At 57.3% G+C, this 54,664-nt stretch carries 60 protein-coding genes and 3 tRNA genes (2 of these 63 only partly in view); 33 read left to right on the forward strand and 30 right to left on the reverse strand.

The features are described 5' to 3' along the window. From AC2FLA_RS00865 to AC2FLA_RS00900, 8 genes are all read left to right on the forward strand, one after another. Positions 1 to 213, forward strand: partial view of an MATE family efflux transporter gene (locus tag AC2FLA_RS00865; protein WP_496719781.1) — the final stretch only. Its footprint begins 1,191 nt before the window's first position; 213 of the gene's 1,404 nt are visible here — the last part of the coding sequence; its start codon lies off the left edge, out of view; its stop codon occupies positions 211 to 213. Between the two features lie 190 nt (positions 214 to 403). Then, positions 404 to 1,765 carry a V-type ATP synthase subunit B gene (locus AC2FLA_RS00870; RefSeq protein WP_170558129.1) on the forward strand — a complete coding sequence of 454 codons (1,362 nt, stop codon included), beginning with the start codon at positions 404 to 406 and terminating at the stop codon, positions 1,763 to 1,765. Continuing rightward, the gene (locus AC2FLA_RS00875) at positions 1,743 to 2,348 is read left to right on the forward strand and encodes a V-type ATP synthase subunit D (protein ID WP_496719783.1); all 606 of its coding nucleotides are present in this window, start codon (positions 1,743 to 1,745) and stop codon (positions 2,346 to 2,348) included. Before AC2FLA_RS00870 ends, AC2FLA_RS00875 begins: the two co-directional genes overlap by 23 nt. After that, a complete protein-coding gene (locus AC2FLA_RS00880) occupies positions 2,345 to 4,141 on the forward strand; it encodes a V-type ATP synthase subunit I (RefSeq protein WP_496719784.1) in 1,797 nt (598 codons plus the stop codon). Before AC2FLA_RS00875 ends, AC2FLA_RS00880 begins: the two co-directional genes overlap by 4 nt. After that, the gene (locus AC2FLA_RS00885) at positions 4,138 to 4,581 is read left to right on the forward strand and encodes an ATP synthase subunit C (RefSeq protein WP_108858997.1); all 444 of its coding nucleotides are present in this window, start codon (positions 4,138 to 4,140) and stop codon (positions 4,579 to 4,581) included. The genes AC2FLA_RS00880 and AC2FLA_RS00885 overlap by 4 nt, the downstream gene beginning before the upstream one ends. Further along, entirely contained in the window at positions 4,581 to 5,258 is a 678-nt protein-coding gene (locus tag AC2FLA_RS00890) for a hypothetical protein (RefSeq protein WP_496719786.1), read from the forward strand. The genes AC2FLA_RS00885 and AC2FLA_RS00890 overlap by 1 nt, the downstream gene beginning before the upstream one ends. Position 5,259: 1 nt before the next feature. Continuing rightward, on the forward strand, positions 5,260 to 5,952 hold the full coding sequence (locus AC2FLA_RS00895; protein WP_496719788.1) for a hypothetical protein: 693 nt from the start codon (positions 5,260 to 5,262) through the stop codon (positions 5,950 to 5,952). Then, positions 5,949 to 7,790 carry a V-type ATP synthase subunit A gene (locus AC2FLA_RS00900; RefSeq protein WP_496719790.1) on the forward strand — a complete coding sequence of 614 codons (1,842 nt, stop codon included), beginning with the start codon at positions 5,949 to 5,951 and terminating at the stop codon, positions 7,788 to 7,790. Before AC2FLA_RS00895 ends, AC2FLA_RS00900 begins: the two co-directional genes overlap by 4 nt. 10 nt (positions 7,791 to 7,800) lie before the next feature. On the opposite strand, the gene AC2FLA_RS00905 is transcribed toward AC2FLA_RS00900, so the two are convergent. The 6 genes from AC2FLA_RS00905 to AC2FLA_RS00930 form a co-directional block, all read right to left on the reverse strand. Continuing rightward, a tRNA-Glu gene (locus AC2FLA_RS00905) sits at positions 7,801 to 7,875 on the reverse strand. Positions 7,876 to 7,899: 24 nt separating this feature from the next. Further along, positions 7,900 to 7,974: transfer RNA gene (locus tag AC2FLA_RS00910), tRNA-Glu, on the reverse strand. Positions 7,975 to 8,072: 98 nt separating this feature from the next. Continuing rightward, the gene (gene recJ / locus AC2FLA_RS00915; protein ID WP_496719792.1) at positions 8,073 to 9,815 is read right to left on the reverse strand and encodes a single-stranded-DNA-specific exonuclease RecJ; all 1,743 of its coding nucleotides are present in this window, start codon (positions 9,813 to 9,815) and stop codon (positions 8,073 to 8,075) included. Positions 9,816 to 9,905: 90 nt separating this feature from the next. Beyond that, on the reverse strand, positions 9,906 to 10,889 hold the full coding sequence (gene glpX, locus AC2FLA_RS00920) for a class II fructose-bisphosphatase (RefSeq protein ID WP_282150891.1): 984 nt from the start codon (positions 10,887 to 10,889) through the stop codon (positions 9,906 to 9,908). A gap of 70 nt (positions 10,890 to 10,959) precedes the next feature. Continuing rightward, positions 10,960 to 12,246: a homoserine dehydrogenase gene (locus tag AC2FLA_RS00925; protein ID WP_496719794.1), complete on the reverse strand. Its 1,287-nt coding sequence runs from the start codon at positions 12,244 to 12,246 to the stop codon at positions 10,960 to 10,962. A gap of 127 nt (positions 12,247 to 12,373) precedes the next feature. Continuing rightward, positions 12,374 to 12,622, reverse strand: a complete 249-nt coding sequence (locus AC2FLA_RS00930) for a hypothetical protein (RefSeq protein ID WP_058274791.1) — start codon at positions 12,620 to 12,622, stop codon at positions 12,374 to 12,376. 99 nt (positions 12,623 to 12,721) lie between these two features. On the opposite strand from AC2FLA_RS00930, the gene AC2FLA_RS00935 reads away from it, so the two are divergent. Continuing rightward, the gene (locus AC2FLA_RS00935) at positions 12,722 to 13,309 is read left to right on the forward strand and encodes a TetR/AcrR family transcriptional regulator (protein ID WP_496719796.1); all 588 of its coding nucleotides are present in this window, start codon (positions 12,722 to 12,724) and stop codon (positions 13,307 to 13,309) included. Positions 13,310 to 13,323: 14 nt separating this feature from the next. Here AC2FLA_RS00935 and AC2FLA_RS00940 read toward each other — a convergent pair whose 3' ends face one another. Then, a complete protein-coding gene (locus AC2FLA_RS00940) occupies positions 13,324 to 14,235 on the reverse strand; it encodes a pirin family protein (RefSeq protein ID WP_496719798.1) in 912 nt (303 codons plus the stop codon). A gap of 158 nt (positions 14,236 to 14,393) precedes the next feature. Here AC2FLA_RS00940 and AC2FLA_RS00945 point away from each other — a divergent pair, with 158 nt between their 5' ends. Continuing rightward, a complete protein-coding gene (locus tag AC2FLA_RS00945) occupies positions 14,394 to 14,876 on the forward strand; it encodes a hypothetical protein (RefSeq protein WP_496719800.1) in 483 nt (160 codons plus the stop codon). Here the strand turns inward: AC2FLA_RS00945 and AC2FLA_RS00950 are convergent. From AC2FLA_RS00950 to AC2FLA_RS00960, 3 genes are read right to left on the reverse strand one after another with little or no spacing between them, the layout of a single operon-like run. Further along, positions 14,821 to 15,459: a TadE/TadG family type IV pilus assembly protein gene (locus AC2FLA_RS00950; RefSeq protein WP_496719802.1), complete on the reverse strand. Its 639-nt coding sequence runs from the start codon at positions 15,457 to 15,459 to the stop codon at positions 14,821 to 14,823. The genes AC2FLA_RS00945 and AC2FLA_RS00950 overlap by 56 nt on opposite strands. A 1-nt stretch (position 15,460) precedes the next feature. Beyond that, positions 15,461 to 15,994: a TadE/TadG family type IV pilus assembly protein gene (locus AC2FLA_RS00955; protein ID WP_496719804.1), complete on the reverse strand. Its 534-nt coding sequence runs from the start codon at positions 15,992 to 15,994 to the stop codon at positions 15,461 to 15,463. Continuing rightward, positions 15,991 to 17,772, reverse strand: coding sequence for a TadE/TadG family type IV pilus assembly protein (locus AC2FLA_RS00960; RefSeq protein ID WP_496719806.1), 1,782 nt, complete (start codon positions 17,770 to 17,772; stop codon positions 15,991 to 15,993). Before AC2FLA_RS00960 ends, AC2FLA_RS00955 begins: the two co-directional genes overlap by 4 nt. A 325-nt stretch (positions 17,773 to 18,097) precedes the next feature. Here AC2FLA_RS00960 and AC2FLA_RS00965 point away from each other — a divergent pair, with 325 nt between their 5' ends. From AC2FLA_RS00965 to rpoD, 4 genes are all read left to right on the forward strand, one after another. Further along, positions 18,098 to 19,528: a Glu/Leu/Phe/Val family dehydrogenase gene (locus AC2FLA_RS00965; protein ID WP_496719808.1), complete on the forward strand. Its 1,431-nt coding sequence runs from the start codon at positions 18,098 to 18,100 to the stop codon at positions 19,526 to 19,528. 153 nt (positions 19,529 to 19,681) lie between these two features. Beyond that, positions 19,682 to 19,978 (forward strand): hypothetical protein, encoded by a 297-nt coding sequence (locus tag AC2FLA_RS00970; protein WP_113788762.1) that lies wholly within the window; start codon positions 19,682 to 19,684, stop codon positions 19,976 to 19,978. 80 nt (positions 19,979 to 20,058) lie between these two features. After that, positions 20,059 to 22,008 (forward strand): DNA primase, encoded by a 1,950-nt coding sequence (gene dnaG, locus AC2FLA_RS00975; protein WP_496719810.1) that lies wholly within the window; start codon positions 20,059 to 20,061, stop codon positions 22,006 to 22,008. Between the two features lie 114 nt (positions 22,009 to 22,122). Next, positions 22,123 to 24,111 (forward strand): RNA polymerase sigma factor RpoD, encoded by a 1,989-nt coding sequence (rpoD, locus tag AC2FLA_RS00980; protein WP_282150901.1) that lies wholly within the window; start codon positions 22,123 to 22,125, stop codon positions 24,109 to 24,111. A 193-nt stretch (positions 24,112 to 24,304) separates the two neighbouring features. Here the strand turns inward: rpoD and AC2FLA_RS00985 are convergent, their stop codons facing one another. Continuing rightward, positions 24,305 to 25,342, reverse strand: a complete 1,038-nt coding sequence (locus tag AC2FLA_RS00985; protein WP_496719812.1) for a helix-turn-helix domain-containing protein — start codon at positions 25,340 to 25,342, stop codon at positions 24,305 to 24,307. A 276-nt stretch (positions 25,343 to 25,618) separates the two neighbouring features. Here AC2FLA_RS00985 and AC2FLA_RS00990 point away from each other — a divergent pair, with 276 nt between their 5' ends. The 6 genes from AC2FLA_RS00990 to ribD all read left to right on the forward strand — a co-directional run bounded on the left by AC2FLA_RS00990 (position 25,619) and on the right by ribD (position 29,203). After that, positions 25,619 to 26,053 carry a thiol-disulfide oxidoreductase DCC family protein gene (locus tag AC2FLA_RS00990; RefSeq protein ID WP_496719813.1) on the forward strand — a complete coding sequence of 145 codons (435 nt, stop codon included), beginning with the start codon at positions 25,619 to 25,621 and terminating at the stop codon, positions 26,051 to 26,053. Further along, positions 26,054 to 26,602, forward strand: a complete 549-nt coding sequence (locus AC2FLA_RS00995; protein WP_496719815.1) for a DUF4166 domain-containing protein — start codon at positions 26,054 to 26,056, stop codon at positions 26,600 to 26,602. Positions 26,603 to 26,674: 72 nt separating this feature from the next. After that, complete coding sequence (locus AC2FLA_RS01000) at positions 26,675 to 27,082, forward strand: hypothetical protein (RefSeq protein ID WP_496719817.1); 408 nt, start codon at positions 26,675 to 26,677, stop codon at positions 27,080 to 27,082. Positions 27,083 to 27,100: 18 nt separating this feature from the next. Next, the gene (locus AC2FLA_RS01005) at positions 27,101 to 27,514 is read left to right on the forward strand and encodes a secondary thiamine-phosphate synthase enzyme YjbQ (RefSeq protein WP_496719819.1); all 414 of its coding nucleotides are present in this window, start codon (positions 27,101 to 27,103) and stop codon (positions 27,512 to 27,514) included. A 121-nt stretch (positions 27,515 to 27,635) separates the two neighbouring features. Then, the gene (nrdR, locus tag AC2FLA_RS01010) at positions 27,636 to 28,106 is read left to right on the forward strand and encodes a transcriptional regulator NrdR (protein WP_058274803.1); all 471 of its coding nucleotides are present in this window, start codon (positions 27,636 to 27,638) and stop codon (positions 28,104 to 28,106) included. Next, complete coding sequence (gene ribD / locus AC2FLA_RS01015; protein WP_496719821.1) at positions 28,103 to 29,203, forward strand: bifunctional diaminohydroxyphosphoribosylaminopyrimidine deaminase/5-amino-6-(5-phosphoribosylamino)uracil reductase RibD; 1,101 nt, start codon at positions 28,103 to 28,105, stop codon at positions 29,201 to 29,203. Before nrdR ends, ribD begins: the two co-directional genes overlap by 4 nt. Here ribD and AC2FLA_RS01020 read toward each other — a convergent pair. The 3 genes from AC2FLA_RS01020 to AC2FLA_RS01030 form a co-directional block, all read right to left on the reverse strand. Continuing rightward, positions 29,200 to 31,197, reverse strand: a complete 1,998-nt coding sequence (locus tag AC2FLA_RS01020; RefSeq protein ID WP_496719823.1) for a capsule polysaccharide biogenesis protein — start codon at positions 31,195 to 31,197, stop codon at positions 29,200 to 29,202. The two genes, ribD and AC2FLA_RS01020, sit on opposite strands and share 4 nt — an antisense overlap. Continuing rightward, a complete protein-coding gene (locus AC2FLA_RS01025; protein WP_496719825.1) occupies positions 31,197 to 32,330 on the reverse strand; it encodes a polysaccharide biosynthesis/export family protein in 1,134 nt (377 codons plus the stop codon). The genes AC2FLA_RS01020 and AC2FLA_RS01025 overlap by 1 nt, the downstream gene beginning before the upstream one ends. Before the next feature lie 80 nt (positions 32,331 to 32,410). Then, positions 32,411 to 33,709, reverse strand: coding sequence for a capsule polysaccharide biogenesis protein (locus AC2FLA_RS01030; RefSeq protein WP_496719827.1), 1,299 nt, complete (start codon positions 33,707 to 33,709; stop codon positions 32,411 to 32,413). Positions 33,710 to 33,850: 141 nt separating this feature from the next. Here AC2FLA_RS01030 and AC2FLA_RS01035 point away from each other — a divergent pair, with 141 nt between their 5' ends. The 4 genes from AC2FLA_RS01035 (at position 33,851) to nusB (ending at position 36,705) form a co-directional block, all read left to right on the forward strand. Then, the gene (locus AC2FLA_RS01035; protein ID WP_496719829.1) at positions 33,851 to 34,438 is read left to right on the forward strand and encodes a riboflavin synthase; all 588 of its coding nucleotides are present in this window, start codon (positions 33,851 to 33,853) and stop codon (positions 34,436 to 34,438) included. A gap of 112 nt (positions 34,439 to 34,550) precedes the next feature. Further along, positions 34,551 to 35,672, forward strand: a complete 1,122-nt coding sequence (gene ribB / locus AC2FLA_RS01040; protein ID WP_496719831.1) for a 3,4-dihydroxy-2-butanone-4-phosphate synthase — start codon at positions 34,551 to 34,553, stop codon at positions 35,670 to 35,672. Between the two features lie 2 nt (positions 35,673 to 35,674). After that, positions 35,675 to 36,226, forward strand: coding sequence for a 6,7-dimethyl-8-ribityllumazine synthase (locus AC2FLA_RS01045; protein WP_496719832.1), 552 nt, complete (start codon positions 35,675 to 35,677; stop codon positions 36,224 to 36,226). Beyond that, positions 36,223 to 36,705, forward strand: coding sequence for a transcription antitermination factor NusB (gene nusB, locus AC2FLA_RS01050; protein ID WP_496719834.1), 483 nt, complete (start codon positions 36,223 to 36,225; stop codon positions 36,703 to 36,705). Before AC2FLA_RS01045 ends, nusB begins: the two co-directional genes overlap by 4 nt. Before the next feature lie 154 nt (positions 36,706 to 36,859). Here nusB and AC2FLA_RS01055 read toward each other — a convergent pair whose 3' ends face one another. Continuing rightward, the gene (locus AC2FLA_RS01055) at positions 36,860 to 37,639 is read right to left on the reverse strand and encodes a helix-turn-helix transcriptional regulator (RefSeq protein ID WP_496719836.1); all 780 of its coding nucleotides are present in this window, start codon (positions 37,637 to 37,639) and stop codon (positions 36,860 to 36,862) included. Between the two features lie 94 nt (positions 37,640 to 37,733). Between AC2FLA_RS01055 and AC2FLA_RS01060 the strand changes: the two genes are divergently transcribed. After that, positions 37,734 to 38,030, forward strand: a complete 297-nt coding sequence (locus tag AC2FLA_RS01060; protein ID WP_496719838.1) for a hypothetical protein — start codon at positions 37,734 to 37,736, stop codon at positions 38,028 to 38,030. A 255-nt stretch (positions 38,031 to 38,285) separates the two neighbouring features. Here the strand turns inward: AC2FLA_RS01060 and AC2FLA_RS01065 are convergent, their stop codons facing one another. Both AC2FLA_RS01065 and AC2FLA_RS01070 read right to left on the reverse strand, forming a co-directional pair. Beyond that, positions 38,286 to 38,711, reverse strand: coding sequence for an SRPBCC family protein (locus AC2FLA_RS01065; protein ID WP_496719840.1), 426 nt, complete (start codon positions 38,709 to 38,711; stop codon positions 38,286 to 38,288). Further along, the gene (locus tag AC2FLA_RS01070) at positions 38,708 to 39,028 is read right to left on the reverse strand and encodes an ArsR/SmtB family transcription factor (protein WP_109311983.1); all 321 of its coding nucleotides are present in this window, start codon (positions 39,026 to 39,028) and stop codon (positions 38,708 to 38,710) included. The genes AC2FLA_RS01065 and AC2FLA_RS01070 overlap by 4 nt, the downstream gene beginning before the upstream one ends. A 116-nt stretch (positions 39,029 to 39,144) precedes the next feature. Between AC2FLA_RS01070 and AC2FLA_RS01075 the strand changes: the two genes are divergently transcribed. Then, positions 39,145 to 39,576, forward strand: coding sequence for an MmcB family DNA repair protein (locus AC2FLA_RS01075; protein WP_058274815.1), 432 nt, complete (start codon positions 39,145 to 39,147; stop codon positions 39,574 to 39,576). 4 nt (positions 39,577 to 39,580) lie between these two features. On the opposite strand, the gene AC2FLA_RS01080 is transcribed toward AC2FLA_RS01075, so the two are convergent. Continuing rightward, complete coding sequence (locus AC2FLA_RS01080; RefSeq protein WP_113788748.1) at positions 39,581 to 39,769, reverse strand: DUF6324 family protein; 189 nt, start codon at positions 39,767 to 39,769, stop codon at positions 39,581 to 39,583. A gap of 77 nt (positions 39,770 to 39,846) precedes the next feature. On the opposite strand from AC2FLA_RS01080, the gene AC2FLA_RS01085 reads away from it, so the two are divergent. Both AC2FLA_RS01085 and AC2FLA_RS01090 read left to right on the forward strand, forming a co-directional pair. Continuing rightward, a complete protein-coding gene (locus AC2FLA_RS01085; RefSeq protein ID WP_496719842.1) occupies positions 39,847 to 40,329 on the forward strand; it encodes a GNAT family N-acetyltransferase in 483 nt (160 codons plus the stop codon). Positions 40,330 to 40,376: 47 nt separating this feature from the next. Next, positions 40,377 to 40,453: transfer RNA gene (locus AC2FLA_RS01090), tRNA-His, on the forward strand. Between the two features lie 104 nt (positions 40,454 to 40,557). Here AC2FLA_RS01090 and AC2FLA_RS01095 read toward each other — a convergent pair. The 11 genes from AC2FLA_RS01095 to secG all read right to left on the reverse strand — a co-directional run bounded on the left by AC2FLA_RS01095 (position 40,558) and on the right by secG (position 49,443). Further along, positions 40,558 to 41,364 (reverse strand): ABC transporter permease, encoded by an 807-nt coding sequence (locus AC2FLA_RS01095; RefSeq protein WP_282118774.1) that lies wholly within the window; start codon positions 41,362 to 41,364, stop codon positions 40,558 to 40,560. Next, complete coding sequence (locus AC2FLA_RS01100) at positions 41,361 to 42,248, reverse strand: ABC transporter permease (RefSeq protein ID WP_496720458.1); 888 nt, start codon at positions 42,246 to 42,248, stop codon at positions 41,361 to 41,363. The genes AC2FLA_RS01095 and AC2FLA_RS01100 overlap by 4 nt, the downstream gene beginning before the upstream one ends. A 71-nt stretch (positions 42,249 to 42,319) precedes the next feature. Beyond that, the gene (locus AC2FLA_RS01105) at positions 42,320 to 43,033 is read right to left on the reverse strand and encodes a transporter substrate-binding domain-containing protein (RefSeq protein WP_058276110.1); all 714 of its coding nucleotides are present in this window, start codon (positions 43,031 to 43,033) and stop codon (positions 42,320 to 42,322) included. A gap of 31 nt (positions 43,034 to 43,064) precedes the next feature. After that, a complete protein-coding gene (locus tag AC2FLA_RS01110; RefSeq protein WP_058274821.1) occupies positions 43,065 to 43,841 on the reverse strand; it encodes an ABC transporter ATP-binding protein in 777 nt (258 codons plus the stop codon). Between the two features lie 125 nt (positions 43,842 to 43,966). After that, the gene (locus AC2FLA_RS01115) at positions 43,967 to 44,719 is read right to left on the reverse strand and encodes a phosphate/phosphite/phosphonate ABC transporter substrate-binding protein (protein WP_496719844.1); all 753 of its coding nucleotides are present in this window, start codon (positions 44,717 to 44,719) and stop codon (positions 43,967 to 43,969) included. Further along, entirely contained in the window at positions 44,716 to 45,153 is a 438-nt protein-coding gene (locus tag AC2FLA_RS01120; protein ID WP_496719846.1) for a tellurite resistance TerB family protein, read from the reverse strand. Before AC2FLA_RS01120 ends, AC2FLA_RS01115 begins: the two co-directional genes overlap by 4 nt. Before the next feature lie 20 nt (positions 45,154 to 45,173). Further along, positions 45,174 to 45,623: a tellurite resistance TerB family protein gene (locus tag AC2FLA_RS01125; RefSeq protein WP_058276107.1), complete on the reverse strand. Its 450-nt coding sequence runs from the start codon at positions 45,621 to 45,623 to the stop codon at positions 45,174 to 45,176. A gap of 110 nt (positions 45,624 to 45,733) precedes the next feature. Then, positions 45,734 to 46,510, reverse strand: coding sequence for an isocitrate lyase/PEP mutase family protein (locus AC2FLA_RS01130; RefSeq protein WP_496719848.1), 777 nt, complete (start codon positions 46,508 to 46,510; stop codon positions 45,734 to 45,736). A gap of 160 nt (positions 46,511 to 46,670) precedes the next feature. After that, positions 46,671 to 47,153 carry a bacterioferritin gene (locus tag AC2FLA_RS01135; protein ID WP_109311992.1) on the reverse strand — a complete coding sequence of 161 codons (483 nt, stop codon included), beginning with the start codon at positions 47,151 to 47,153 and terminating at the stop codon, positions 46,671 to 46,673. A gap of 122 nt (positions 47,154 to 47,275) precedes the next feature. Next, entirely contained in the window at positions 47,276 to 48,919 is a 1,644-nt protein-coding gene (pyrG, locus tag AC2FLA_RS01140; RefSeq protein ID WP_058276105.1) for a CTP synthase, read from the reverse strand. A 158-nt stretch (positions 48,920 to 49,077) separates the two neighbouring features. Continuing rightward, entirely contained in the window at positions 49,078 to 49,443 is a 366-nt protein-coding gene (gene secG, locus AC2FLA_RS01145; protein ID WP_113788737.1) for a preprotein translocase subunit SecG, read from the reverse strand. Between the two features lie 150 nt (positions 49,444 to 49,593). Here secG and nthA point away from each other — a divergent pair, with 150 nt between their 5' ends. The 5 genes from nthA (at position 49,594) to AC2FLA_RS01170 (ending at position 52,966) form a co-directional block, all read left to right on the forward strand. Beyond that, positions 49,594 to 50,208 carry a nitrile hydratase subunit alpha gene (gene nthA / locus AC2FLA_RS01150; protein ID WP_058276103.1) on the forward strand — a complete coding sequence of 205 codons (615 nt, stop codon included), beginning with the start codon at positions 49,594 to 49,596 and terminating at the stop codon, positions 50,206 to 50,208. Next, on the forward strand, positions 50,205 to 50,882 hold the full coding sequence (nthB, locus tag AC2FLA_RS01155) for a nitrile hydratase subunit beta (protein ID WP_496719850.1): 678 nt from the start codon (positions 50,205 to 50,207) through the stop codon (positions 50,880 to 50,882). The genes nthA and nthB overlap by 4 nt, the downstream gene beginning before the upstream one ends. After that, complete coding sequence (locus AC2FLA_RS01160; protein WP_496719852.1) at positions 50,879 to 51,214, forward strand: nitrile hydratase accessory protein; 336 nt, start codon at positions 50,879 to 50,881, stop codon at positions 51,212 to 51,214. The genes nthB and AC2FLA_RS01160 overlap by 4 nt, the downstream gene beginning before the upstream one ends. 214 nt (positions 51,215 to 51,428) lie before the next feature. Next, on the forward strand, positions 51,429 to 52,724 hold the full coding sequence (locus tag AC2FLA_RS01165) for an adenylosuccinate synthase (protein WP_496719853.1): 1,296 nt from the start codon (positions 51,429 to 51,431) through the stop codon (positions 52,722 to 52,724). After that, the gene (locus AC2FLA_RS01170) at positions 52,724 to 52,966 is read left to right on the forward strand and encodes a DUF2842 domain-containing protein (RefSeq protein WP_496719854.1); all 243 of its coding nucleotides are present in this window, start codon (positions 52,724 to 52,726) and stop codon (positions 52,964 to 52,966) included. Before AC2FLA_RS01165 ends, AC2FLA_RS01170 begins: the two co-directional genes overlap by 1 nt. Before the next feature lie 74 nt (positions 52,967 to 53,040). On the opposite strand, the gene AC2FLA_RS01175 is transcribed toward AC2FLA_RS01170, so the two are convergent. Further along, positions 53,041 to 54,664, reverse strand: the 3' portion of a protein-coding gene (locus tag AC2FLA_RS01175; RefSeq protein WP_496719856.1) for a hypothetical protein. Its footprint extends 8 nt past the window's final position; the window shows 1,624 of its 1,632 coding nt (coding positions 9-1,632); the start codon falls outside the window, past its right edge; it ends in the stop codon at positions 53,041 to 53,043.

Consider the following 54,664-nt stretch of genomic DNA (forward strand, 5'->3'; position numbering starts at 1 on the left):
ACGCTGGGCACGTGGCCCTTTGCGGTCGCCGGGGCCTATTTGGCTGGCGCTCCGGGGGTGTTGTTGGGGCAGGCGCTGGGCGGTGTGATATTTGCTGCAATCTGCTGGGTAATGGTGCGCCGCGTTGTCTCGGGCCTGACCGCACCAACAGAGGTCGATCCTTTTGCGGGACAAAGCCGGCTGCAATCCCTGTTCGGGCGCAGGGGGTGGTGAGCCTTCCCAGCGCGTTTGAATATCAACGTTTTTGGTCACCAGAGGCGGTTTTCGTCTCCTTTGTCGCAACTAAGACATCCTCATTTGCCAATTCATGAATTCGTTGTAAGCTGAACTTATGATTGCAAAAAACGCCAAGTTATTTCGGGGCGTTGATTTCAAAAACACCTTTAACGACCGAGGATGAGCAATGTCCGGAAGTCTTTTGAAATACACGCGTGTTCTTGAGATTGTCGGAGACACCATAAAGGTCAGAGTGCCTCTGGACGGATCGACCGACGCGGCCGTGCGTTTCAACGATCTGGCCGTGATTGAAACCGTGGACGGCCACAAGACGCTGGCTCAGGCGATCTTTATCGACCGGGACGTTGTCACTCTGCAGGTGTTTTCTGGCACCAAGGGCATTTCGACCGAGGCCACGGCGACGTTTCTGGGCCACCCGATGCAGACGCCGTATTCACAGAACATTCTGGGCCGCGTTTTTGATGGTGCGGGCGTTTCAATCGACGGCGGACCCGACCTGTCGTCTGAACCGCGCGTGGATATTGGCGGGCCAACCGTGAACCCGGCAGAACGCGCCGTGCCCAACAAGATGATCCGGACGGACGTGCCGATGATCGACGTGTTCAACACGCTGGTCGAAAGCCAGAAAATCCCTATCTTTTCGGTTTCGGGTGAGCCGTTCAACGCGTTCCTCAGTCGTATCGGCATTCAGGCGGACGCGGACATCGTGGTGTTTGGCGGGCTGGGTCTGATCTTTGATGACTACTTTACCTTCCGCACATCGTTTGAGGATGCAGGTGTGTTTTCCCGGACAGTGATGTTCGTCAATCAGGCGATGGATCCGCTGGTCGAACGCTTGCTGGTGCCTGACATGGCGCTGGCCGTTGCCGAGAAATTCGCGGTGGAAGAGGGCAAACGCGTGCTGGTTTTGCTGACTGATATGACCGCTTATGCCGACGCGATGAAAGAAGTGGGTATCAGCCAAGAGCGCGTGCCGTCGCAGCGTGGCTACATGGGCGACCTTTATTCCCAGCTGGCCCGCCGGTACGAAAAAGCCTGCGACTATGCCAAGGGCGGATCGGTGACCGTGCTGACCGTTACAACGATGCCCGGCAATGACGTGACCCATCCGGTGCCCGACAACACGGGCTATATCACCGAGGGGCAGATCTATCTGCATTCGGGCGTGATTGACCCGTTCGGCAGCCTGTCGCGGCTCAAGCAGAACGTGATCGGCAAAACCACGCGTGAGGACCACAGTCAGATCATGAACACCATGATCCGGTTCTATTCCGAAAGCCGAGACGCCGCGCAGAAACAGGCGATGGCGTTCGACCTTTCGGACTATGACCACCAGTTGCTGAAGTTCGGTGCTTTGTTCAAAGCGCGCTTCATGGACATCAACGTTTCGATCCCGCTCGAAGATGCGCTGGATCTGGGCTGGAAAACTCTGGCGGAGTGTTTCGCGCCCGAGCAATTGCTGATGAAGCAAACCCTGATCGACAAATATTTCCCAAAGGATGCCGATGGCGCGGTTGCAGCTGAATAAATCTTCGCTCGCACGCGAGCAGACGCAGTTGAAAAGCTATGAGCGGTTCCTGCCATCGCTGGACCTTAAGCGTCAGCAATTGATGGCCGAGCGCGCGAGGGCGCGCGAAGATGTGCAACGCCTTCAGGATGAGGTGCAGGAACTGGCGAAAAAGGTTGGAGAAAAACTGCCGATGCTGGCGCAACAATGCGTTGATCTGGACGGATTGGTTGAGCTGAAAGACTACAAAGTCAAAGAGGTCAACGTCGTGGGTGTAAAGATGCCTGCGCTGGATCGGATCGAGGTCACGGTGCGCCCGTACTCCTATCTGGCCAAGCCCCACTGGGTCGATGCCGCGGCCCGACTGCTGCACGATATGATCGAGGCGCGTCTACGGGTTAATATGGCTGAAGAGAGGGTGAAGATTTTCGACAAGGCCGTCGCCACGATCACCCAGCGTGTCAACCTGTTTGAAAAAGTCCTGATCCCGCGCGCCAGGGCCAACATCAAGAAAATCCGCATCTATCTGAGCGATGAGCAGATGCAGGCCGTAGTCCGTTCGAAAATTTCGAAACGCAAACATGCGCAGGAGGCTTTGCCGTGAGTGTTGCGAGGCTCAAAAAACTGTCGCTGGTCGGGCAAGCAGGCCAGAAGGCTGCGACCCTTGAGGCGCTGCAGAATCTGGGCTGCATGCACGTCCTGCCGCTGGCTTCGCCACCCGCTGAGCCGGAAAAGATCAGTGAGCGCGGCGCGCGCAATGCCTATAAGGCGCTGCGGTTCCTGAATGACGTGTCCGAACCGCGCCGACAGATCCAGCGCGATCCCGGTTTTGAGATGGACCAGTTCGTCGGGGATGTGCTGGACTTGATGCAGCGCACTCGTGACATGACGGATCATAGGGATTTTCTTGCCAACCGCATTGCAAAGGTGCGCCCTTGGGGCGATCTGGATTTTCCACCAGACGATGTTTTGGCGGGGAACCGGTTGTGGTTTTATCAACTGCCACTGAAGTATCGCGATGCGTTGGAGGCCCTGGATATGCCCTGGGCCATACTCGAGCAGGACCATAGGTTCATCTATGCCGTACTGATCGACCCGGGTGAGCCGGATGACGATATCCTGCCAGTTCCGCGCACGCACACAGGATCGCTGCCCATTCACGAGCTTGAGGCGCAACTGGAAGAGGCTGAGATCGCCATCGAAGCGCTTGAGGCTGAACGCGTTGCGCAAACCCGATACCTAACACTGATGCGCCGGAACCTTTCGGTTGCCGAAAGCGCGGCCGAGCTGGCCCATGCCACGCAAAAGGTTCGCGACGAAGAGGCGGTGTTTGCCCTTCAGGGCTGGGTGCCCGAGGATCGTATAAACGCGGTTCTGGACATGGCAATCGCCAAGGACGCTGCCGTACTGATCGAAGAACCCAGCCCCTATGACAGCCCGCCAACTTTGTTGGAACAACCGGAAAAGCGTAGTGCTGCCGTGGACTTGGCGCTGTTTTATCAAGTGCCGGGTTACAAGGACTGGGACCCCAGTGTCATCGTCGCCGTTTCATTTGCGGTCTTCTTCGCAATGATCGTAGCCGACACGGGATACGGCGCGATTATCCTGTTGGGCCTTTTGCTATTCTGGAAGCGGCTTGATGCAACACCCGGTGAACGATCCTGGCGACGCTTTGGGGTGATCATTTCCAGCGCAACAATCCTGTACGGCGTCCTCGTCGGCAGTTATTTCGGCGTGTCGCCAGCCGAGGGGTCGTTCTGGTCCAAGCTCAAATTGCTCGACCTGAACAATTTCGGTGCGATGATGATGGTCTCGATCGTCCTTGGCGTTTTGCATTTGGTACTGGCCAATGCGCTTGCCGCACGGGCGGCATGGGGGCACCGGAAGGCCATCGCCAATCTGGGCTGGATCGCTGCGCTGATTGGCGGGTTCGTTCTGTGGCTCAGCTACATGAAAGGTAATTCTCCGGTGCCTGGCGCGGCATTTATGGGGATCGGTGTGCTGGCCATCGTCTGGTTCTCAAGCGAGCGGGTCATTAATAAGCCCACCGACTGGGTTTGGCGTCTGATCGAAGGGCTGCAAAGCCTTGCCGGGGCCATGGGCGCATTTGGAGACGTGCTAAGCTACATGCGCCTGTTTGCGTTGGGTCTAGCCTCGGCCTCACTGGCGATCACGTTCAACGATTTGGCGGTTTCAGTCATGCATTCGCTCAAGGGGGTGGGCGTTCTGTTCGCCCTGCTGATCCTGATCATCGGCCATATTCTCAACTTCGCGCTCGCCATGATGAGCGGCGTCGTCCACGGTTTGCGTCTTAATTACATCGAATTCTTTAAATGGGGTCTGCCGGATGAAGGCATCGTCTTTCGCCCGTTCGCCCGCAAGGAGGTTCAGGAATGAATGAGCTTGTTTTGACATTGGGTTGGCTTGGCATCTACGCGCCCATGGCGCTGGGCGCAGCCGCCAGCGCCGTCGGATGCTCAATCGCGGGCATGGCCAGTATTGGGGCCATGACGGAAACCGACGGCGGCTATGGCCGCTTTGTCGGCGTTTCGGCCTTTCCTTCGACGATGGTGATTTATGGCATCGTCATCATGTTTACCCTGAACCGCGAGGTGACGCCTGAAAACGCGGGCGGCTTGTTCGGGATCGGTATCCTGTCTGGTATCGCTTTGATGTATTGCGGGATTTGGCAGGGCCGGGCCTGTGCTGCGGCGATCAATGCCACCAAGGAAAAGCCTGAGATCTTTGGCCTGGCGCTTGCCCCAGCAGCGATCATCGAAGGGTTTGGCGTGTTCGCCTTTGTCTTTGCCCTTGTCATCAGCGCGGGGATCAGTTGATGGCACAGGATGGCATGATTTCTCATGGCGTGGATGCCTTGATCGACAAGCTGCGCAACGATGGCGTGGCTGCTGGTCAGGCTGACGCCGAAAAACTACGCACTGAAGCCAGGGCCGAAGCCGCTAAAATTCTGGCGGACGCCAAACGCGAGGCGGACGATTATCAAAAAAAGGCGCGCACCGATTCCGACAAATACCGCGCAGCGGGGGAAGAGGCGCTTAACACTGCCATGCGTGATGCGGTTTTGACCATGAAGGGTGGATTGACAGACCGGTTTCGCGAAGATGTCGAGCGTCTGGTGACCAAGGAAATGGCCGACCCAAAATTGCTGAAACAGATGATTTTGGAGGTCGTCGGTCGCGAATCCGAAGGCGTCAATCTAGATGGCAAGGTGCAGGTCATTTTGCCCGCCAAAGTCGCAACGCAAGAAGACATCAAGCAGAACGCCGATGACATTCAATCCGGTAAGCTGACCAAATACGTCCTGGGCCTGACAGCCGACATGTTGCGTGAACAGGTAGAGCTGCATGCATCGGATGACGCGCAGGGTGGTATCCGCGTGCGGGCCGAAGATCAGGGCGTTGTACTTGATCTAACAGACAAGGCGGTCGCCTCGTTGCTGATGGAGCATCTGCAGCCCCGGTTTCGCGCCGTGCTGGAAGGTGTGATCCGCTGAGATGTCGGACCCTGACGCCTATATCGCCCTGATCAGCAGCCTGCCGGGATCTGAGCGGTTGTTCGTGGCCAAACAACCTCCGCTGTCGCGGCTGCGGCTGGATCGCCGCCTTAAGGCGCTGACGCCCGAGGACGCTAAGGTTCTGAAGGTTATGGAACATGCTCTGAACTGGAGCGCATATGACATGGATGTCACTGACGCGCAGGCTGTTTTGAGGTGCAAACAAGCGTTGGCCGAAATCCCGCAACAAACCTTGCGCAGCCTGTTCCTTGAACGGATGGGCCTGCGTACTGTTGTTGCGGCATTGCGCCTGCGCGGGCAGGGTGGCAATCCGCCGTCCGGTGCGTATGGGTTTGGACGTTGGAGCCGTCACATCCCCGCCAATTGGGGTGACCCGGATTTCCGTCTGTCCACGGCGATGCCGTGGATCAAGGAAGCACGCCTGTTGCTGGAGGCCGAGGATCCTTTGGGTCTGGAACGACTGCTGCTGTCAGTCAGCCATGAGCAACTGAAACGACACGCCGCCCGTCACCTATTCGATTTTGAGGCCGTGGCCATCTATGTCCTGATCTGGAACATTTTCGATCGCTGGTCGCAAAGCAACCCGCAGAATGCGGCCGCAAGATTTGAGAAGCTGGCCCAGCAAGCCATGAGCAATGTCGCAGATTTCGATTTTGAGAGAGTAAGCGCATGACTGCCCAAACACCCCCTGTTCAAACCGCAACTGCCCGTGTCGTTTCTGTCCAGGAAGGGCTGGTGAAAATTCAGGCCAACCAAGACGCCGCCGGTGTTCCGGGGCAATTGGTCAAGAACGAGGTCGTGTTCATCCTTCCGACCCGTCCGGGCCCGGGCGGGCGTCAGGAACGCCTGAAGGCTGAGGTGCTGCGCGTGCGCGGCGATACAGCCGACGTTCAGGTCTACGAAAGCACCGACGGCGTCGCGGTTGGTGATCCGGTTGAACAGTCAGGACAACTGCTTTCGGTCGAACTTGGGCCGGGCCTTTTGGGGCAGGTCTTTGACGGCCTGCAATCGCCTTTGACCAAGGTTGCGGCCGAGTTCGGGACTTTCCTGCCGCGCGGGGCGGATGTGGCACCGCTGGATGATCAGGCAAAATGGTCTTTCACTCCCACAGTCAAAGTTGGCGACACGGTCAAGGCCGGCGACAGCATTGGCACTGTTCCCGAAGGCAGGTTTACCCACAAAATCATGCTGCCTTTCAACTGGGTCGGCGATTACAATGTTGTCTGGGTTCAGAAAGGTGCAGCCTCGATCCATGAGATTGTCGCGCGTCTTGAAGACGAGCAGGGTGGAGAGCACACGCTGACCCTGTGCCAAAAGTGGCCGGTACGACGACCGTTGCCCGAAACCATCCTGAAACGCGCCTCGTCCGAACGCCTGTACCCGACTGAACCCGTTCTGACGTCTCAGCGCCTGATCGACACGTTCTTCCCCATAGCGCGCGGTGGCACGGCCTGTATTCCCGGCCCGTTCGGCGCGGGCAAAACCGTGCTGCAAAACCTGATCGCGCGAAACTCCAAGGTTGATATCGTGATCGTCGTGGCCTGCGGCGAACGTGCGGGGGAAGTGGTGGAGACAATCCACGAATTCCCCAAGATGACGGACCCGATGTCGGGCGGCAGTCTGATGGATCGGACGATCATCATCTGTAACACCTCTTCCATGCCTGTAGCGGCGCGTGAGGCTTCGATCTTCACCGGCATCACCTTGGGTGAGTATTACCGCCAGATGGGTTATGACGTGCTGTTGATCGCCGACAGTACCAGCCGCTGGGCGCAGGCCATGCGCGAAACCTCCGGCAAGCTGGAGGAAATCCCCGGTGAAGAGGGCTTCCCTGCCTATCTGGAAAGCTCGATCAAGGGCCTGTACGAGCGCGCAGGGGCGATGAAGACGAATGATGGCGATCTGGGTAGTCTGACGCTGATCGGTACGGTTTCGCCTGCGGGTGGCAATTTTGACGAGCCTGTGACGCAGTCCACGCTGTCTACCGTGAAGTGCTTTCTGGGGCTGTCCTCGGAACGGGCTTACAAACGGTTCTATCCTGCGGTCGACCCAATGCTTAGCTGGTCGCGATACACTGATCAGCTCTCGGATTGGTATGACAAAAACGCCGAGCCCGGTTGGACAGGCAAGGTGCGCGATCAGCTGGCCCTGATTGAAAAAGGTGAACAGGTCGACCAGATGATGCAGGTGACCGGCGAAGAAGGCGTCACCATCGAGGATTTCGTCACGCAGCAAAAAGCGTTGTTTGTAGATATGGTGTACCTACAGCAGGATGCCTTTGACAAAGTCGACGCAACCGTCCCGCTAGAGCGTCAGAAGATGACGTTCAAGCTGATCTATGATGTTACGCAATCAACTGCGGAATTCGAAGATAAGGGTGAAGTGCGTCAGGTGTTCACCCAGCTCACAGGTCTTATGAAGAACTTCCACTACGCCGCGGAAAACACGCCGGAATTCAAGTCGCTGTGGGGGCAGATACAAGACCTCAGCCGTGAAAAATTCGGAGTTTAGGTCAGAGAAATGGTAGCCCGTAGGGGAATCGAACCCCTCTTTCCAGGTTGAAAACCTGGCGTCCTAACCGATAGACGAACGGGCCATCTGGTAGTGGCATTAGCACAAGTGGTAGCCCGTAGGGGAATCGAACCCCTCTTTCCAGGTTGAAAACCTGGCGTCCTAACCGATAGACGAACGGGCCACGCTTGCTTGTGGAGGGCCTTTTACGGTTTACCTCTGACCCCCGCAAGCCGAAAAATGCAGGGATGCGAAACTTTTTTGGCAGGGCCGGAAATGGGCTCAGTTTGCCTCTGCCGCGTCCTCCAGTCTCAGCTGAACGCTTTGCCGTCCACCCCATGTGTTCACCTCAAGCCGTCCGGCGAAATGAAAGCGCGCGCCGCCATGGTTGGACAGCTTTTCCCCCATCGGTCCGTCAAAGGCGCCAAAGGCAATGGCATCAAGGCCACCACCAACCCCGTCGGACAGCGACAGTTTCAGATGGGAGTCGCCGACACGCTTGGCAAAGCGCACCTGCAGGTCAGGCAACGCATAGCGCGGGGCAGGGGCGCTGGCCCCGAAAGGACCGGCTTTTTCAATCTGTTCGATCAGATCGACCGAAGCAGCGCCCGGCATAAGGGCGCCGTCTAACTTCATGTCCGCAGGACCGCCTTTGCCCGCGCCTTGTTTGGCCAACAACTCGCTGAGGCGTTCCATGGCCGGTTCCAACTGATCGCGCATAACGGTCAGCCCTGCGGCCATCTTGTGCCCGCCGCCTTTGACCAAAAGTCCCTCGGCCGCCAACCGTTGGATTGATGCCCCCAGATCAACACCCGATACCGACCGCCCTGAACCCTTGCCTTCATCACCGTCAAAGCCGATGACAATGGCGGGCCTGTTGGCGTTTTCCTTGAGGCGGGATGCTACGATGCCGACGACACCGGGATGCCATCCTTCGCCCGCCGCCCAAACCAGAGGAGCGTCCAAGCCGCGTTCCTCGGCCTGTTCCAGTGCTGCCGCACGTACTGCGTTTTCGATATCACGACGTTCGGTATTCAACTCATCCAACCTTTGAGACAGCGCTTCAGCTTCGGTCATCGAGTCCGTGCTCAGCAGTCGCGCGCCCAGATCGGCCTGACCGATCCGCCCGCCCGCATTGACGCGCGGACCCAGAAGAAAACCTAGGTGATAGCTGGTAGGGGCTGAATCCATACGCGCCACATCCGACAGCGCCACTAACCCTGGTCGTTGCCTCTGTGCCATGACCTTAAGGCCTTGCCGCACCAGCGCCCGGTTCGCGTCAATCAGCGGGGCCACGTCTGCAACGGTTGCCAATGCCACAAGATCCAGAAGCCCGATCAGGTCGGGACCCTTAACCTCAGCCTCACGCAGTTGCCGACCAGCCTCAACCAGCATCAGGAACACCACGCCGGCAGCGCAGAAATACCCCAAATCACCGCTCTCATCTTGTCGGTTCGGGTTCACGACCGCCACGCAATCGGGCAGCGTTTCACCGCCAAGGTGGTGGTCCAGCACGATGACATCCGCGCCTTTTGCCGCCGCGATCGGTTCATGGCTAAGCGTTCCGCAATCCACGCAGATGATTAGGTCATGCGCAGCCGCCAGTTCCTGCATTGCAGGCACGTTCGGCCCATAACCCTCATCAATTCGGTCTGGCACATACAGCGTGGCTTGCAGCCCCATCTGACGCATCCAGACAAGCAACAAAGCCGCCGAACTGCCCCCATCGACGTCGTAATCGGCAAAAACCGCGATCCGCTGCTTGTTTCGGACAGCTTCCAAAAACCGCGTTGTAGCGGTCTCCATATCCTTCATGGACCGGGGGTCGGGTAGCAATTCCTTCAGCTTTGGTTCAAGAAAGCTATCGGCTTCCATGGGTGGCACTCCGCGCCGCGCCAGAACTTGACATACCGCACGTGGCAGCCCGGACTGTTGCACCAGCATTTCCGTGGCCCGTTCGACTTCGGCCTCCGGTCCGATCCAACGCCGCCCGGTCAGTGACTGCTCAACCCCTAAAAAGCTCATGCCTGCCTCTCATATGCTAAGGCCGGACCCTCTCGGACCCGGCCTCATTGTATCTATCGATACCTCTGCCAAAGGCAAAGGTGCAAGCCATCACGCGTTATCGTGCGGCCAGGTTGGCGTGCGGTAGGACATGCGGCGCACCGAACCGGTTTTGGAACGCATCAGCAGGGTGGTGGTTTCAACCCAGCCCGGCTGGCGTTTGATCCGCGGCAGCAAAGAGCCACCAGTCACGCCAGTTGCGGCAAAGATCACGTCTGCGGTTACCATCTCATCGCGAGAATAAACGCGGTCCAGATCGGTGATGCCCGCCTTGGCGGCGCGGCCACGCTCGTCGTCGTTGCGGAACAGCAGGCGGCCAAAGATCTGCCCACCCATGCATTTAAGCGCGGCAGCGGCCAGAACGCCCTCGGGCGCGCCGCCTTGACCCATATACATGTCGATGCCGGTCTCTTCGCTTTCGGCGCAGTGCATGACACCAGCGACGTCACCATCGGTGATCAGGCGGATCGAGGCGCCGGTTTCGCGCACTTCAGCGATCATCGCTTCGTGGCGGGGACGCTCCAGAATGCAGACGGTGATGTCGGCAGGCTTGCAGCCTTTGGCATTGGCCAGTGCCTCAACGCGTTCACGCGGGCTCATGTCCAGATTCACGACGCCTTCGGGAAAGCCCGGGCCAACGGCCAGCTTGTCCATGTAAACATCGGGTGCGTGCAGCATCGAGCCACGCGGGCCCATCGCAATCACTGTCAGCGCGTTCGGCATATCCTTGGCGGTCAGAGTCGTGCCCTCAAGCGGGTCCAGTGCGATATCCACACCGGGGCCGTTTCCGGTGCCGACCTCTTCGCCAATATACAGCATCGGTGCTTCGTCACGCTCGCCCTCGCCGATAACAACGACACCGGCAATGTCCAGCAGGTTCAGCTGTTCGCGCATCGCGTTTACAGCCGCCTGATCCGCAGCCTTTTCGTCACCACGTCCGACCAGCGAGGCCGACGCAAGTGCGGCCTGCTCTGCGACCCGTGCAAGGCCCAGAGACAACAGGCGGTCGTTGAAATCGATTTTGGCAGCGCTCATTTTTTCGTATCCTCAGGTCAATAAAGGCGTTTCATCGGGCATAGCCTGCGTTTTGTGCAGGCCGCAAGGGTCAAACCTCTTCAATCCGCAATGCGACGGGCTCCCCCGACACGACATCGGTCGCGCGAAGCCCTTCCAAAGCGACATCCAACGTGGCCCGCGTGGTCTTGTGCGTCACAATCAAAACCGGCGCGGTGGCTTCGGTGTGCCCGTACTGGCGCATCCGGTCGATCGAGACGCCCGCGTCACCCAGAATGGCGGCCACTTTGGCCAGCGCACCGGGTTTGTCGAACAGTGCGAGGCGCAGGTAGTAGGGGGCAGGCAGACCGGTAATGGCAGGTTTTGCGTCTTCCAACGTTGCGGCAGGGCGGCCAAAGGTCGGGATTTGCAACCCCCGCGCCAGATCGCAGACGTCGCCCATAACGGCGCTTGCCGTTGGACCTTCGCCTGCGCCAGGGCCGCGCAGGACAACCTGATCGACCGCGTCGCCTTCGATGACGACCATATTGGTGCCGCCTTCCAGCTGACCCAGGGGCGAGCCGCTGGGGACAAGGCAGGGCTGCATTCGCTGTTCCAGACCGCGTGCCGAGCGCTGAGCGACACCCAGCAACTTGATACGATAGCCCATGTCGGCGGCCTGATGAATGTCATCCAGACTGATATGCTGGATGCCTTCGATCTGGATGCCGTCGAAATTCGGTTTGGTGCCAAACGCGATCGAGGACAACAGTGCCAGCTTGTGCGCCGCGTCGATGCCGCCCACGTCCAGGTTCGGGTCAGCCTCGAGATAGCCCAGTTCGGCGCATTCTTCGAACAGCGCGTTATACCCTAGTTCCTGCGATTGCATCCGCGTCAGGATATAGTTGCAGGTGCCGTTCATCACGCCCATGACGCGGGTGATCTCGTTCCCGGCCAGCCCCTCGGTCAGGGATTTGATCACGGGGATACCACCTGCAACGGCGGCCTCAAACCGGATCACACGGCCTGCGGCCTCGGCTTTTTCAGCCAGCTCCTGACCGTGAATGGCCAACAGAGCCTTGTTCGCGGTCACCACATCCTTGCCAGCGGCCAGCGCGGCCTCGACCGATGCTTTGGCGGGGCCGTTTTCGCCGCCCATAAGTTCGACAAAAATGTCGACATCTTCGCGTTGCGCCAGAGCGACGGGATCAGTCTCCCATGCATAGTCCGACAGGTTCACGCCACGGTCTTTGTTCGGATCCCTCGCAGAAACAGCGGTGATTTCGATCACGCGGCCTGTACGCGCCTGTAGCAGGTCGGTATGGCGGCGCACAATCCGCACGACACCCGCGCCAACTGTTCCCAAGCCGGCAATTCCCAGCCGCAGCGCCTGTGTCATCCCGTGGGTTCCTTTCCGCTCGAATGTCCTTGGTTTCGGGCTGTTTGCCCGTTCAAAGGTGCCTTAACGGGTTCGGCGCCGAGGCGCAATCCGAGACAGCGGTAACAGTCGGTCGAAACGCGAAAGGTCAGTTGGTTTGCGCGTTTTGCAGCGCTTCGGCCCTTTTGGCCAGCGCTTCGCGGCGTGCGGTCAGGTCTTCTTCAACCTCGGCGGCTTCGTTCACGGGGTCTATCGGCGGGCCGAGAATATCCTGAAGTGGGACCAGCTTCGGATACGCGGCCGAGCGCACATTCGGCTGTTCGCGTCCTTCCAATTCCGGGAAGTCCGTGCAGGCTGCGCAAGTCAGAAGCAGAACCAAAAGTGGCAGGGGCTTCATACCGAACCCTTTCAATGGAGACTGACCCCGTGATGCACCTTTTGCGGCGGTCGTTCAAGCGGGGTTCTATATGAACGCTTGTTCATATACGGTGGCGGTATGGCACGTACCCAAGGCTCACACTCCGATATCACCGGCCCGCGCATTCGAAAAGCAGCGCTGGGGCTGTTTGCCCGACATGGCTATGCCGCTGTATCCATGCGCCAGATCGCAAAAGATGTGGGTGTGCAGGCGGGGGCGCTGTACAACTACACGCCCGACAAGCAAAGCCTGCTGTTTCGCCTGATGCAGGATCACATGCAGGATCTGTTGGCCGCCTATGGTGAACTTGAAAAACCCGCCGATGCCGAGACCGCGCTACGCCGCTTTGTCGGCTTTCACATTCGGTTTCATATGGAGCGACCGGATGAAGTCTTTATTGCCTATATGGAGCTGCGCAACCTCACGCCCGAAAACTTCTCGGAAATCGAAGGCCTGCGCCGGGCTTATGAGGATTCGCTTGAAGCCATCTTGCAGAATGGGCAGAAGTCTGGGCTCTTTTCGGTTGCCGATACCAAAATCGCGACCTTGGCCGTGATCGCGATGCTGAACGGTGTGATGACCTGGTACCGTGCAGGCGGACGCTTGTCGCTGGACGAAGTAGAGCAGGTTTATTGGGATATGGTCAGACGCGCCGTAACCGCCTGACCAACTTTGTTTAATCAGTGCGCGGCGCGGATGAATGTGCCATTGCGGAGTTCTTTGAACGCCAGTTCCAGTTCGGCACGCGTGTTCATGACAATTGGACCATGCCATGCGACAGGCTCATCAATCGGCGCGCCCGAGATCAACAGAAACCGGACACCTTCCGGACCAGCTTGAACCGTGACCTCATCACCGGTGCCGAACCGAACCAGAGTGCGGTCACCGGACAGATCACGGATGTTGACCTCTTGTCCCGCGACCTCTTTTTCCAAAAGCACGCCGGTAGGTTGTGATGCATCGGCAAAGGCCGCCTGTCCTTGGAACACATAGGCAAACGCCCGCCGGTAGGTGTCGATGCGAAAGGTCTTTTTCACACCGGCCGGAACCTGAATATCCAAGTACTGCGGGTCGGCGGCAATACCGTCTACCGGGCCGGTTTTGCCCCAGAACTCACCAACAATAACGCGCACAGTGGTTCCGTCATCATCAATGACCTCGGGGATCTCTTTGCTTTGGACATCCTGATAGCGGGGGGCTGTCATCTTTTGATCTGACGGCAGATTGCCCCACAGCTGGAAACCGTGCATTTGGCCCGCACCGTTTCCCTTGGGCATTTCCTGATGCAGGATTCCGGACCCAGCGGTCATCCACTGAACGTCGCCTGCGCCCAAAGTGCCGGTGTTGCCCAGCGAATCCGCATGCTCGACCGAGCCGGACAGGACGTAAGTGATGGTTTCGATGCCGCGATGCGGATGCCAGGGGAAGCCCGCCTGATAATCCTCGGGGCGTTCATTTCGGAAGTCGTCGAACAACAGAAACGGGTCAAGCTCGGACGGGTCCTTAAATCCGAAGGCCCGGTGCAATTTGACGCCTGCGCCTTCCATGGTCGGCACAGCCTGGCGGGTTTCCAATGTTGGTCTAAGGGACATGATGGCCTCCTGAATTTGTGGGCATCATGTATGCTGTTGGCGATATGCGTCAATTTGCGTGCAAACACGGGTGCTGTGCGCAATTCCATAGTCGGCTTCCCTCTGTTTTTCGGCAAACAAAGCGGATAAACCCGGACAGAGCAGAGCAGGGGACGTCAATGCAACAAGAAATTCTGGCCACGGTCCGGCCTTCATCATCCAGGCGTTGGATAGGGGTGGGGATGCTGTCGACCGTGGGTGTGCTGGTCATCTATGTCGCTTTGACCACGCCACCGGAACCGGCCTGGCTGGTCTTTTTACTTGTCGTTGGTGTGGCGGCGTTCTGGCTGGCCTATCGCATGTGGCAAGCCACCAGTGACTGGATCGAGCTGACCGAGACTGAATTGCGGACCGGTTCAGGGCAGGTGATTGCGCGTGTCGAAGATATCGAGTCGATCGATCAGGGGGTGTTTGCGTTCAAGCCGTCAAATGGATTTTTGTTGAAGACTACGGAAAGCGCAGGAAACAGCTGGGCACCGGGACTGTGGTGGCGATTGGGGCGCCGTGTTGGCATCGGCGGCCTGACCACAGCCGCCGAAACAAAATTCATACTACAGGTGCTACACCCACTGGTGCTACATCCTGCTGACAAAAATGCGTAGAGTTAGGCCCTCTGACTATTGGGACAAAACGTGGCCGCGTGAAAATAAAGTTATTGAATTTGTGATCCCGGGTCAGCCAACCAGTGTTCAGAAGCGGAACGTAGTCTTTCGACGTTTCGACAACGATCAAAGTGTCTAGATCTGCCATTTCCGGAAGCCTCTCAACCAACGCATCCAGGTTGGCATCGGTCCAGTTGCTCTCAAACCCACAAGCTGTCGACCACTCAATTCGATAACGTTCTTCTGTCCCTGCATTTACATCAGCGGCAATGTACTGGATCACTGACAAACGCATTCTTAGAGGTGAATTGTTGTTTACCATGCGGTTGTATATCAAATACATGGATTCCGCGTAGGTATCTGTTATTGCATCTTCACCCTCACGCGAAATCAGGTCGCTCACTGTGTACGCGGCTTTCAGATTCGCGGTGTTTTCGCGAAAACCATCAAAAAACGTATATGTAAGGGTGACCGTCCATACGAGGACCGGCATTATCAGAGCCGACTCCAGGGACAAGTTTCCGTTTTCGCGGCCCGCGAAAGCGCTGAGAAAATGTCGGATGCGTAAAGAGAGGCACGTCATTTTAAGGCTCCTGTACAAAGGTGGTCGTCGCCGTAAGTGTGACCAGACCATCATTGCCGGACACAGCCCGCCCCATTGTCGTTGTGGGGAAAATTGGATCCACCTTTGCGCAGGCACGCAAAATCATCAGGGCATTCGATCCGCCATTCGAGAACTCACGAACCGGCTTGGCCTCTTCGGCTCTGTCGGAACAATCTGGTTCCACTGGAAGATTCACACCACCGTACGGGTCCTGAACGATCATCTCCAATTGCAGGTTATCGGAACAATTCCGCAGCGCGACCATTTCACCGCAAATGGCATCCTTGATTGTGTCATGCTGCGAATCTGGCAAATTGATCCCAAGACGAATATCGCGCACGACCAAATCCATAGAGCGATCTAGCATTGCCTGCTGGATTGTGACTAGTGAGTATTCGATGACGCCCAGTACAAAAAACATGTAAAGAGGGAACCAAATTGCGAACTCAACGGTCAATGAACCGTCTTCTGTTCGTTTAAACCGGACAACTTTTTCCAGAGCTTTGCGGATCATTGCGTTAGTCTCAGTTGTTTGATTGCCGTAGCAATAGAATCAAAGACTTGCGGAAGCGTCAGGTCACCCAGTTTGCCGTCGGCTTTAACTTCGTAGAAGAATCCGGCACCGCTGGAGCAGTTTCTGATTGCTGTTACACCTACTGAAGGTGCCTCAAAGGCAATCCCATAGACATCGACATCCTTACCTTTGACCTTGGTGCAGATTTCTTGCAGCCGCGTGTCCTTTTTGGTCCGGTAAATCTCGGTAAACGCGTTGTCATACCAGGTTTGATTGTGGTTGGACTGCCAAGCATAGTTATACTCGGCATTCCAGTCCAAGGTGACGCGGTTCCACAATTCCGGATAGGTCAGGCGCACTGATTGATCTGCCGCCTCACCGCCAAAGGGTTCGGACTGGCCTTCCAGCTCCTGTCTTGTCCAGTAATACTCAGGTGTGTCGCCAGGAGCCGATGTGCGGACACTGTATTCGCCGCCGTACCTGTCGGTCCTACAGCGGAGATTACCATACCGGTTATACCAACACGTTCTGACCTCGTGCTCATAGTTGGGGTTGTACCAGACATCCGAATCTCCATCGCGGTATGCCTCGTTCAAAACCCAGTTTTCGGTGTTCTCGCCGTCGGTCATGACGATCATGATTTTTTTGACATTGGATTCGTATGCCATGGGACGATTATCAAAAGTCACCGGAACTATTTTCTTTGGTGCCAGGCCCGTGTTTACGTCTAAACCTGTGTCCGGATCAATTGCATCAGGTTCCGCGTACTGTTTCGAAAGCTTGTTTATCACAGGCTGGAACTGAGGATCCAACAGCGCAGCACCCCATTTCACCCCGATATCAATCGACGTGTTTCCACCGGGTGACATGGCCGCGATCTGATTGTGCAGGTCGGAAATGACGTTCGTCACTGCCGTTATATCGCTGCCCGCGCGGGTTGTGCAGACCGAGCGTGAGATTTGGTGTATTTCATCATTGTAATCGTCGTTATAGTTTCTGCGGTCGAAATGGGCCGTGCGATTGAGCTTCTTGTTTGGATCGATCCAGTATTCCGTGAAATCATTATCGACAAAGTCCACGCAGTGCGAATAATTGTGTTCAGTAGTAACACCCGGCATGTTGTCCAGGATGTTCGCGCCGGCATTCACCTGGTTGTTGTAAGGTATGATTGAGATCGAAATCTTGTCCGGGTTCTCTTTCGTGTACATCGTTGTCACGAACTGTGTTGCCGCTTCCTGAAGCACTTCCATTTTTGATTTGCTGTCTGTTGCCGAATCCCAACTCATAGAGCCGGAGATATCCAGAACCATCGCGATTTCGAGCGACCCAATGGCCTCTTCCGCGACGCTGGTGACCGAAGCCGTCAGTTTGGGATATCCAAAGAACCACATAAAGTGCGTTTTGACTTCGACGTTAGCTTTTGCTGTGACTTTTCTTGACCCAACTCTGGGATCATCCTCTACTTCAGGTTCTTCCGTAAGTTTGCCGCGGACGTCGGATTTCTCAATATATGATTTGACCACGTCCGCTGGAGGGAGCTTTTGTTTAACGTTGGCCGCCGCAAGAACCGCGCGATCCAGCGTGCCCTGGAGGCTGGCTCTGTCACGTTCAAAGTTCATTATGTCGACGCCGATACCAGCTGTCGCAAATATGAGCAAAAAGCCAACTGTCACAAAGATCGTAAACACCCCGCCATCCTCATCGCGCGAAAAACGACGAGCCGACTCGGCTGCTTTCTCAAATCTTTTGGTGTTGCACTTAAATACGCGCATTTTCATCTGGCCGACCTCGCTGAGCAGATATCCGACGCTGCTAAGGAAAAGTTAACGTATGAAAACTAACGGCGAATCGTGGCGTGAATTGGGCGGAAGCGCCAGAGTTATGGCAACTTTGGGCTGGAACCGTAGATAATTGAACGACTTTATCGCCTCTGTTTTCGGTCCGGCGACAATTTTTCATAGGCTAAGCCCAGAGTGCGACTCAGCCCTGTCCGAGCGTCTTCATGACGATTTTGGGTTTTATTGTTGCTTAATTATTGATCGTTTAGCCAATGGGTGCGACAAAACGTCAGAACGCTCGTCGTTCGTCGGCACGGAGGATTAAATGACGGCCATTAATGAACCCAGCTTTCGCGAAAGTGTAGATTTGATGTTTAACAGGGCGGCGTCCCTTATGGACCTGCCGCCGGGGTTGGAGGAAAAGATCCGTGTCTGCAACGCCACCTACACTGTTCGGTTCGGCGTCCGCCTGCGCGGCGATATTCATACTTTCACCGGTTACCGCTCGGTTCATTCCGAGCATATGGAGCCTGTAAAGGGCGGTATTCGTTACGCCCTTGCTGTGAACCAGGACGAGGTCGAGGCGCTTGCCGCCCTGATGACTTATAAATGTGCTCTGGTCGAAACGCCCTTTGGTGGATCGAAAGGGGGGTTGTGCATCGACCCCCGAAAATACGAAGAGCACGAGTTGGAGCAGATCACCCGTCGCTTTGCCTATGAATTGGCCAAGCGCGACCTGATCAACCCCTCACAAAACGTACCCGCCCCCGACATGGGAACGGGCGAGCGTGAGATGGCCTGGATGGCGGATCAATACGCCCGGATGAACACGACGGACATCAATGCGCGCGCCTGTGTGACCGGCAAGCCGCTGAACGCGGGCGGTATCGCAGGCCGGGTCGAAGCAACAGGTCGCGGCATCCAATACGCCCTGCGTGAGTTCTTCCGCCACCCAGAAGACATGCAAAAGGCGGGGCTGTCCGGCAAGCTGGATGGAAAACGTGTCATCGTTCAGGGGCTGGGCAATGTGGGTTATCACGCCGCGAAATTCCTGAGTGAGGAGGACGGATCCAGAATTGTCGGCATCATCGAATGGGATGGCGCGCTGTATAATCCTGACGGGATCGACGTGGAATCCGTACGCCAATGGATCGTCAAACATGGCGGTGTCAGCGACTATCCCGATGCGACACACTCGGCCGAAGGTGGTGCAGTTCTTGAAGAAGAATGCGATATCCTCATCCCGGCTGCTCTGGAAGCGGTTATCAACCTGTCCAACGCAGACCGGATCAAGGCGCCTCTGATTATCGAGGCTGCGAATGGCCCGGTGACTGCCGGTGCGGATGAGATTCTGCGCAAGAAGGGCACGGTGATCATTCCTGACATGTACGCAAACGCGGGTGGTGTGACGGTTTCCTATTTCGAATGGGTCAAGAACCTGAGCCATATTCGTTTCGGTCGCATGCAGCGCCGTCAGGAAGAGGCGCGGCACGAGCTGATTGTCAGTGAGCTGGAGCGGCTGGATCGTTATCTTGGCGATGCCTGGTCGATGTCGCCTGACTTCAAAGCCAAGTATCTGCGCGGCGCGGACGAGCTGGAACTGGTGCGCTCGGGCCTCGATGACACGATGCGCATTGCCTATCAATCCATGCGCGAAGTCTGGCACAGCCGCGACGATGTCGAGGATCTGCGGACGGCGGCCTATATCGTGGCCATCGACCGTGTCTCGAAAAGCTATCGCGCCAAAGGGCTGTGATGGTTTGAATTCAGGGGCAGCCTGGCTTTGTCAGGCTGCCCCAACGGTAAGGGCTGGCCGACTTAACCACGGTAGACACGCCAAAAACGGCAATGGCAGGCCGTGCCTGCGACAGGTAAGCTGCAGCGACAGAATCGATTACCGGAGTTCCTTATGTTGCGTATCGCCATTGCAGCCGCTTTGCTGGCCACCCCATTAGCTGCGGAAGAAACCAAAGAGCAAAGCTGCCAATACCAGGCTGAAGTTGTTGCGGCGATCCAGAAGGCACGGCTGGACCGTGTAAAAGAGCGCAACGTGCCCCAGGCAGTTGCCGAAACCAGCCCGACCTGGCCCGAAAATTACAATGCTGCCATCCCTTTGATCGCGCCTTGGGTCTACGAACAAAAGATGCGCGACGTGCGAAAAAAGGATCTGGGTGCCGCGTGGCTTGAGCTGTGTTTGCAGCAATAATCCACAGCCCCATCATTTCCTTGTGGACAAACGCGCGTCATACCCTTGGCGCGCGTTCTTGTTTCTGTCAGGTTTGACCCATGTCTCTGCCCCCCGGATTTCTGGATGAACTGCGAACCCGCCTGAGCCTGTCTCAGGTTGTCGGGCGAAAAGTCTTGTGGGATCAGCGCAAGTCCAACCAGGGTAAGGGCGACATGTGGGCGCCATGCCCGTTTCACCACGAAAAGACCGCGTCCTTCCACGTAGATGACCAAAAGGGGTTCTACTACTGCTTCGGGTGCCATGCCAAAGGCGATGCGATCAGCTTTGTGAAAGAGACCGAGAATGTCTCATTCATCGAAGCGGTTGAGATTTTGGCGCGCGAGGCAGGCATGCCCATGCCGGCGCGCGACCCAAAGGCACAGGAAAAACAGGACCGCCGGTCGCAACTGGCCGACGTCATGGAGCAGGCCGCGCAATTCTTCCGCTTGCAACTCAAGACCGGGGCAGGGGGTGCTGCACGAGACTATCTGACGCGTCGAGGATTGGATGCACAGGCGTTGGACCGGTGGGAGATCGGGTTTGCGCCTGATGGTTGGCAAGGTTTGTGGGATCACCTGCGCGGCAAGAACGTGGCCGAGGACCTGATCCTTGGGGCCGGGCTGGCCAAACCTTCAAACAAGGGCAAAAAGCCTTATGATACGTTCCGCAATCGGATCATGTACCCCATCCGCGATCCGCGCAAGCGGTGCATTGCGTTCGGCGGTCGGGCAATGGACCCCAATGACAAAGCGAAATACCTGAACTCACCTGAAACCGAATTGTTCGACAAGGGGCGCAGTCTTTATAACCACGGCCCTGCGCGTCAGGCCGCAGGCAAAGGGCAACCACTGATCGTGGCCGAAGGGTACATGGATGTGATCGCCCTGGCCGAAGCTGGATTCGGGGCGTCGGTCGCCCCATTAGGCACGGCGATCACCGAACATCAGTTGCAGCTGCTGTGGCGCGTCTCGGATGAGCCGATCATCGCGTTGGATGGCGACACGGCCGGCCTGCGTGCCGCGATGCGGGCCGTCGATCTGGCGTTGCCACTGTTAGAGGCCGGGAAATCCCTGCGCTTTGCCCTGATGCCCGAGGGCAAGGATCCCGATGATCTGCTGCGAGCTGAGGGTCCGGCAGCGGTGAAAACAGTGCTTGAAGGCGCGATCCCGATGGTCAAGCTGCTGTGGCAGCGTGAGACAGAGGGCAAGGTGTTCGACAGCCCGGAACGCAAAGCTGCGTTGGATAAGTCGCTGAGGGACAAGATCAAACTGATCCGCGATCCCTCGATCCGGTCACATTACGGGCAAGAGATCAAAGACTTGCGCTGGCAATTGTTCCGCCCGCAGCGCCAGCCGCAAAATCGCCAATGGCAGCCACGCGGCAAGTGGCAACCTCCGAAACAGCCAGCAACCCCCGGTGCGCGCTCATCTTTTCTGGCGTCTTCAGAAACCGCGGATATCCAGATGCGCGAGGCTGCAATTTTGGCAATCGCCATCCTGAATCCCACCGTTGTGGTTCAATTCGAACATCAGCTTGAAGAAATGGAGTGCCATGATCCCGATCATGCCGCCTTGCGCGCCGCCATCCTTCGACATGCGATCGACGACCCAGAGCATCTGAAAGACCACATTTTTGAAACTTTGGGCGGCGAAATCCTTGAAAACCTGCTGGCCCTTCGCCATGTCGCAGTAATCCCTTGTGTGTTCAAACCAGGCGACGTCGAAAAGGCTGAGATGACTCTGGCCGAGGAACTCGCGAAAATCAAAGCGCTCCGGGGATTGGATGCCGAGATTGCCGAAGCTGCAGAGGAACTGTCTGATCTGGCTGATGAAGCGCTGACATACCGGCTGGCCCAGGCCGCCGAAGAGCGCAACCGTACAAGCCGCAGTCAGAACGAGGATAGGGCGGTTTTTGACATCGCCGATAACGGCGCACGAATCAACCGCGACGAGAAAGACGCGTTTCAGGCGATCATGTCTGGCATCAATTTTGAACGGAAACGTCGCTAAAGTGGTGTTTTCGTAAGGCACTGGAAAAGAAAAACGGGTAAACGGGTGGCCGAATCACTTCTACGCGCTAATGATTCGGTACAAACGAATCACCCATCCCTGCAGGAGCATTGAATGGCCGCCAAGGATACAAACGAAGACCGCAAATCCGACGAGCAGGAACAGGAAATCTCGCTGGACATGAGCCAGGCCAACGTCAAGAAAATGATCGCCGAGGCCCGCGAGAAAGGTTACATCACCTACGACCAGCTCAATCAGGTTCTGCCGCCTGATCAAGTCAGCTCGGAACAGATCGAAGATGTTATGTCGATGTTGTCCGAGATGGGCATCAACATCATCGAAGATGAAGAGGCCGAGGAAGAAGAGAACAAAGGCTCGACCGAACTGGTTGCCGCAGAAAGCAACCGTGAGGTGGCGCTGGCGGGTGCTGGTGCTGAAAAGCTGGATCGCACAGATGACCCGGTCCGCATGTATTTGCGTGAGATGGGCAGCGTCGAACTACTGAGCCGCGAAGGCGAGATTGCCATCGCCAAGCGGATCGAAGCCGGTCGCAACACCATGATTGCCGGTCTGTGCGAAAGCCCGCTGACCTTCCAGGCGATCACGATCTGGCACGACGAATTGTTGTCTGAAGACATTCTGTTGCGCGACGTCATCGATCTGGAGGCCACGTTTGGCAACCAGTTGGACGAAGACGGGGATGTCGAAGAGCCGGTTGTCGACACGTCTGCGGTTCAGGCGGCAAAACCCGCCAAGGAAACCGGCCCTGAGTTGGACGCCGACGGCAACCCGCTGAACAATGACGACGACGACGACGAAGACGAGCAGGCCAATATGTCGTTGGCCGCGATGGAAGCCGCGTTGAAAGATCAGGTTCTGACCACGCTGGAACGGATCTCGACCGACTTCGCAATGCTGTCGGAAATGCAGGATAGTCGGATCTCAGCGACCCTGAACGAAGACGACACCTTCTCGGAAAAACAAGAGGCGACCTATCAACAGCTGCGGTCTGAGATCGTAGAACTGGTGAACGGTCTGCATCTACATAACAACCGTATCGAAGCGCTGATCGACCAGCTGTACGGCATCAACCGTCGCATCATGTCTCTGGACAGCTCGATGGTGAAACTGGCGGATCAGGCGCGCATCAACCGTCGCGAATTCATCGACGCCTATCGTGGGCGCGAACTGGACCCGAACTGGCTGACCGAGATGGCTGAAAAGCCGGGCCGGGGTTGGCAGATGTTCATCGAACGCTCGACCGCCAAGGTCGAGGAACTGCGCAACGATATGGCTCAGGTCGGTCAGTATGTCGGCCTGGACATCCCTGAATTCCGCCGCATCGTGCAGCAAGTTCAAAAGGGTGAGAAAGAGGCGCGTCAGGCCAAGAAGGAAATGGTCGAAGCCAACCTGCGTCTGGTGATCTCGATTGCCAAAAAGTACACGAACCGCGGCCTGCAATTCCTTGATCTTATTCAGGAAGGCAACATCGGCCTGATGAAGGCGGTGGACAAGTTTGAATACCGTCGCGGGTACAAGTTCTCGACCTATGCGACCTGGTGGATTCGTCAGGCGATCACGCGGTCTATCGCAGATCAGGCCCGTACGATCCGTATTCCGGTGCACATGATCGAAACGATCAACAAGCTGGTCCGGACCGGTCGCCAGATGCTGCACGAGATCGGCCGCGAGCCGACGCCGGAAGAGCTGGCCGAAAAGCTGCAGATGCCGCTTGAAAAGGTTCGCAAGGTGATGAAAATCGCCAAGGAACCGATCAGCCTCGAAACTCCGATCGGCGACGAGGAAGACAGCCAGCTGGGCGATTTCATCGAGGATAAGAATGCCGTGCTGCCTTTGGACAGCGCCATTCAGGAAAACCTCAAGGAAACGACCACACGGGTTCTGGCCTCGCTCACGCCGCGTGAGGAACGTGTTCTGCGGATGCGTTTTGGCATCGGCATGAATACCGACCACACTCTGGAAGAGGTCGGTCAACAGTTCAGCGTGACCCGCGAACGTATTCGTCAGATCGAGGCGAAAGCACTGCGGAAACTGAAACATCCCAGCCGATCGCGCAAATTGCGGTCGTTCCTGGATCAGTAATCAAAAAGGCGCCTCAATCGAGGCGCCTTTTTCTTATCCGTTCACGCGATGATCACGGTGACCGGTTCAAACCTCAAATTGGCGAGAACTCACAAGGCAAGCGACGTTGTGGTCCCTATTTCTGCCTTGTCCACTCATGGGACAGGCCGGGGCGAGGCTGAGCCGCTGATGACCCCCGGCCACCCGGTTCGTGTCACGGTTCCAACCGGGTGCGGAACGTGCTGGGGGCCTGACCGGTCCAGCGTTTGAACGCTGTCGAGAAAGCAGGTTGATCCGCATAGCCCAGCGAATAGGCGATTTCCGATAGGGGCATCCCGTTGGTGATAAAGGTCTGCGCCAGATCGCACCTCAGGTCTTCGACAATCTCACGATAGCTTGTCCCTTCATTGTTCAGTCGTCGGGCAAATGTGCGTGGGCTCATACCGAGGTTCGAGGCCGCATCGTCAGCCTGAATGATCGTGCCGGGCATGGATCGGGTGATCAGCCCCTCGACCTGCGCCCTGAGCTTTTGCGTCGGCTCGCTGCTTTCAGCCAGAACTCGATCGCCATAAGACAGAAGATGCGCGCGCAGAGTGGGGTCATAGGTGGGAACAGGCAAGTCCAGTGAGGACAGCGTCAACACAATCTCCAACCGTTCCGCACCAAAGGTCACCGGAAAGCCTGCCAATTTCTGGAAATCTTTGCGGGCTTCGCCGACTTCATGCTGAAAGCGGATTTCAGTTGGGAAAAAATTTGTTTGCGTCAGTGACCTGATGCGGGCGAGCGCCGCGAAAATCAGAAATTCGGTACGGCGGTGGTATCGTGCAAAACTGGCGTCTTTCCAGTCGGCTTCGATAGAGGCAAAGTTGCCCGCAACGCGTAGACTGAAAAACAGCGCCGGGTCGATCATCCCGTGAAAACGCGAAGTGTTTTCCACCACCTGCTTCAGATCACGCGAGTATTTGCTAATATACGCCGTCAGGCTGGAAGAGGACCTGAAGCCAAGCCCGGTACTGGCCGCGAAGGTAATGTCATGCAAGGCGTCGCAGGCGTAACGGACAAACAATGCCTCTTTATGCGCGCTGTACGATGTAACAGGCGGCGCGATATCGCTGCGGCTCAGACCGGATTTAGCCAGCACGCGATCACCAATCGAAGGATCTTCTGCCCTTTGATCCAGTGTCTTGGACAACACTTGAATGCGGGCAATATCGACGTCCATGTTCAAACCCGAGTTAGCAGCGTGTTTCATTTCGTGGCCTTTGTTCCGGCCACGGGCGGGGGTGTTGTCACCTATTCAAATAACAATGGCAGAATTTCGCAAGACTACATTGGGTGTCATACGTATTTTCCGCGTGCTGTCGGGTTAAGCCTTGTGGGGATGAGGTCAGAGCCCAGGAAACTTGTCGCGCAGATGACCCGCGGCTCCCCGACACATATCAATTTGCAAAGATGGCCCAGTGTCGCATTGCTCGGAATGCGCAGTGATGCGAATGTGCGTCAAAACGGGTTAACGAGCGTAACTGGCATGACCAAACTGGCAACAGATGCGGCGTATGGTCAGGATTTCATCGTCTTTGACGGCGAATGCGTTCTGTGCTCGGGGTTTTTTCGTTTCATGGTTGCCCGGGACAAGGCGCAGCGGTTCAAATTTGCCACCGCGCAGTCGCCATTGGGGCAAAGGCTGTATTCTCACCTTGGACTCCCGATGCGGGATTTTGAAACCAACCTCGTTGTGACTGACGGGGTGGTTCATCAACGGTTAGATGCCTTCGCGGCTGCGATGCGCAAGTTACCGGGGTTTTGGTGGGTTCTATCAATCTGCAGATTTCTTCCTCGTATCATAAAAGACCCGCTGTATCACGTGATCGCAAGAAACCGGTATGCCATATTCGGACGTTCGCCGACCTGCATGATCCCGGACAAAACGCTGCAAGCTCGCTTTCTGCCTGAGGGGTTCTGAGTGCAACCCGATCCTTTTTTGCAAGCCTTGCCCGTGGGCACGAACCTGCCCAAGGCGCTGCAGGCCTTGCACAGCACGGGCGGATTTTTTTCCGGTCGATGCTCGGTCACGCCGGGCAGGGGGTGGCTGGCCAAACTCGCTTTGCGCTTTGCCGGCATGCCGTCCGGGGGTGACGACATCCCGGTGCGTCTCAGGGTCGAGCAAGAGGGGAACGCTTGGATATGGACGCGCGATTTCGATGGTCACATCACCCGATCGCGGCTGACGTTGGACCAAGACCAGGGATGCGTCTGCGAGCAGTTTGGGCAGGTCTCCGTTTGGTTGAAGCCGGTATTTGTACCCGAGAGGTTAGAGATCCAGATCATGCGCCTCAGTCTGTTGCGAGTTCCTTTCCCGAAGGTGCTTCTGCCGCAATCAAAGACCGAGGAATGGCAGGATGATGAAGGACGGTTCCGGTTTGACGTGTCGGCCCGGATGCCGCTTGTTGGGGCTTTGATCCGGTATCAGGGCTGGCTAACGTTCGATCACGCGGGGACCCGCTTTGCCTGAATTGATTGTGAACCAGCTTTGCCCGGTAAGAATGTATACTATTTGAGAAATTACCTCGAAATGAATGAGAGTATGATTATGAAACAGGTTATGACATTGGCGGTTTCTGCCGCGATCTTGCTGTCAGTGCCCCTATCGTCGGCCTCGGCTGCGCGAAACGGATTTCAGACGGTTGCCGTCAACAGCAATATGTTCGAAGTGATCCCGCGGGCCCGTCAGGACGTGGACGGGTATTGGTGCGCGGCTGCAGACTTTGCGCGCCGGACTTTGGGTGCAGGTTGGCAGCAACGTATCTATGTGGTGCGCGGCTATGGTCCCAGCGAAGCAACGGGTCGCCGCACGGCCGTTCAATTCTCGCTGCAGCAACCTACAAACGTTGCCCAGCAAAGCAGTTCGATCTCAGTCGGTTTCAAGGCTGGCGAAAGCATGTCGGTTCAGGGGGCAAACGGACGTTGCAACATCCGCCCGTTCCGCAATTGATTGAGGACTGATCGCCACATGCAGACCGAGTTTATTATTTCGACGAACGGGCCGGGGTTGTATGAGTTCACCTCGGACGTGCGCAACTGGCTTAACTCGGTCTCAGGCGATGGTTTGCTGACATTGTTCGTGCGGCATACGTCGTGTTCACTGACCATTCAGGAAAATGCCGATCCCGAGGTGCAATCGGACCTGCGCGCCTTTTTTGACAGATTAGTGCCGCCGTCCAACGACCCCGCGATGGCCTATCTGCGCCATACTTACGAGGGTCCCGACGACATGCCCGCGCATATCAAGGCGGCACTTTTACCTGTATCGCTGTCTATTCCCGTGTCCATTGGGCAACCGATGCTGGGGACATGGCAAGGTATTTACCTGTTTGAACACCGCACCGCAGCGCATGTGCGAAGGGTCGCGGCACATTTTGCCTGACCCCTTTATCTTGCGGTGGAAATTTCCGACTACCCAAATCCTAGCGGCTACCCTATAGTTGTGGATAAGTAAGTCATAGTGCTTACAATAAGAGGCGGAACCAGGGACGAGGAGACGGTGGATGCGCTGCCCGTTTTGCGGAAATATCGATACTCAAGTCAAAGATTCACGCCCGGCAGAGGACCATGCGGCCATTCGCCGGCGCCGGTTCTGCCCCGCGTGTGGGGGGCGGTTTACGACCTACGAACGTGTCCAGTTGCGTGATTTGGTGGTAATCAAAACCAACGGCAAACGCGAAGATTTCGATCGGGACAAGTTGGAGCGTTCGATCCGCATTTCGATGCAGAAACGCCCGATTGATCCGGAACGTATTGACCAGATGATTTCTGGTATCGTGCGACGTCTGGAAAGCATGGGCGAGACCGACATCCCGTCCAGCAAAATTGGCGAGATCGTCATGGAAGCTCTGGCGCGGATCGACACCGTCGCCTATGTTCGCTTTGCGAGCGTATACAAGAATTTCCAGGCGGCCGATGACTTCGAGGAGTTTGTCCACGAACTGCGCCCGCCGCAGCCTTCGACGGACGAGTGAGCGAAACAGATAAGCGATACATGGCGCTTGCCCTGTCTTTGGGGCGGCGCGGTCAAGGGACGTGCTGGCCAAATCCAGCCGTCGGTTGCGTGATCGTGCGTGACGGGCGCATTGTGGGGCGCGGTTGGACCCAGCCGGGTGGCCGCCCGCACGCCGAACCACAAGCACTGGCTCAAGCCGGAGACGCGGCGCGGGGTGCCACGGCCTATGTCACGCTTGAACCCTGCGCCCACCACGGTAAGACACCCCCATGCGCCGAGGCCCTGATCGCGGCAGGTGTGGCCCGCGTTGTCGCGGCTATCGAAGACAGCGATCCGCGTGTTGCAGGGCAGGGCTTTTCCATGCTGCGCGAGGCCGGGATCGAAGTGACCACCGGCGTTCTGGCCGAACAGGCAGCCCAGGATCTTGCGGGGTTCTTCCTGAAAACTGAACAGGGGCGTCCTTTCGTAACCCTGAAACTGGCCAGCAGTTTTGATGGACGCATAGCCACCGCCACCGGGCACAGCCAATGGATCACCGGCCCAAAGGCGCGGCGTGCGGTGCATGCCATGCGCGCGCGTCATGATGCGGTGATGGTCGGGGCGGGCACCGCGCGCGCCGATGACCCATCCCTGACCGTTCGGGATATTGGAGTCGACACTCAACCAGTGCGAATTGTGGTCTCGCGCCATTTGGACATTCCCTTGTTGGGGCAGCTGGCGCGCACGGCTGCTGAGGTTCCTGTTTGGCTATGTCACGGCCCATCCCCGGATGCCGAGCGTGCCCGTGCGTGGGAAGGGCTTGGGGCGCAACTGCTGCCTTGCGCGCTAGACGATCACCAGATCGATGCAGCGGACTTGTTGCAGCAGTTGGGTAAAGCAGGTCTGACCCGCGTGTTCTGCGAGGGTGGGGCAGCTTTGGCGGCGTCACTGCTTGCTGCGGATTTGGTCGATGAATTGGTCGGGTTCACCGCCGGGCTTGCGATCGGTGCCGAAGGGTTATCAGCCATCGGCACGCTGGGGTTGGACAGGTTGGACAATGCCCCGCGTTTTGAGTTGATCGAGACCCAGGTCATCGGGCCGGACATCATGCACCGTTGGGCGCGGGCGCTGCGTTAACGACGCCAGATATGTGCATGGGTCGCGAATGCGCCTTGTAGTTTTGACAGAACTCGAAGCAGTGGACCGCCTGCGGGCGCCGCACCTTGTGACAGCCGTTCAACCGCAACTTCTACGGGGCAGGGCTCGCCTGTCACAGGGTCCATATACCGGGGATAATCGATCAGCGCCGCGTGAACCAAACCCAAAACCGTTGGTCGTGCGCCCCTGCGGACTGGGACGGTTCCCAAATCGTTCGTCAGCCCCCAACCGGCATAGAAAGGCGCGCCCAGGGTGGTCACACTGACACCGCGCATCAAAGCCTCGAACCCTAGCAATGAGGTCATGGTCCAGACCTCCTGGACCTGCGACAGCAGAGCTGCCGGGTCGCAATGGGTGGCGATTACATCGGCGAGGTCTGCGGCCTCGACTGCACCATCGCGCAAGCCCGCTTCGACATCGGGGTGCGGTTTGTAGATCAGAATGGCGTTTGGGTTTGCCTCGCGCACGGCGCGCAAAAGATCGGTATTTGTGCGAACAGTGCTGGTGCCCAACTGGATTGAAGCATCGTCTTCGACCTGACCGGGGACGAGTATGCGATGCCCCTCAGGCAAATCCGGTGCGCCGACCCCTGTGTTGTACTTGGTGATTTGGGCGGACACGATTTGAGCGATCAGCCTTTCGGCACGCAATTCCTGATCTGGCCGCAGAGTTTCCCGGGCGGCAATAAACCCTTCCAGTTGGCTGGGATGCGTCGGGTCGTAATAGATCCCCTGATTGTCCGTTGCCAATGACAGGGGCGGTACAAGATCTGCTCCCAGCCCGCGCGAGCGCAAAAAGCCATCCTCGACACGGACAGCGCTTTCCGTGCCCCTGGCTTTACTTGCCCAGACCATATGAGGGCGATCTGACTGCGCTGGTTGATCGTCAGTGAAGCGGATCGTTTTCTCGCGCCCAAACATCTGTTGCAGGTGTTTGCGTTTCCACAGGCGCATACCCGAGGCCGTCCAGCCCTTGTGATCCTGCCGCCAGGCGCGGGTTCTCGCCTCAAGCGTGTCCAGAACGGTTTCCAACTCGCACAGCTGGTCCCGGTATGGATCGTACCAGGTTGGATAGAGGATCATCGCCGCAGCGAACAATTGCGCGCGCGTCAGGTTGCGTTGGCGGCGTGGCAGGTGTGCCTCATCCTGCGTCAGTCCCCAACCTGCATAGAAGGGCTGGCCAAAAACACGCGGCTTATGTCCGGCCAAAATCGCCTCGAACCCCATCTGTGAGGACAGGGTGTAAACGCCAACCGCACCTTCCAACAAAGCCCACGGGCTGACCGGTGTGCTGATGACCGAGACGCGATCGGTTTGGTCAGCGGTGGAGAAATAGCCTGAACGATGCCCGGCGATGGTGTCGGGATGTGTCTTGATCAGAACTTTGGCGCCAGGATTCTCTTCCTGCGCCATGACCAGCATTTCGCGAAACCGGGCCTCATCCCCGGCGCTGGCCGTTACAGCCGCGTCGTCGCGGACCTGATCCACCACCAGTACATAGCCGGGGTCAGGGGGCGGAGCGGTCAGATCAAAGGCCGAGTATTTGCTAAGATGCAGGTCGCGCATCCGTTCAATCCCGCCCCTTGCGCGGTTCAGCAGGGCGGTGTCGTCCAGGGGATCGGTGGCCAACAGCGTTTCCAGATCGGACGCCTGAGCCGCATCGAAATGTAAGCCGGATCGATCAAGCAACAGGCCAAGTGGCGGCTCTCCGCTGCGGCCAGGATGCAAAGACCGAAGAAAGGCGTCTTCGACGCGCAGCACTGGGGCATCGTGCCGAGCCGCAACAGCAAGGCCGCGATGGGCCGTCGGGCTGTTGCCCCAAACTCCGACGGCATCACCGTCTTTGGGCAGGCCAATTCGGATGTCGTAACCGGACAGGGACAATATTCGGCGAATTCGGCGGGATGTCAGGAAACCGCCATTGTAGACAAGCAGCCGGGTACGTTCAGACCCGGCTGTTGTTTCAAGCGACATCAGTTGCCTGTCAGTGTGGCGACATTGGCCAGCGGTGTAAGGCCGCCGGAAATCAGGGAAATTGACTTGGTCCACTGCGCATATGGCGCTTCTGTCACATAGATTGTGTCGCCGTCGCGGATCACGAAGTCCCGTGCAATGAACAACCCGTTGGGGGCGGTCAAGTTCAGCAGGTAAATCATGCGCTGATCGCCCTGCAGGTCCGGACGGCCCATCACTGAACGAGCAATGTCCTGACGTTCCTTTCGCAACACGAAAATGCCGGTGGGGTCCGAGGATAGGGGCAGCAATCCGCCAACCTGGGCCAATGCTTCGAGCGCCGAAAGGTCCTGGGTGTCAAACGCAACCCGGGATTGGCCACCGGTTGCGCCAAGCGCAATGTACGACCGGCTGTCGGCTTCAACCAGAATGCGATCGCCGCCACGCAGAGCGACATCCAGCTTTGGGTTGCTGAACAGATCGTCGTACCAGACCGTCCCTTTTTGGTTACCCCTGAGTAGCGTCACAACCGCTATGTCGGAACCAACGGATACGCCACCCGCACGTGACAGCATGCCTGAGAGGGTACGGGTTGGAAGTTCAATTGGATAGATCCCCGCCGACCCGATGCTTCCTGTTAGTGAAACGGTCGCACCATCTCCCGCAGCCCGGCGGACTTCGACTTGAGGGTCAGGCGTCTGGTCCTGCAATTTCCCAGTAATTATTTGACGCAGTTGTTCGGGCGTGTTTCCAGCGGCGCGCACACGTCCTGCATAGGGCACAAAGATGAAGCCATCGGCGTCTACCTGAACATCATTGAGTGATGTGGCAGAGCTGACGTCACCTGATAGCAGGCCATCATCGACGTTTTCCCAGATCGTCAATCCCAACACGTCGCCAGGGCGAACTGTATCCGCCGTCAGGCTCTGCGCGCTGGTGAAGGAAGACGAAAAACCGAATTGGGGGACTTTGGATGTCGCTCGTGCGACCCTGTCATCCACCTCGACGACAAAGGCATTGCCACCATTTTCAACTGAACCCGCTAAAATCTCGGATTTGTTGGGGCCCGATTTAGGGAGCTGGCACGCGGTCAGCACGCCACATACAGCCACAAGGGCGGCTCCTCGCACCCAGCGAATTGGAAAGCACTGCACTGCCGATTATCCTCAGTCGTCTTTTGTTTGCGTCAACTTAGCTTGATCGGGGTTCAACATCCAGCACCAACCAACCCGGCTCAATCGACGAGTTTCAACTGTGGCGTCGACGCCTCGTTGTTAGACAAAACGGACTGATAGGGATCATGCGCCTGCAACAGCATGTCCGCAGCCCGGCGCAGCAGTTGCCGTCGCCCACGCAGTGAATAAAAACCGCCGGGTAACTGGCTGGTTTTCAGAAGAAATTGCCTGTAAGCCCGGTAAGAGTCGTGGTCCGGGATGTCCGGGTTGGCAAAGAACTGGGCAATGGGTTGCTGTGAAACAAACTCGGGTTTGTCGTAGACGGACTTTCCAAAACTGCGCAACGGGATTCCGCGCCACAGAACTTGTTGACCAGCCGTAGAGTTGATCGTCACTGCTGTGTTCGCGTCATCCAGCAATCCAGCCAGTTTGCCGCCGGGAACGTAGTGCACGCGATCCGCCACTTGATGCGCGCGAGCTATTTCGCGCGCTCTGCGGCGCAGTGGCTCGCGATGGTTTTCCAGCGGATGTTCCTTCAGAACCAGAAGGTGATGGGCCGGAGCGCCTTTGGCAAAACCTGATATGACATGCTCTAAAAAGTCCGACATGCAGGTATAATCTGAATGGGCTTGCACCGAACTGTCATGACCCAGTTGCAACAGGGCCAGGTGATAGGGTGCACCGTTTCGCCGAACGCGCATGGTGGCCCAGCGACGCCTAATCCTGTGGAAAGGCATCAGTGCAAGCCGTTTGAAATACAAACTAAATTCTTTTGAAACGGGCAATTCTCGGTGCGACTTGAAGTTGGAGTACCTCTGATTCAGGAACAGAACAAACCAGTGATAAAGCGCACCGTAGAATATGTGTTGCCGCATATCGCCCCAATGGGACGGCGGCGGTGGAACTGGTGCCTCGGACTGGTCAAGCGCATCTTGCATCTGGGCGACGTCCAAAGACATCAACCGTGAGTGTCCATTTGATCCGTTCCGTTCGTAAGTGACCCACCACGGGCGCAGATACCCCTCTTCAAAAACATGGACAGTCACATCCATCTCGCGCGCAATATCCACAGCTTTGGCATGCACCGGACGGGTGTCGCCGTATAGAACGATATCTGTGACCGACTGCGACCGGATCAGTTCCCGAAGGGTTTCGGGCCATTGCTCGGAATTGTCCAAAAACGGGATGTAGGTGCTGCGGTCAAACCAGAACGCCTGATCACCGGCGTTAAACCCCACGCGCAAAACATCAGCCCCGGCGGCGCGCAAAGCGCGTGCCAGTGCGCTAAAGAAAGGGCCATGCGGTCCCTGCAAAAACAGGAATACACGGCGATGCGAGCGCGAGGCGAGTGGATGCATCCTGGTCTGCTCTTTATCGTTTGGTACCAAAATTATGCCTGTATACATCAATCCGGGCAAGGCAGGGCTTGCCCGCAGCGTTTCTTGGGCTTACCTCGGCGGTTACACATACGCACAGGTTATAAGCTAAGGGTGAAAGCAATGTTCACAGGGATCGTCACCGATATCGGAATTGTTACCGAGTTGGACCAGCAAGGGGATCTGCGCGCTCGGATCAAAACGGGCTATGACACTGGGGGTATTGATATTGGCGCATCCATCGCCAGTGACGGCGTCTGTCTGACCGTGATCGCCCTTGGGGATGATTGGTACGATGTGCAGATCAGCGCCGAGACCGTGTCGAAAACCAATCTGAACACATGGCAAGTTGGCAAACGCGTGAACCTTGAACGCGCCCTCAAGGTTGGGGACGAACTGGGTGGGCACATTGTTTCCGGCCATATCGACGGCGTGGCCGAGGTTGTTGCCCTGCTGGACGAAGGCGACAGCACCCGAGTAACGTTGCGCGCGCCCAAGGAATTGGCCCGCTTTGTCGCACCCAAGGGATCAGTTGCGCTGAACGGAACCTCGCTGACGGTCAATGACGTGGACGGTTGCGATTTTGGGATCAATTTCATCCCCCACACCAAAGAAGTGACAACCTGGGGCGATGTCTCGCTCGGTGATCAGGTGAACCTCGAGATTGACACGTTGGCGCGCTACGTCGCCCGTTTGGCCGAGATGTCCTGACCCACCGGTTTCGACGCCGCGTTTTGACGATCCGTGGCCGCAAGTGCTCTGGTATTTGAGCGCTTGGTGGTCTATCCAGCCGTCCAGACACGCTCTTGTGAAAGGCTGCCCCATGAGCTTTGAAACCCCCGGTCCCGTCGAGGCCCAGCTGCGCGACGCGATCAGCCCGATCGAAGATATCATCGAAGAGGCGCGCAAGGGCCGGATGTATATCCTGGTCGATCATGAAGACCGCGAGAACGAGGGTGATCTGGTCATCGCGGCCGAGTTTGCGAATGCCGAGGCGATCAACTTTATGGCCACCCATGGACGCGGGTTGATCTGCCTGCCGATGACGGCAGAGCGCGTCGACGCCCTTGGCCTGCCGATGATGGCCGTGAACAACTCATCCCGTCACGAAACCGCATTCACTGTGTCCATCGAGGCGCGCGAAGGCGTATCAACCGGCATCTCGGCAGCAGATCGCGCGCTGACCGTTGAAACGGCGATCAACGAGCAAAATACGATGGCGCACATCGCGACACCCGGCCATATCTTTCCGCTGCGCGCCAAGCGGGGCGGGGTGCTGGTGCGCGCCGGTCATACAGAGGCGGCGGTCGATATCTCTCGGCTTGCCGGGTTGAACCCCTCAGGGGTGATTTGCGAGATCATGAAGCCCGACGGCACCATGGCGCGCCTGCCTGATCTGGTCGCGTTCGCCAAAGAACATGACATGAAGATCGGCACGATCAGCGATCTGATTACGTATCGGTCGCGCAACGACAATCTGGTCGTTGAAACCTCACGCACGACCGTGACATCGGAATATGGCGGTGAATGGGAAATGCGCCTGTTTACCGATCAAACACATGGCATCGAACATGTCGTCATGATCAAGGGTGACATCACCACGCCCGAGCCGGTTTTGACCCGAACCCATGCACTGCATGAAGCGCCTGATATTCTGGGCCTGGGTCCGAAATCGCCACAGGAACTGCCGCGCGCGATGGAAAAAATTACCGCCGAAGGACGGGGCGTGGTTTGCCTGTTTCGTGAACCGCGCAACGCGCTATACGCAACCGATGACGAAGGCCCGCGCACCATCAAGCAAACCGGTCTGGGGGCGCAGATCCTGTCCAAGCTGGGCATCCAGGAACTGGTGTTGCTGACCGATACACCGGAAACGAAATATCTGGGGCTCGACGCGTTTGGAATCTCTATCGTCGGAACCCGTTCCATTCTCAAGGATGATTGATCGTGGCTGAACAAGACAAACACGGCGTACTGCCAACGCCGACATTCGACAAGCCTGTGAAACTCTTGATTGTGGTGGCACCTTTCTACCGCGCCATTGCCGACAATCTGGTTACTGGTGCCAAGGCCGAGATCGAAGCCGCTGGCGGCACCTGCGAAGTTGTTGAGGTTCCAGGCGCGCTGGAAATTCCGACCGCCATCGCCATGGCGGATCGTCAGTGCAACTATGATGGCTACGTGGCGCTAGGCTGTGTCATTCGCGGCGAGACCACGCATTATGAAACGGTGTGCAACGATTCCAGCCGGGCGATCCAGTTGATGGGCCTGCAGGGTCTTCTTATTGGCAACGGCATCCTGACGGTCGAAAATGACGATCAGGCCGAAGTCCGCGCAAATACCAAAAAGATGAATAAAGGCGGTGGCGCCGCCGCTGCGGCCTTGCATCTGATTGCACTCAGCCGTAAGTGGGGCTCTTCCAAAAAGGGCGTGGGCTTCAAGCCGCCGTCCGAGTCCATCCTTGTGGCGGGCGACAACAACGGACCCACAACAGCATGACCCAGACAGACGCGCCGAAACCGGCCAACCAGAAACGCCTGATGAAATCCGCCGCCCGGCTTTATGCCGTGCAGGCGCTGTTCCAGATGGAACAGTCGGGCCAGACGACAGAAGCAGTCGTGAACGAGTTTTTGGATCATCGGTTTGGCGCTGTCTATGAGGGCGAGGAAATGCTGGACGGCGATATCCGCGTGTTCCGCAAGTTGGTTGAAGACGCGGTGAATTATCAGGCACCGATTGACCAGATGACTGACCGCGCTTTGGTCGCCAAATGGCCCATCGCGCGCATTGACCCGACCCTGCGCGCCACCTTCCGTGCGGCCGGGGCCGAACTTACGCAAAGCGACACACCGCCAAAGGTCGTCATCACCGAGTTCGTTGACGTGGCGCGCGCATTCTTCCCGGACGGCAAAGAACCGAAATTCGTCAACGCCGTTTTGGATCACATGGCCCGCGAAGCACAGCCAGAGGCGTTTTGAGTTAAGCCTTAGTCCAGATGAATAAGGCGCAGCCACACAATGCGCTGCGCCTGAAATCTAAAAATGCACTTGTTTAAACAAGTCTTCGGCCTCCACCACTCACAGTTTTATCCAAAGACACCAACATTTTATCGGAACGTAGCCGGCGTGCCACCTATCGATTCCGATAGCCCGGCGGATTGATCAGGCCAAGTTGCATCGCTCGGACCAGTGCGGATTCTCTGGTCGGGGCTCTCAGTTTTTCGCGCGCATTCTTCAAATGGGTTCGTACCGTAATTTCCGAGAGGTTCAACAGTTCGGCGATTCTATCGTTTCGGTGCCCAAGAGCCAAAAGGTTCAGGACCTGCAGCTCTCGTGGCGTCAGGTCCGGAGCGGTTGGAGCAATGCTGGCGATGTCGTACACACGGCCGTGATTGCTGGGGATATCCGATCCCAGATTGGTGGCCAGCACGGTTGCCAGGACACGCATTTCGCGCTGCCGTTCAGTCATCTGAACCTGGGCGTCCGGTCGGTCCGATGACAAAACCACCAGCTTGGCCTCGTTGTCGGGGCAGGGAACCACCAGAGAGTAAAGGTGAATATATCCGGCCTTTTCCAGATCGTGATTCAGACCCAGCGCCTTGGTGGAATGGCCGTCCGCGGGCCGGAGGCTTGCGGCCTGCACGTAGAGGCTTTCCCTGCCATTTTGAACCTGCGCCAGCATCGGATCCGCTTCGGCGTAACCTTGGCTGTCATAGCGGTTCAGCCAACCTTTGGACATTGAACTTCGAACCCAATGAATGGCGCCAGTCTCGGGCGTAAAGCAAAGCATGTTCAGTGCGTTGAACCCGATGTCAGTCAGACGGTCTAACGTGAACTCCCACCGTTCCTGATCATCATGGCGCAGAGAAAGTTCTTCGAGAAGATCAAGCGTGAACAGGCTGAGGGCATTCATAGAAACTCCGAATATAGTGTCGCACCCGTTGAGGCCGCGGTTTACTCAGCATGACCATGCGCTATCATCACGGTATCAGACAAGGAGCTTTGTCGTGCCCAAACTGGTCCGCCTTTACATCACGCAAGTTGCATGGGGATTTGTCATCTCGGCCCTGTTTGTCGGGGTGCTGCTGGCGCTGAACGTGGCCAACTTGCGCGGCCTGATTTTCGGATCCGAGATCGGGTTAATCGCTCTGGCAATGATCTGGTTCATGAACGGCATCGTGTTCGCCGGTGTTCAGTTCGCCTACGCGATCATGAGTATGGCGGAAAAGCCAACAGGCCCCAGGCGCGGTACACCTGTTGCGGCCAAGTTCGAACCCGCCCGCGTTGCGGTGGACAAGGGCTGAGCCAACCTATTTCGGAAAATGAAGACTCTCCCAGACCGGGTGAGGGATAAGTTTATGTGGCGGGACCGCCAGTCAACCGTGCGGTGTGATTCCCGAGGACCTGTATGTACAGGTGGGCGCCAGGTAATCAGGCCAGGACCTGAACAGAGCCAGCCCCCTCGGAATTGCTTAAGGCCACCAGAATGCTACCAATCACAAGAAGGGCAGAACCCGCCACGGGCCTAAGTAGGGGTTGCGGCGGGTTTGCACAAGGGGTCAGGCGTCAACAGTTTCGTGCAGGGTATTGCGCATCTTGCCCAAATGTTCGTCCCAACCGTCATCGAGTGCAAGGATCAGGCCAAATGCCTCTGCGCCTTGCGGCAGCCCTTCGTGAACCAAGCCCAGCCGGGTACCGCCCGGTACCGGGTCCAGCGTCCATTTTACGACGCTAACAGCGTCTCCCATGGGTTTGATGGTGAATGTATATTCCAGGTATTCGGGCGGACGGGCAGCGCGTACCTCACCCCAGATCAGAAGATCGCCACTGGTAGTCCCGAACATCTCAAGCTTCTGACCGGCGGCCAACGGACGCTCTGGTTTGTGAAACCACTCTGCCAAGCGGGCGGGTTCGGTCAAATAGGCCCATACGGTTTCCGGCGTGGCCCTCAGGAAAATTTGCTTTTGCAGAACTGCATTCGTCATTTTTTATTCCTTTCAATAGCTTCCTTCAGATTATTCAGGCGATCATCCCAGAACTGGTCAAAATAGCTGAACCAGTCGAGGATGGGGGCCAATCCGTTCGGCTCCAGCCGGTTAATGCGCTCGCGTCCACGCGCCTCGACGGTGATAAGGCCGCCATCGGAAAGAACGGTTAGGTGCTTTTTGACGGCTGCACGGGTCATATCGAACTGATCGGTCAGCTGAGCGATCGTCATGTCGCCGGACGCAAGGATCTGGACGATCTCCCGTCGGGTCGGGTCCGCTAGGGCGCGGAATGCGTTTTGAATTTGCGTCTGCATTGGTCACCTCAGTAGTGATACCATTTGGTATTGCAATTTATGAGATACCAGATGGTATCATGTCAAGAGTTTTTCTGGCGCTTGATTTTTGTTCACGAATTGTTCACATTTCAGGAATGACACTGGATTTACAGCCCGGACAAAAACTGGCCCGTGGGGTTTCGCGCCACTTGTTGGCGCATGGCTTTGTATCTGTTGAGGAATTTGTCCCCACCCGCGGTCTGCGCGTCGACGTCATGGGATTGGGCCCCAAGGGGGAACTGTGGGTCATCGAGTGCAAATCTAGCCGCGCAGATTATCTGACGGATTCCAAATGGCAGGGGTATCTGGATTGGTGTGATCGCTTTTTCTGGGCCGTCGATACCGACTTCCCAACCGATCTGTTGCCCGAGGAGACCGGGCTGATCATCGCAGATGCTTATGACGCCGAAATTATCCGAATGGCACCGGAAGATAAGCTGGCACCTGCGCGGCGCAAGAAGATGATTCAGAAGTTTGCAACAGATACAGCCCGCAGATTGCAGGCATTGCGCGATCCAAGAATTTGAACTGTCAGTCTTTTACGATCCGGGCAGCTTGCACAGCGGCGAGGATTTCGTCAGCGATTTCTTCCGCTTCTTCAGGTTCGAAGTCCATTGGAATTTCGACGCCGTCGGCCTCGATGAACAGGCGGACCATGCCGTGGTCGGTCGGGCCGATCTGAAGGTTTGCCTGAATGTCACGTTCGGTGTTGATGCTCATTTGCGCCTCCGGGACTGAGCGTTCCTGCTAGCGCGCAAAGGGTTGAGAATCAAGCCGCCTTTGAGGTCAGGTAGAGCATGGAAGATATTCTGATCAGACCAATCCTGCCGGATGATGCGCCCTGGTTGGTAGAACAGCACGGTCGCCTCTATCAGCGGGACGAGGGGTTTGATGGCACGTTCGCCCCCCTTGTCGAGAGCATTCTGGCCGACTTCGTCACGTCACACGATCCAGCGCGAGAAAGGGGATGGATCGCGGAGCAGGGTGGCGCGCGCCTTGGCAGTATCTTTTGTGTCGCGCTGAACGACCACACCGCAAAATTGAGGTTGTTTCTGTTGATGCCAGAGGCCCGTGGACAGGGCTTGGGTAAACGTATGCTCAACACATGCATGGGGTTCGCCCGCGATTCTGGTTATCGTGATATGGCCTTGTGGACGCATGAAAGCCATCGGGCAGCTTGTGCACTTTACAGGGCATCCGGATGGCAATTAACCGGCAGCAAAAAGGTTCATTCTTTTGGCTGTGATCTTGTCGAACAAAGCTGGGAAATTCGTCTTTAATTCTCTTGCATTCCCTGCGCGTGTTCGGTACATCGCCCCTCACGAGTGCCGCCTTAGCTCAGTTGGTTAGAGCGCTGGATTGTGGATCCAGAGGTCGCCGGTTCGAATCCAGCAGGCGGTACCATTTTCCCTTATTCATAACGCTTTCTCAGTACTTTCCTGAGATTCTCGGAAAGAAAAAACCGGGCCAAAAACAAGCCCGGCTGCCGAATTGTTTGGTTGCCTGACTTAGCGCGCCAGGTTCAGACGGAACCTCATCTTGGCCTTTCTGGCTGCTGGCAAGTGCCGGTTCAGCCGTTTGTTGATCAGCCCAAAAACACCGACAACCACTAGTGTCAGCAGGATGAAGTAAAAGGCCAGAATCGGGTAGGGAATGAACGGATTGAACGTCTTGTCGGCGAAATAGCTGGCGTAATACAGCGCGTCGCCACGCTGTTGCCAGGCGGGGAAGGCCGAAAAGAAGACCAGTGTAGTGGCGTGAAACAGGAAGATTGCTTCGTTCGTGTAGGCAGGCCAAGCCAGACGCAGCATGGTGGGCCAGATGATCCGACGGAACCGTGACCAGCCCGACATGCCATAGGCATCAGCGGCCTCGATATCACCCTTGGGGATCGAGCGCAGCGCGCCATAGAAGATCTCACCGGTATAGGCGGCGGTGTTCAGGAACAAAACGATCAACGCCCCCAGCCATGCCGACGTCAGGGCGTCGAACATGGGATAGGACTTCTTCAGCGACAGGAAGAAGAAGTAGGCAAAGAAGAACTGGATGAACAGCGGCGAGCCGCGGAAGATAAAGATGAACCACTCGGATGGTTTGCGCAGCCACTTGTTGGTGGATGCTTTGCCCATTGCCACGGCGGTTGCCAGAAAGAACCCGGTGACCAGTGCCATGATGCCGAAATAGATATTCCAGATCATGCCTGAACCGATCAGGGTGAATTGCTCGCACAGGGTAAAATCGTTGCGCGGCAGTAGCCGCTCACCAAGGCCCAGGGAACGCAGGCCGTAATCCTGGATGGTCTGGATGCAGCTCATGCGGTGGTCTCCTTGCGCAGAAGCTCTCCGCCTGATGTGGCCTGTCCGTGGGACAGGCGGCGCATCAGCTTTTCAAGCCCGATTTCTGAGACGCGGGTCATGCCGAGGTAGAAGATCAGCAGAGCCAGGAAGTACCACATGCGCCAGTCGCCATGGGGGTATTGGGTGAATTTCGTGGTCTTGGTCCCGCCCAATTCGCGGGCCCAATAGACGATGTCTTCGATGCCCAGCAGGAACAGCAGCGGGGTGGCTTTGATCAGCACCATCCACAGGTTCGACAGACCGGGCAGGGCGTAAACCCACATTTGCGGCACGAGGATGCGCCAGAATGTCTGGCTGGGGGACAGACCATATGCGGCTGCTGTTTCCAGCTGCGCATGGGGAACCGCCCGCATGCCGCCGAACAGCACGTTGGCCGCAAAAGCGCCGAAAACGATCGAGAATGTGATGACTGCGAGGAAGAAACCATAGGTCTCATGCACAAATTCCGGCGCGGTGCTCAGCGGCAGTTTTGCCGACTGGCAAACGATGAAGTCGTTGCCCTGGCGGATCGGGTCCGTCCAGTCAGGGCAAAGGATCTTATGGCGCGTCCATTCAAATGCCTGATCCAGCGCGATCACAAAGAACATGAAGAAGGCGATGTCCGGCACACCCCGTACAATCGCGATATAGCCTTTGCCCAGCCAGCTGACGGGGGGGATATGCGAGCGGGCGGCCATTGCTCCGATGAACCCGAAACTCAACGCCACGGGCGCCGTGACGGCCAGCAACAGCAGGACCTTCAGGAACGAAAGGTAGAACGACCAGTGTACGCCGTTGGTCAGATAGCAGGAAAACCAGCGGAACGTGCCCAGCGTATCGGGATCAGTGCAAAACGAGAAAATGGCGGGCCTCTTGAGGTGCTAAGGCTCAGGGGCGGCGCGCCCCGGTATTGGGGCGCGCAACCTGATTCAGATCAGAAGGTCGAGGACACTTCCCATTTGGTGATCAGCTCGTTCAGGCTGCCGTCGTCCTTCATGGACTGGATGGCAGTGTTGAGCTTTTCTTTCAGATCACCGTCCGACTCGCGCACACCGATGCCGACACCACCGCCCAGCGGGACATCTTCGGCGACAAAGCGCAGGTCCGCGTCTTCATCTGCAATCGGTGCAAGGAAAGACTTATCGGCCAGAACGGCGTCAGCTTCGCCATTGCGCACGGCTGCGATGGTTTCTTCGGGGCTGGCGAACTCGACCAGAGTTGCACCGGATTCAGCAATGTAACCGGCCTGAATGGTGCCGGTCTGTGCCGCAACAACGCCGTTCGCGACATCTACGTCGTCGGAGGTTGCAACATAAGCCGACGGATCTGGCGGCGTGTAGTTCTGAGTGAAATCAATCACTTCGTCACGCTCGTCGGTGATCGACATGCCCGCGATGATGACGTCATAGTTGCCCGACACCAGGTTCGGAATGATCGAATCCCAGTCGTTCTTGACCCATTCGCATTCCAGGTTTGCGCGCTTGCACAGCTCATCACCCAGCTCACGCTCGAAACCGTCGATCTCGCCGGCGTCATTGATGAAGTTCCACGGAGGGTAGGCGCCTTCGGTGCCCATGCGGACCGTATCGGCCATGGCCATACCGGCGCTCAGCGCCAGTGCTGCTGTGGTCAGAATCAGGTTTTTCATTGTTACTCCCCTTTTTGGTTCTGTCCTGAATTTATGCCGCCATGGTGGCGGAGAGAAAACCCTGAAGTCGCGTGGATTCAGGGGTCGTAAAGATGTCTTCCGGCAGGCCTTCTTCTTCGATGAGGCCTTGATGCAGGAACACCACATGGCTTGAGATATCGGCAGCCATTTTCATATCGTGTGTCACGATGATCATGGTGCGACCTTCGGCGGCCAGATCCTTGATCACTTTGATCACTTCCTGTTCCAGTTCGGGGTCCAGCGCCGAAGTCGGCTCGTCGAACAGCAGGGCCTGAGGCTCCATGCACAGGCCGCGCGCAATCGCGGCGCGTTGCTGCTGACCGCCTGACAGTTGCGCGGGATATGCGTCGCATTTGTCGCCGATGCCAACCTTTTCCAGATACCTACGGGCGCTGTCTTCAGCCTCGGCCTTGTCGCGGCCCATGACGGTCACTGGGGCCTCCATCACGTTTTGCAGGATGGTCATATGGGCCCACAGATTGAACTGCTGAAACACCATCGACAGGTTTGTGCGAATACGCAGGACCTGTTTGGGATCGGCTGGACGGCGGTTATGTGCGTTGCCAGTCCAGCGGACCGGTTCGCCCTTGAACAGAATCTCGCCCTCTTGGCTGTCTTCCAACAGGTTGCAGCAGCGCAGAAGCGTCGATTTGCCAGAACCGGACGAACCAATGAGTGAGACGACATCACCGCGTCTGGCGGTGATATCCACCCCTTTCAATACCTCAAGATTGCCAAAGCTCTTGTGTAGGTTCTTGATCTCGATGACCGGAGTGGAATCTGTCACGGGTGGTCCAGCTGCTATTGGTGTTGGTGCGGTACTAGGGCTGAAATTTCAGAGCAATGCAATGCGCAAATGACACGGAACGGGCCACAAACTGTCAAAATGACCAGACGTTCTGACCAAAGTGGTCAGGGATCGATCAATTTGGCAGCATCAGGGGACGGGTCGGGAACGGCAAGGTAATGCTCGGCTGAAATGTCGATCAGACCACGCAAGTGCAGCATCTTTTGGTCGGCAGGGGAAAGATCGTTGATGGCTGCACGAACCGCCTTTGCAATCTGGGGCGCATCCTGACTATTGGCCGTAATGTAGGGCAGAGCGGGCGAAGGTTCCGTTGCTGCGACCTCGCGAAGCTCAGCGTCCAAATTCGAGTGTTCCTTGAGCAATTCCCACGTAAGCGCATCCAGCGCGGCATAATCCGCGCGGCCTTCCGCAACAGCGGCTGCCGAAAGGGCATGACCGCCAGTTTCCAACACGGAACTTGGAAGACGGCTGTGACGTGACAGATGAACCATGGGCGCAGCCCAACCGGACTGAGAAATCGCTTCATTGTAAGCAAAGGTGCCGTCGGCAAGCTGGTCCAGATCGCGGGTATCGTCTTTTCGGGCCACGATAACAGACCGGTAGTGCCCTGGCGGACAGCCTGCCAAACCGTAGTCCGGCGTGCCGACAAGCTGAACTATACCGTGCAATCGGGTGCGGTAAGGCATGCCGCATGTTTGGGAGAAAACAAGGTCGGGACTATGCCAGACATCCCAGACGTCGGCGCCACGTGTCAGATGCGCGGGGCCAAATCCAAGATGCGCCCGAATCAACGACCAGAACCGATCATTGGCTGGTTGCAGCGCGGGCATGTCGTACATGCCCAGCACTGAAATCACGATTTGGCTGCCTTTTGCCGGGCCAGGGCGGAATCGACGTCGCTGACACCCATCAGGCTGACTAGGAGACGCAGCAGCGAATCTTCTTCGCCGGTCCGATGCCCATCGGCCAGTGCGACCGACCACATCGCCTGAACCACGGCCAGACGATCTTCGTAAGCGACAGCCTCTTTGATCGCGCGGGTAAAGCGGACGGTATCGGGGGCTTCGGCTTCTAGATCTTCGGCGCTGGCGCGAAGGGCTGCGGCCTCAAAAGGGGACAGGCCATAGCGTTCCGCCGATATCCGGTCGATTCGTGCCATTTCCGTGTCGGCATAGTCGTTGTCGGATCTGGCGATGCGTACCAGAAGGGCCGTAAGGGCCAAACGGGCGTCGTTATCGGCAAGTGGGTCGGGCTGCGGCTGCGTGAGCCGGGACAGAAAATCGCTGAACATGAATTGGTTATAGAAGCGGACTACTTCTGTTCCAAGCGCGTTTGTACCCGTTCATGCGCTTCTTGGCTGTCTTTAAAGCTCAGGCCCATGGCGATGCGGGCTTCTTCGACGATCTTCATTTCGCCTTCGTCCGAATTGCCATCGGCCAGAACGACCTCCCACAAAGCGTCCAGCGCGGCCAGACGTTCCTGCAGGTCGGTTGTTTCGCGGATCAACTTGCCGAATGTATCGGTGTCTGGCGCGGCGGCGTGCAATTTTTCGCAGGTGGCGCGGACTTTGGCGGCCTCGATCGCGTTGTGCTGATAGAGCCGCGCAAGAATACGGTCGATCAGGCTGATTTCTTCCAGCTTGTAATCCCGATCCGCCTGCGCCACGCGCACCATCAAAGCACCCAAGGCCAGTTCGGCGTCAGGATCGGGCAAATGGTCGTGCTGTGGCGGGCGAAACGCCTGAAGGAATTTTTTCAACATGTCGCGAGGATATTCCATATTTTGTGGCCCGCCAAGCGCTGACTACCCGTCATAGCCGTGAATGGTCACAACTTTGCCGGTATCCGCTTGTATCGGTATCTACCCGCTGGCTAGGCGCCTGACTGCAGCGCCTGTTTCGCTTGTTCCTGCAGCCAGCCCAGCATATTCCGGTACGGCACAGGCCCATAACTGATCCGGGCGACGCCCAGTGACGCAAGTGTCGCGGTATCCGGCGTCCCGGGCAGGGCAATGATATTCACAGGTAGATCAGTCGATTCGCAAAGCCGGGCGATCATGTCCTCATCCTTGAGGCCGGGTGCAAAGAATCCGTTGGCACCCGCGTCGGCATAGGCTTTGGCGCGGGCCATCGCATCGTCGAGCATCGCCTCGTCATGCGTTTCCGGCGCAGCCTTCAGGAAGATGTCCGTTCTGGCGTTGATAAAAACAGGGATGCCAGCGACGTCGCACCCTTCGCGCATCGCACCAACGCGAGCCGCCTGGGTTTCGATGTCGTACAGGTCTTTGGTGCCGACAATCTGGTCTTCGAAGTTGAAGCCGACGACACCTGTTTCAAGTGCACTTTGGACATTGGCGATGATTCCCACCGCGTCCTCGGCATAGGCCCCCTCGAAATCCAAAGAAACAGGAAGGTCTACGGCGCTGACGATTCTGCCGGCGTTGTCCAAAGCGACATCCAGCGGGATGTTCTGGCCGTCGCCAAACCCCTGCGCCATTGCAACGGGTGCGCTGCCGGTCGCCAATGCCATGGCGCCTGCATCCCGCACGGCACCGGCGCTGCCAGCGTCCCAGATGTTAAAAAGGATGACCGGATCGCCCTTTTTGTGCAGGGCCGCAAAGGTTTCCGCGTTTTGGATTTGATCGGTCATTTGGGCCTCTCCTGTCATCATTTACCCAACAGTAACCATGTGGAACTGTGCCCGAGTAGTGTTTTTTGGCCGCACACCGTCACTTTGCGGTGACGAAAGAAAATGGGCCAACATTTGTTGGCCCGAATTCTGCGACATGGTGAGATCAGTTGAAGATGATTTAGTCTTGGCCGGCAGTGCCAGATACGTATCTGGCGCTGAACGCCGACTCGCCTAGCCGCTTGAGAAGTGACAACTCGGTCTCCAGCCATGCTTTGTGGCCTTCTTCCTCCAGCAAAATTCGTTCAAACAATGTTCGGGTTCCAACGTCGCCAGCCTCGGCCGCTTGTGCTGCGGCTTGGGTGTAGAAATCGATGGCTTCCATTTCATCCTTCAGGTCTGCGGTAAACATCTCTTCCAGGTCGTCCGCCGCCTTTGGGTTTTTCTGAAGCTCAAGCTCTGGCTTTGCGCCCAGGAAAAGAATGCGTTCGATATAGGCATCAGAATGCCCCAATTCTTCCTGCATTTCGCCGCGCATTTTTTCGGCCAGGATGTCCAAGCCCCAGTCATTCAGCACATGCGCATGCAACTGGTACTGATGCGCAGCCGTCATTTCCATGTGAAGCGCTTGTTGGAGGTTTGTGATCGTTGTCGCATTGCTCATCGGAATACTCCTGAATCTTTGAACTGCATCAAATTACGCGGCACGCCGGCCTGCTTGTTCAAATAGTTAGGAGGTTACACCCCACAAAACAATGCGGGGTGACAGTCCGACACAGATAGCTCTTAAACGAGGCGAGAGGTGTCTTTCGCTGCGCGCACAAAGTCGCGGAACAGTGGATGCGGTTCAAATGGTTTGGATTTCAGTTCCGGATGGTACTGGACGCCGATGAACCAAGGGTGGTCCGACCATTCGACGATTTCAGGCAGACGGCCATCGGGCGACATGCCCGAGAAGTTCAGACCAGCCTTTTCCAGCTTGTCGCGATACTTGATATCCACCTCATAGCGGTGGCGGTGCCGCTCTTCGATATTGGTGCCGCCGTATACCTCTGCCACTTTCGAGCCATCGGCCAATACCGCGTCATAGGCGCCCAAACGCATGGTGCCGCCTTTGTCGTCACCGACCTTGCGTTCGACCTTGTGGTTGCCCTGCACCCATTCTTTCAGGTGGTAAACAACAGGCTCAAAACGTTTTTTGCCCGCTTCGTGGTCAAACTCTTCCGAGCCCGCTTCGGTAATGCCAGCGGCATTGCGGGCTGCTTCGATCACAGCCATCTGCATACCAAGGCAGATTCCCAGATAGGGCACTTTGTGTTCGCGTGCGTATTGCGCGGCTTTGATCTTGCCTTCAGTGCCGCGTTCGCCAAATCCACCGGGAACGAGGATCGCGTGGAAACCTTCCAGATGCGGGGCTGCGTCTTCGGTATCAAACACCTCGGCATCGACCCATTCGACCTTTACGCGAACCCGGTTGGCCATACCGCCATGGGTCAGTGCCTCGGCAATTGACTTATAGGCGTCTTCAAGCTGCGTGTATTTGCCGACGATGGCGACTTTGACTTCGCCTTCGGCATTGTGGATGCGGTCGCTGACATCTTCCCATTTTGTGAGATCAGGCTTGGGGGCAGGGCTGATCTGGAACGCATCCAGAACCGCCTGATCCAGACCTTCGCGGTGATAGGCCAGCGGAGCGTCATAAATGGTCGACAGATCCTGTGCCGCGATCACGCTGTCCGGGCGCACGTTGCAGAACAACGCCAGCTTTTCGCGCTCTTTGACCGGGATGGGGCCCTCAGAGCGACAGACCAGAATGTCAGGAGCCAGACCGATCGAGCGCAGCTCTTTCACCGAGTGCTGGGTCGGCTTGGTTTTCAATTCGCCCGAGGCTTTGATGTAGGGCAGCAGGGTCAGGTGCATGAACAGGCATTGGCCGCGCGGCTTGTCCTGGCTGAACTGACGGATAGCTTCAAAGAAGGGCAGGCCTTCGATATCGCCGACGGTGCCGCCAATCTCGCACAGCATGAAATCGACCTCATCCTCACCGATCGAGATAAAGTCTTTGATTTCGTTGGTGACGTGCGGAATCACCTGAATGGTCTTGCCCAGATAGTCGCCGCGGCGCTCTTTCTCGAGCACGTTGGAGTAAATTCGACCCGAGCTGACCGAGTCGGTCTTGCGGGCCGCCACGCCGGTGAATCGTTCGTAGTGACCAAGATCCAGGTCGGTTTCGGCCCCGTCATCGGTCACGAACACTTCGCCATGCTCGAACGGCGACATCGTGCCGGGGTCAACGTTCAGATAGGGGTCCAGCTTGCGCAGACGCACCGAATACCCTCGGGCCTGCAACAGCGCGCCCAAAGCCGCCGAAGCCAGTCCTTTACCCAAAGACGAAACCACACCACCAGTGATGAAAATAAAACGCGCCATGTTTTCGGCTGCTCCCGTGAGACGTCAAAATCAGCTGCCCGACGGTTCCGAAAAACCGCTGCACCACGGGACTTCACATATAAAGGATTCGCGCCAATAGCGCAAGAGAACCGCAAGATGCTGTTGCAGTTCTCTTTCAGGTTTCTAGGTTTTGTGGATCAGTTGGCTTGTGGGATCAGCGGCGCGTTGTCGCCATCTGCCGGAGGCAGCAGATCGTCAGCCGACGGAACCGCAGGTGTGCTTTCCTCGGTCGGTGCCGGGGCCGGAACGCCCAAACGGTCGATCACCGAACTGCCCGAGGATTTCTGTGCAGCCAAAATTGTCAGCGTGATTGATGTCACGATGAAACAAGCGGCCAGGATCCACGTCACCTTGCCCAAAGCGGTTGCCGCCGAGCGACCAGCCATTGCACCGCCGCCACCGCCGCCCATGCCAAGGCCACCGCCTTCGGATCGCTGCATCAGAACGACGGCGATCAGGCCCAGAGCCAAGAGGAGGTGGATAATGAGAACGACGTTTTCCATGGTGTTCCTGTACAGCGTGGCGTGTATCGCGTGGTACTTATGCAAGTTTTCCAGCGGGGGCAAGGGAGGAGTTGGCATCAAGAACGGTGATGTTTCAGATCACGGCAAAGGGACTGGACAGCATGGCCGCACCTCGCGCAGGCTGCGGCCATGCCACATGATGATCACGACCACCCGCACACCCTTTTGCCCCCTGATCCTGCGCTGCGGGTAAAGGCGCTGGAAACGATTCTGACTCGCAAGGGGCTGATCGATCCGGCGGCGCTAGATGAAATTATTGATACCTATCAGAATAAGATCGGCCCGCAGAACGGCGCGCGGGTTGTTGCCAAAGCCTGGACCGACCCGGACTTTAAAGCCGCGTTGCTGAAAGATGCCACGTCGGTTGTCGCCGATCTGGGTTATTACGGGCGTCAGGGCGAACATATGGTTGTCGTCGCAAACACGCCCGAACAGCACAACATGGTCGTGTGCACCCTGTGCAGTTGTTACCCGTGGCCGCTGCTTGGTATTCCGCCGGGTTGGTACAAATCCGATGCCTATCGGGCCCGGGCTGTGCGTGAGCCGCGCAAGGTTCTGGCTGAGTTTGGGGTGACCCTGCCCGAGACGTCCTCGGTTCGCGTTTGGGATTCGACGGCCGAGGTGCGGTACCTTGTGCTTCCGATGCGGCCAGAAGACACGGATGGCTTAACCGAAGACGAGTTGGCGGCACTTGTCACACGCGACAGCATGATCGGAACCGGCCTGCCAAAGGTGCCGTCATGACCAGAGTTCACGATATGGGGGGGCGGTTCGGCGATGGACCTGTGCACCCCGAACCCGATGATGCCCCGGTTTTTGCTGAAGACTGGCATGCGCGGGCATTGGCAGTCACGCTGGCTGCTGGATCGCTGGGGCAATGGAATATTGATATCTCACGTCACGCACGCGAGAGGCTCTCACCCAAGGACTACACGCGATTTTCTTATTATGAGAAATGGATTTCAGCCCTGACGGACCTGCTTGTCGAAAGCGGCGTGCTCACCGAGGAAGACCTACGTGGCGAGGCAGACAAAGAAGAACACCCGCTGGCGGCCCGTAAGATGAAGGCCGAAGCGGTTGCTGGTGTGCTGGCCAGTGGTGGTCCTGCGGATCGGCCCTCGAACGTGCGGGTAGAATTCAAACCGGGGCAAGAGGTTGTGACCGCTCGTCAGTCCGCCAACCGCCTCGTCGATGGGGGGCATACCCGCTTGCCTATGTACGCCACCGGGGCGAAGGGTCGCGTCCTTTTGGTGCATGGAACGCATGTGTTGCCGGACTCAAGTGCCCATAAATTGGGCGATGCCCCTGAGCCGCTGTACGCCGTGGTCTTCCCTGCATCCGAACTATGGGCGAGCCCTGAACACCCGCAGGATGAAGTGGTTCTGGATCTCTGGCAAAGCTATCTGGAACCCGCATGAGTGGATGCATAACGCATACATCCCCTGAGCCGGTTTTTGCAGAGCCGTGGCACGCGCAGGTCTTTGCCGTGACGGTTGCGCTGAACGAGGCCGGACGGTTCGATTGGCCGGAGTGGGCTGCGCGCTTCTCAGCCACTTTGAAACGGAACGGTTTGGATCGTGAACTGAATGGCGGGGACGATTATTTTACCGCGTGGCTGGAAACGCTCGAGGTGCTGTTGGCCGAGCAGGGGTCCGCAGCCCCAGATGATATCAGCCAATTGCGCGACAAGTGGGAAGAGGCCTATCTGACAACGCCCCACGGACAGCCTGTGCGACTGACCAAGGGATAGGGGGCTCTGCCCCCGCCACCCGTGCCGGGCGACTCCCCCGGGATATTTCTAGCCAGATGAAGCAGGGGATCCGTTTCTTCATCTGGCCAGAAATATCCCCGCCAGAGGCATCGTGCGCAGCACGATCTTTGCATGCGTCGAATTACCGGTTTCCCTGTCGCTTTCCCCCCGCTATACGAGCCGAGTTTGATAACTCAGCGCAAAAGGACCGGATATGGCCAATGTGGTTGTTGTCGGCGCCCAGTGGGGTGACGAAGGAAAAGGCAAGATCGTCGACTGGCTCAGTGAGCGGGCAGACGTGATTGCGCGTTTTCAGGGTGGCCATAACGCCGGTCATACGCTGGTCATCGACGGAGAGGTCTACAAGCTGCACGCGCTGCCGTCGGGTGTTGTGCGTGGCGGCAAGCTGAGCGTCATAGGCAATGGCGTCGTGCTTGATCCCTGGCATTTGATCAAAGAGATTGGGACTATCCAGGCGCAGGGCGTTGATATCTCGCCCGAGACGTTGATGATTGCCGAAAACACACCTTTGATTTTGCCGATCCATGGCGAGTTGGATCGTGCGCGGGAAGAGGCAGCGAGCAAAGGCACCAAGATCGGGACAACCGGGCGGGGCATCGGCCCGGCCTACGAAGACAAGGTTGGTCGTCGCTCTGTGCGTGTCGCTGATTTGGCGGATGAGGCGACGCTTGAAGCACGTGTCGACCGTGCGTTGCAGCATCATGACCCGCTGCGTAAAGGGTTGGGGATCGAGCCAGTTGATCGTGATGCGTTGATCGCTCAGCTGAGAGAGATTGCACAGCAAATTCTGCCCTTCGCGGCCCCTGTCTGGAAAGTGCTGAACGAAAAGCGCAAGGCTGGCAAACGCATCCTGTTCGAAGGTGCACAAGGCGCTTTGCTGGATATTGACTTCGGAACCTACCCGTTCGTGACTTCGTCCAACGTTATTGCCGGGCAGGCTGCGACGGGCGTGGGTATCGGTCCGGGGTCCATCGACTTCGTTCTCGGCATAGTCAAGGCTTACACAACCCGTGTAGGCGAGGGTCCGTTCCCGACAGAGCTGGAAGACGATGATGGTCAGCGCCTTGGTGAGCGTGGGCACGAGTTCGGGACGACCACAGGCCGCAAACGTCGTTGTGGTTGGTTCGATGCCTGCCTGGTGCGCCAGACCTGCGCAACCAGCGGTGTGAACGGTATCTCGCTGACCAAGCTGGACGTTTTGGACGGATTTGAAACCCTGAAAATCTGTGTTGGCTATGAGCTGGACGGAGAGCGTCTGGATTATCTTCCGACTGCCGCCGACCAACAGGCGCGCTGCAAGCCGATTTACGAAGAGGTGCCGGGTTGGAGCGAATCCACCGAAGGCGCGCGCAGCTGGGCGGATCTGCCGGCCAATGCAATCAAATACGTGCGCCGGGTCGAAGAGCTGATCGATTGTCCCGTCGCCCTTTTGTCCACCAGCCCGGAGCGGGATGACACCATACTGGTGACAGACCCGTTTGCAGACTGATGGCAGAGGAACAGAAACAAGGCCTCAGCTATAAGGCGCGCCGCCGCTGGTCTCTGGCGCTTTTGCTGATTGGATTGCCGCTTTATATCGTGGCTGTGGTGACGGTTGTGAACTGGCTTGATCGCCCGCCGATCTGGCTTGAGCTGCTGGTCTATGTCGGTCTGGGCATCGTGTGGGCCTTGCCCTTCAAGTTTGTGTTCAAAGGCGTTGGGCAAGCAGACCCGGATCAGTCGCAAGATTGAGAGGGCGCTTCTTTTCCCGTACAAAAAAGGGGCCGATGATTGCATCGGCCCCTTTTTCTTTTGATTTTTTAAGTTCAGCCTGCGGCGCGCTCATCATCGGGGCGGAACCCGATCTGCGTTGAGGCGGCAAAACGACCACCACCGGCTTTTTCGATCTTGCCGTCCCGAAGCAATTGACCGAACGAGCGCAGGCTTTCTTCGCGGTTGAAGTCGTCCTGCTTGAGCGAGCGGATCTTATTCATCAGCTGCGGGCGCGAGAATTGTTCCTGACCTTCGATGAACGACAGGTAAGCGGCGGCAGCCTCCAACAGGTCGGGCAGCGATTGTGCGCCTTGTTCCTGTGCAAACAGGGCAAAACCACCTTCTTCGTTGGAATCGCCAGCTTCGTCTTCTGATTTGGACGTAACGCGGCGCGGGGTCACCGGACCGGAGTCCTGTTCCCTTGCGTCGACACGCTGTTCCGCAACCAGTTTCAGCGGCGACGAGGTGTCCGACTGAGGGCGCATGCTGGTGACTTGAATCTCGGGGCGGCGCGGGCTGACGACCGAGGTCAGATCGCCGCGATATCCGCTTTCCTCGGACTCTTCTTGCTGGGGCCGGTCCTCGCGCTCAGCTTCGGTTGCGGCGACTGCGGTGCGCAGATGCGAATAGGTTTCGCGCTGCGTGCTGGTCGCGGGGTCATCCATCTGGCTGTCCGCCTTGTCCATCAGGCGAGACAAATCCTGATCCAGAGCCGTTTCGTTCGGTGATTGACCGTCCATTGCGGCCTCGACCTTCGAGATCTCGCTTAGAACATTGGCCTCATCCTCGGCGGTCAGATAACCCTCTTGGGTCTCTGCGGCATAATCGATCTGATCCTCTTCGGTCTCTTCGCTCAGGATATTGACGGGCTCATCGGATTCTGTCGTTTCCTCAAGATCGGTGAACAGCGCCGAGGGCGTGGGCGCCTCTTCCTCGTCTTCGTAGTCGGCGTCCTGCTGCATCGAGAATGGCTGCACGGGTTCCACCGGTTCTTCCGTTGCTTCGGCTTCTGCCACTGGCTCTGCCGCGGCAGGGGTATCCTCGATTTCTTCCGCCTCAAAGGCCGGTGCCATCGGTTCAACAGCTGCTTCGGGCTTGTCCGTTTCGGCAAGGTCCGATGAATCGAGCGAACCCATCTCAAACGCGGCGGCGACCGCATCCATGGGGGCTGCTGGCTGATTACCCAGGCTTGTGTCCTCGTCTTCAGTATAAATCACCGAGTTTTCTTCGGAATGCGAAACGACGGCGCGGATGCGCTGCAGTTTCGCGGCAATGCTGTCCGCAGCCGGGGCAGGTGCGCTTTCAACCGGCTCGGCATCAGCAAAGAACGACTCGGCCCCTTGTGCAGGGGGGGTGGCACTGGGGCTCATCACTTGGGGGTCTGCTTGCGCAGCAGTTGGAACCACAGCAGGGGTTGGCTTTGCAGCCTGCTGGGTCGCACGCAGCAACAGGCCGGAATCGCTCTGGCTGGCTTCTACATGTTTTGCTGCGTCGCGCTGTGCGATCCGGGTCAGCATTTCTGCGTCAGGCTGGGGGGGTTCAGAACCAAAATACCGATCATCGGCGGAAAGATCACGGAAGTACTCTGCGATTGCCTTCATCGTTTCGAATGAATCGTCGAATCCTTCCAAAGTGCAGGAGAAGGTTCCATAAGAAACGGTCAATACCTTGTTGTTC

This window comes from Ruegeria sp. CDSA033 (assembly GCF_059612305.1).

Coding starts and splice junctions, on each gene's coding strand:
- nrdR (WP_058274803.1), top strand. CDS start 27,636: ATGCGCTGCCCGTTTTGCGGAAATATCGATACTCAAGTCAAAGATTCA.
- AC2FLA_RS00930 (WP_058274791.1), bottom strand. CDS start 12,622: ATGAAGCCCCTGCCACTTTTGGTTCTGCTTCTGACTTGCGCAGCCTGC.
- AC2FLA_RS00870 (WP_170558129.1), top strand. CDS start 404: ATGTCCGGAAGTCTTTTGAAATACACGCGTGTTCTTGAGATTGTCGGA.
- AC2FLA_RS01160 (WP_496719852.1), top strand. CDS start 50,879: ATGAGTGGATGCATAACGCATACATCCCCTGAGCCGGTTTTTGCAGAG.
- AC2FLA_RS00945 (WP_496719800.1), top strand. CDS start 14,394: ATGCAACAAGAAATTCTGGCCACGGTCCGGCCTTCATCATCCAGGCGT.
- AC2FLA_RS00990 (WP_496719813.1), top strand. CDS start 25,619: ATGACCAAACTGGCAACAGATGCGGCGTATGGTCAGGATTTCATCGTC.
- AC2FLA_RS00985 (WP_496719812.1), bottom strand. CDS start 25,342: ATGAAACACGCTGCTAACTCGGGTTTGAACATGGACGTCGATATTGCC.
- AC2FLA_RS00950 (WP_496719802.1), bottom strand. CDS start 15,459: ATGACGTGCCTCTCTTTACGCATCCGACATTTTCTCAGCGCTTTCGCG.
- AC2FLA_RS00925 (WP_496719794.1), bottom strand. CDS start 12,246: ATGACACAGGCGCTGCGGCTGGGAATTGCCGGCTTGGGAACAGTTGGC.
- AC2FLA_RS01070 (WP_109311983.1), bottom strand. CDS start 39,028: ATGCAGACGCAAATTCAAAACGCATTCCGCGCCCTAGCGGACCCGACC.
- AC2FLA_RS00900 (WP_496719790.1), top strand. CDS start 5,949: ATGACTGCCCAAACACCCCCTGTTCAAACCGCAACTGCCCGTGTCGTT.
- AC2FLA_RS01065 (WP_496719840.1), bottom strand. CDS start 38,711: ATGACGAATGCAGTTCTGCAAAAGCAAATTTTCCTGAGGGCCACGCCG.
- nusB (WP_496719834.1), top strand. CDS start 36,223: ATGACCCAGACAGACGCGCCGAAACCGGCCAACCAGAAACGCCTGATG.
- AC2FLA_RS00955 (WP_496719804.1), bottom strand. CDS start 15,994: ATGATCCGCAAAGCTCTGGAAAAAGTTGTCCGGTTTAAACGAACAGAA.
- AC2FLA_RS01005 (WP_496719819.1), top strand. CDS start 27,101: ATGCAGACCGAGTTTATTATTTCGACGAACGGGCCGGGGTTGTATGAG.
- AC2FLA_RS01000 (WP_496719817.1), top strand. CDS start 26,675: ATGATTATGAAACAGGTTATGACATTGGCGGTTTCTGCCGCGATCTTG.
- secG (WP_113788737.1), bottom strand. CDS start 49,443: ATGGAAAACGTCGTTCTCATTATCCACCTCCTCTTGGCTCTGGGCCTG.
- ribB (WP_496719831.1), top strand. CDS start 34,551: ATGAGCTTTGAAACCCCCGGTCCCGTCGAGGCCCAGCTGCGCGACGCG.
- AC2FLA_RS01080 (WP_113788748.1), bottom strand. CDS start 39,769: ATGAGCATCAACACCGAACGTGACATTCAGGCAAACCTTCAGATCGGC.
- recJ (WP_496719792.1), bottom strand. CDS start 9,815: ATGAGCTTTTTAGGGGTTGAGCAGTCACTGACCGGGCGGCGTTGGATC.
- dnaG (WP_496719810.1), top strand. CDS start 20,059: ATGTCTCTGCCCCCCGGATTTCTGGATGAACTGCGAACCCGCCTGAGC.
- AC2FLA_RS01030 (WP_496719827.1), bottom strand. CDS start 33,709: ATGCATCCACTCGCCTCGCGCTCGCATCGCCGTGTATTCCTGTTTTTG.
- nthA (WP_058276103.1), top strand. CDS start 49,594: ATGCCACATGATGATCACGACCACCCGCACACCCTTTTGCCCCCTGAT.
- pyrG (WP_058276105.1), bottom strand. CDS start 48,919: ATGGCGCGTTTTATTTTCATCACTGGTGGTGTGGTTTCGTCTTTGGGT.
- AC2FLA_RS00875 (WP_496719783.1), top strand. CDS start 1,743: ATGGCGCGGTTGCAGCTGAATAAATCTTCGCTCGCACGCGAGCAGACG.
- AC2FLA_RS00935 (WP_496719796.1), top strand. CDS start 12,722: ATGGCACGTACCCAAGGCTCACACTCCGATATCACCGGCCCGCGCATT.
- AC2FLA_RS01055 (WP_496719836.1), bottom strand. CDS start 37,639: ATGAATGCCCTCAGCCTGTTCACGCTTGATCTTCTCGAAGAACTTTCT.
- AC2FLA_RS00960 (WP_496719806.1), bottom strand. CDS start 17,772: ATGAAAATGCGCGTATTTAAGTGCAACACCAAAAGATTTGAGAAAGCA.
- AC2FLA_RS00965 (WP_496719808.1), top strand. CDS start 18,098: ATGACGGCCATTAATGAACCCAGCTTTCGCGAAAGTGTAGATTTGATG.
- AC2FLA_RS01125 (WP_058276107.1), bottom strand. CDS start 45,623: ATGTTGAAAAAATTCCTTCAGGCGTTTCGCCCGCCACAGCACGACCAT.
- AC2FLA_RS01085 (WP_496719842.1), top strand. CDS start 39,847: ATGGAAGATATTCTGATCAGACCAATCCTGCCGGATGATGCGCCCTGG.
- AC2FLA_RS01135 (WP_109311992.1), bottom strand. CDS start 47,153: ATGAGCAATGCGACAACGATCACAAACCTCCAACAAGCGCTTCACATG.
- AC2FLA_RS00885 (WP_108858997.1), top strand. CDS start 4,138: ATGAATGAGCTTGTTTTGACATTGGGTTGGCTTGGCATCTACGCGCCC.
- AC2FLA_RS00890 (WP_496719786.1), top strand. CDS start 4,581: ATGGCACAGGATGGCATGATTTCTCATGGCGTGGATGCCTTGATCGAC.
- AC2FLA_RS00970 (WP_113788762.1), top strand. CDS start 19,682: ATGTTGCGTATCGCCATTGCAGCCGCTTTGCTGGCCACCCCATTAGCT.
- AC2FLA_RS00940 (WP_496719798.1), bottom strand. CDS start 14,235: ATGTCCCTTAGACCAACATTGGAAACCCGCCAGGCTGTGCCGACCATG.
- AC2FLA_RS01020 (WP_496719823.1), bottom strand. CDS start 31,197: ATGTCGCTTGAAACAACAGCCGGGTCTGAACGTACCCGGCTGCTTGTC.
- AC2FLA_RS01130 (WP_496719848.1), bottom strand. CDS start 46,510: ATGACCGATCAAATCCAAAACGCGGAAACCTTTGCGGCCCTGCACAAA.
- AC2FLA_RS01165 (WP_496719853.1), top strand. CDS start 51,429: ATGGCCAATGTGGTTGTTGTCGGCGCCCAGTGGGGTGACGAAGGAAAA.
- AC2FLA_RS01095 (WP_282118774.1), bottom strand. CDS start 41,364: ATGAGCTGCATCCAGACCATCCAGGATTACGGCCTGCGTTCCCTGGGC.
- AC2FLA_RS00895 (WP_496719788.1), top strand. CDS start 5,260: ATGTCGGACCCTGACGCCTATATCGCCCTGATCAGCAGCCTGCCGGGA.
- AC2FLA_RS01075 (WP_058274815.1), top strand. CDS start 39,145: ATGACACTGGATTTACAGCCCGGACAAAAACTGGCCCGTGGGGTTTCG.
- AC2FLA_RS01035 (WP_496719829.1), top strand. CDS start 33,851: ATGTTCACAGGGATCGTCACCGATATCGGAATTGTTACCGAGTTGGAC.
- AC2FLA_RS01170 (WP_496719854.1), top strand. CDS start 52,724: ATGGCAGAGGAACAGAAACAAGGCCTCAGCTATAAGGCGCGCCGCCGC.
- AC2FLA_RS01105 (WP_058276110.1), bottom strand. CDS start 43,033: ATGAAAAACCTGATTCTGACCACAGCAGCACTGGCGCTGAGCGCCGGT.
- nthB (WP_496719850.1), top strand. CDS start 50,205: ATGACCAGAGTTCACGATATGGGGGGGCGGTTCGGCGATGGACCTGTG.
- AC2FLA_RS01120 (WP_496719846.1), bottom strand. CDS start 45,153: ATGTTCAGCGATTTTCTGTCCCGGCTCACGCAGCCGCAGCCCGACCCA.
- rpoD (WP_282150901.1), top strand. CDS start 22,123: ATGGCCGCCAAGGATACAAACGAAGACCGCAAATCCGACGAGCAGGAA.
- glpX (WP_282150891.1), bottom strand. CDS start 10,889: ATGAGCGCTGCCAAAATCGATTTCAACGACCGCCTGTTGTCTCTGGGC.